This is a genomic window from Paraburkholderia sp. WS6, from assembly GCF_030464835.1.
GTDB lineage: Bacteria > Pseudomonadota > Gammaproteobacteria > Burkholderiales > Burkholderiaceae > Paraburkholderia > Paraburkholderia madseniana.
The window spans coordinates 1-57,671 of sequence record NZ_JALQCK010000044.1 but is presented as its reverse complement, the minus strand read 5'-3'; the positions used below and the strand labels follow the sequence as shown (position 1 = coordinate 57,671).

The following is a 57,671-nucleotide window of genomic DNA, read 5'->3' as shown; positions in this document are numbered from 1 at the left end:
TATGGCAAGACGTTGCCCCTCTGAATTTGCCGCCGGTTTTCATGACGCTGCCCCCTGCCAAAAACGCTACCCAAGATTCCTCCGACAGCCGCCTTGAACTGCTCAAGGCCTGGCTGAACGCCCACGCAGCGCGCTATGCGCTCGATCTCGACACGCTTCTCCCGGCTTCGTCCGACGCCAGTTTTCGCCGCTATTTCCGGCTTGCCGGTAAGGCGGCGGAAGGCGAAAGCGCCGGCACCCTGATCGCCGTCGATGCCCCGCCGCCCGAAAAGTGCCGCGAATTTGTGCAAATCGCACAATTGCTCGAGGCCGCCAACGTGCATGTGCCGCGTGTGCTGGAGGTCGATTTCGACGCCGGCTTCATGCTCGTCACCGATCTGGGCACCGATTCGTACCTCGGCGCGCTCACCGGGGCGCAAAGCGGCGATGACCCGCGTCGCGCCCGCACGTTGATGCGCGACGCGCTCGATGCGCTGATCCGCTGGCAGCTCACCTCGCGCGAAGGCGTGCTGCCGCCGTTCGACGAAGCTTTCCTGCGCCGCGAGATGGAGTTGCTGCCCGAGTGGTTCATTGGCCGCCATCTGGGCCGCGAGGTCGACGACAAGACCCGTACGCTGCTCGATCGCACCTTCGCCCTGCTGATCGCGAGCGCCCGGGCGCAACCGCAAGTGTTCATGTTGCGCGATTTCATGCCGCGCAATCTGATGGTCGCGGCCGAGCCCAACCCGGTGAATCCCGGCGTGCTGGACTTCCAGGACGCGGTGTACGGCCCGATCACTTACGACGTCGCCTCGTTGCTGCGCGATGCCTTCCTCGGCTGGGACGAAGAGTTCGAGCTGGATTGCTTCGTGTACTACTGGGAGCGCGCGAAAAAAGCCGGCCTGCCGGTCGATCCGGATTTCGGCGAGTTCTACCGCCAGCTCGAATGGATGGGCCTGCAACGGCACATCAAGGTGCTGGGGCTGTTCTGCCGGATCAACTACCGCGACAGCAAACCGCATTACATGAAGGATCTGCCGCGTTTCATCGGCTATGCCCGCAAGGTCGCGGAACGCTATGCGCCGCTGCGTCCGTTCGCGAAGCTGCTCGACGAGCTCGAAGGCCGCGCGAATGAAGTCGGCTACACGTTCTGACCGATGACGATGTCTCTGAAGAAAGCGATGATTTTCGCCGCCGGGCGCGGCGAGCGCATGCGTCCGTTGACCGACACGTGCCCGAAGCCTTTGCTCGTAGTGGGCGGCAAGCCGTTGATCGTGTGGCAGATCGAACGCCTCGCGCGCGCCGGTTTTCAAACCATTGTGATCAATCACGCGTGGCTCGGCGAGCAGATCGAGGCCGCGCTCGGCGACGGTTCGCGCTGGGGCGTGCAATTGCGCTATTCGGCCGAGCATGAAGCACTGGAAACGGCTGGCGGGATCGTGCAGGCGTTGCCGCTGCTCGAAGATGAGGGAGCTAGCGAAGTGTTCGTCGCGGTAAGCGGTGACGTGTACGCGGATTTCGATTACGCCGCGCTGAATGCTCGCGCTGAGACGCTGGCGGCGTTGCGCGAGCCCGGCATGCATCTGGTGATGGTGCCGAACCCGGCGTTTCATCCGAACGGCGACTTTGGTCTGGTCGACGGCGTGCTGTCGCTCGAGGCGCAACCGCGCTTCACGTTCGGCAATATCGGTCTGTACGACACGCGCATGTTTCGCGATCTGCCTCGCGGCACGCGGCGCGCGCTAACGCCTTACTATCGCGCGACGATTGCAAACGGTCTCGCGAGCGGCGAGTTGTATGAAGGCCTATGGGAAAACGTCGGTACGCCCGCGCAACTGCAGGATTTGGATCAGCGTGTGAGCGCGCGCTGAGTACAGCAGGGTGTTGCGCGGCACCGTGCGGTATCGTGCGATAGCGCGCCGCTAACGCCGCCGCAAAACTCACCGCCCGCCATCCCCCGCCCCGATCGTTTCAGCCGACTCCGGCGCCTCCGCAGCACGTTGCTGCTGCAACGCCCACATCTGCGCGAACAACCCGTTCGCATGCAGCAACTCGGCGTGCGTCCCACGCTCGACGATCCGTCCTTTGTCCATCACGATGATCTGCTGCGCGTGCACGACCGTCGAAAGCCGGTGGGCGATGATCAGCGTCGTGCGCTCGCGGGCGATCTGGTCGAGCTCGTGCTGGATCGCGCGCTCCGAACGCGAATCGAGCGCCGACGTCGCCTCGTCGAACAGCAGGATCGGCGGATTCTTGAGGATGGTCCGCGCAATCGCCACACGCTGCTTTTCTCCGCCGGACAACTTCAGGCCACGCTCGCCGACCGGCGTCTCGTACCCCTTCGGCAGCCCTTCGATGAAGTCGTGAATATGCGCCGCGCGCGCCGCCGCGATCACTTCCTCGCGCGTGGCCGACGGACGTCCGTAAGCGATGTTGTAGTAGATCGAATCGTTGAACAGCACCGTATCCTGCGGCACGATGCCGATCGAAGCACGCAGCGAATCCTGCGTGACATCGCGAATATCCTGACCGTCGATGGTGATCGCGCCGCCCGTCGCGCGGTCCAGATCGTAGAAGCGGAACATCAGCCGCGCGAGCGTCGATTTGCCCGAACCGCTATGGCCGACCACCGCCGTGGTACCGCCCGCCGGAATCGTGAAGCTGACGTCGTGCAGAATCTGCCGCGCCGGCTCATACGAGAAGTTCACATGCTCGAAGCGCACCTGCGCACCGCTCACCCGCAGCTCGGGTGCGTCAGGCACATCGGGCACTTCCTGGGCCGCGCCAAGCAGCGTGAACATGCGGTCCATGTCGGTCAGGCTTTGCTTCAGTTCCCGATACACGACGCCGAGAAAATTCAGCGGAATATAGAGCTGCAACATGAAGGTGTTGATCAGCACCAGATCGCCGAGTGTGAGGCGCCCGGCCATCACGCCCTGGGTTGCACGCCACAGAATGAACACGAGCCCCGTGCCGATGATCGCCTGCTGCCCGAAGTTCAGCGCCGACAAGGAGCGCTGCGATTTGATCGCTGCCGTGCGATAGCGTTTGAGGTTTTCGTCGTAACGGTGCGCTTCCCACTCTTCGTTGCCGAAGTACTTCACGGTCTCGTAGTTGAGCAGCGAATCGATCGCGCGCGAATTCGCCTTTGAATCGAGGTCGTTCATCGTGCGGCGAAAATGCGTACGCCACTCGGTGACTTTCACGGTGAACGTGATGTACACGGCGAGCGCAATGAACGTGACGATCGCGTAATACGCCTCGTATTTGACGACGAAAAAACCCAACACGAGGCCGACTTCGACCAGCGTCGGCAAGATGCTGTACAGCGAATACGAAATCAGTTGCGTGATGCCGCGTGTGCCGCGTTCGATATCGCGCGACATGCCGCCCGTCTGCCGATCGAGATGGAACCGCAAAGACAGGGCATGCAGGTGGCGGAACACTTTCAGCGCGAGTTGCCGCACCGCGCTTTCGGTCACCTTCGAAAACAGGATTTCGCGCAGTTCGGTGAAGAGCGAAGTGGACAACCTCACCACCGCATAGGCGACCACCAGCAAACCGACGCCGCCCAGCAGCACGATGGCCGGCGAATCGTGCGCGCGGCCGAGCGCGGTGAGATGCTGCACCGACGCGAGGCTGTCGACGATCCGTTTCATCACGATCGGCACGCCGAGATTGGCGACCTTCGCGCCGATCAGGCAGCTCAGCGCGAAGCCGACGCGCCATTTATAGGTGGCGAGGTAGGGCAGCAGCGACAGGATCGTTTGCCAGTCGTTGCGCGGCTGGGTCGAGATCGGGGAAGGTTCGGACGAAGGCGTACGGCGCATGGGATCGGCTGGGGAGAGTGTGGAAGCGACGGAGTTCGCAGCGGCGCGCCGACCGGCAGCGTGCCAACCTGGCATCCTGCTTTATGTCGCGCGACCCGGCTGGGCGCTTTCCCGTACAATTCCTGATCTTTCTATTGTCGCAGAAGCTGGCTGGCGCCGCTTTTCATCCCCATGACCGATCTCCTTCAACTTCCGCAAAAGCATTGCACGCTGCGCGTCGTACCGCAACCGTCGGACGCGAATGTCCACGGCGACGTGTTCGGTGGCTGGATCATGGCGCAAGTGGATATCGCCGGTTCGATTCCGGCAAGCCGCCGCGCCAACGGGCGGGTGGCGACCATCGCGGTCAATTCGTTTGTCTTCAAGCAGCCGGTGTTCGTCGGCGATCTGCTGAGCTTCTACGCGGATATCGTCAAGACGGGCACCACGTCGGTGACGGTGGCGGTCGAGGTTTACGCGCAGCGCATGAGCCTGACCGAGGACCTCGTGAAGGTCACCGAGGCGACCCTGACCTACGTCGCGACCGACAGCGACCGGCGCCCGCGCGCGTTGCCGGTGCTGGATTGAGCGGCAGATTTTGAACGAAAAACGAGGCGCCTGGGCGCCTCGTTTGGTTTCATACGTCGTACTTAGCCGGGATGTGCTTGCGAGGCTGCGTTTGCAAGAATCTCCCAGCGCAACCACGACCGGACCGGCAACCTCCATCCGGCCCGCAGCCGCTTACTGGCTCGCCGCCGCGGCGGCCGCCGCCTTCTTCTGCGCGTTCTGGAGATCCGTCGGATAGTTCGGATCGTTGCGCGCCGGGTTATACCCGTTGCTTTCCAGTTGCTTCAACTCGGCATTTTTCTTCGCCCGCGCCTGCTTGCGGGCAGCCTTACGTTGCGCCTTGGCGGCTGCCTTGGACGCGGCCGATGGCGTGGCGGCAGCGGCGGCAGTGGCTTCATCGCCCGCCGGAGCACTACCGGCGCTTTGCGCGAACGCCGGTGCAACCGAAGCCACACTCAGTACAACCGATGCGAACAGCACAGCCCATTTCTTTGCAGGTGAAGACGTCATTTTTCTCTCCAGTCGGATTGGCAGATATTCGACGGCGAAGCGCCCATGACCCAGGTGCGAGCAGCGAAAACCGGGCGCAACGCCACGTGAATCGATGCTTTGTGGTTCCCAGCGAAGTCAGAGATGGGAATCCCGAATATATACGACTGACCCTCGCGCGCAAACCGGTAATCCCCCGCGAGCGGCAGCCTGCGCACGCCAATCAATACGGAATCTCACCCGCCGCTACGCAAATAGACGTCGACCTGCGCTTCGATCCACTGCGCAAAATGCGCCTGCTTCGTGTTCAGGATTTCGCGTTGCTGCCACACCAGCCAGTACGGGTACCGGTACGGCACGCGGATATCGGTGATCTGCACCAGATCGCCGCGCGCCAACGCATGCGCGACCAGACTGCGCCGTTCGAGCGCGATGCCCTGCCCCAGCAAAACCGCGCCCAGCACGATGTTCGAATCGTTTGCAGACAGCACGACCGCCTCGGCGGCCGGCTCCGCCACCTGCGCCGCCTGGCACCAGTCGGCCCACGGCGTGTTGGGGCTGGAGATCAACGGACACGCGATCACGTCCTCGGCGGTAACGGGAAGGCGGCCGCCCGGCGCGAGCGTGAAGTGCGGCGCCGCGACTACTAGCACTTCGTCGTCGAACAGTTTCTGCTGCGCAACATCGGGCCAATGCCCTTGCCCCATGCGAATGCCGATGTCACTCACGCCCTGGCGCAAATCCTCGACCTGCAGACTCGTCAGCAGACGGATTCGATAGTACGGATGTGTCTCGCGGAAACTCGCGAGACGCGGCACGAGCCAATGCTGCGCAAACGACGGCACGGTCGCGATGACCAGCTCGCTTTCGTGTGGGCGCGCCTGCGCGCGGCGCGTCGCCCGCGTAATGTCGCGCAACGCCGACCGTATTTCTAGCGCGTAGAGCCGGCCTTCCTCGGTAGGCCGCAGGCCGCGCGCTTCGCGCATGAACAGCGCAACGCCCATCGAATCTTCCAGCACCTTGATCTGCTGGCTCACCGCGGAGTGCGTGACATGCAATTCGCGCGCGGCCTGGGTCACGCCGCCCAGGCGGGCGACGGCTTCGAAGCAGCGCAGAGCAGTGAGGGGCGGGATCGGCTTCATGTAAGAAATTCTGACGTAAACCGTCGATTAATGTCGCTTTTTTTGACTTGCCGAGCGCTTTAATCTATTGGTCTGATGCATCACAAGCACCGTCTGGCAAGCGAACAGCCGCCTCTTCGCCCGCTCAGGCCAACCATATAGATCTTCTAACGGAAATGAGATGAAACTGATCGGAATGCTGGATTCGCCCTACGTGCGCCGCGTCGCTATCTGCATGAAGTTGCTGAAGCTCGACTTCGAGCACCAGTCGATTTCCGTGTTCAGCACGTATGAGGCGTTCGCGAAGATCAACCCGGTTGTGAAAGCGCCCACACTGATCCTCGACAACGGCCAGAGCGTGATGGACTCGACGGTGATCCTGCAGTATCTCGCCACGCTCGCCGGGCCGGATCAACAGATCTTCCCGTCACAGCCGGAGCACTGCCTGCGCGCCGCGCGCCTGACGGGTCTGGCGCTCGCCGCTTGTGAAAAGACCGTGCAGATCGTCTACGAACGCAATCTGCGTCCGGCGGACAAACAGCATGAGCCGTGGGTCAATCGCGTGACCGAGCAATTGCTCGCCGCTTACCGCGAACTCGAAGAGGAACTCGCGTCGGCCCCGCTGCCGGTCGAACCGAACCATTTTGGCGCGGTGGACGTGACGGTGGCCGTCGCGTGGAATTTCACGCAAATGTACTTTTCGGAGATCGTCACCAAGGCGGCACATCCGCGCTTGCAGGCATTTTCCGAGGTAGCCGAACAACTACCGGTGTTCCTCGACACGCCTGCCGTCTGAGGCACGCGCGGCGGGGAGCGGAACGCCGAACTACACCGTCTCCGCCTCCCGCCCCACTCCCCCCTGAAACAATGCCGAAATCGCGTCTGTCGACAGCGGCTTCGCGAAGTAGAAGCCCTGCATCTCGTCGCACGCACGCTCCTTCAGAAAGTCGAGTTGTGCCGACGTCTCCACGCCTTCAGCGATCACCTGCAATTTCAGCGAATGCGCGAGCGCGATGATCGCGGAGGTGATCGTTTCATCGTCGCCGGACACGCCGATATCCGACACGAACGAGCGGTCGATCTTCAATCGGTCCACCGGGAAGCGCTTCAGATAACTGAGACTCGAATAGCCGGTGCCGAAGTCATCGATGGCAAGGCCAATGCCAAGCGCGTGCAGCTCGTTGAGCATCAACACCGCCTCCTCGGCATTGCGCATGATGGTGCTTTCGGTGAGTTCGAGTTCGAGGTACTGCGGTTCGAGCCCCGTCTCGGCGAGGACCTGCATGACGAGCTTCGCGATATCGCGCTGCTGAAAAACGCGCGCCGACAGATTCACCGACACCCGCGCCGGCGGCAGTCCTTCGTCCTGCCAGGCCTTGTTCTGGCGGCACGCCTCGCGCAAGACCCATTCCGACAGCGGCCCGATCAGCCCGCTCTCCTCGGCCACCGGAATGAACAGGGACGGCAGCACCAATCCGACTTCCGGATCACGCCAGCGCACCAGCGCCTCGGTGCCGACGATCTGCCCGCTCACGATATCCACCTGCGGCTGGTAGTGCAGCAGGAATTCGTTGTCGCGCAGAGCGCGGCGCAAACGCCGTTCGAGATTCATGCGCGCACCCGCGCTCGCATTCATCTCCGGCTGGTAGAACTGGAACGTATTGCGGCCCATGTCCTTCGCGCGATACATCGCGACGTCGGCCTTTTTCATCAGCGTTTCCGCGTCTTCGCCGTCCTGCGGAAAGAGGCTCGCGCCCATGCTGCAGCCGACATACAGCTCGGTGCCGTCGAGCCAGACCGGTTCGGAGATCGATGCGCGCACCCGCTCCATCCACGCAATCAGCGACTGCTCGTCGACGGTATCGGTCATCACGATCACGAACTCGTCGCCGCCATGCCGCGCGACCGTGTCGCTGGTTCGCGTACAACGGGCGAGCCGCTCGGCCACCACGCTCAGCAAGCGGTCGCCGACGCTATGGCCGAGGCTGTCGTTGACGTTCTTGAAGCCGTCCAGATCGATGAACACGACCGCGACGCCCTTGTGATGCCGCTGCGCCACGATCAACGCATGCTGCAGGCGATCGCGCAGCAAGTTGCGGTTCGGCAGCCGCGTGAGACTGTCGTAGTTGGCCTGATACTCGAGCTGTTCCTGATAGCGGATCAGATCCGTCACATCATTGATCACGCCGATGTGATGCGTGATCACGCCCTCCGCGTTCGGCACCGGTGCGATGAACAGTTGATTCCAGAACAGCGCGCCGTCCTTGCGATAGTTGCGCACCACGGCGCTTACCTCGCGGTTCGCGGCGAGCGCCTGGCGGATCAACGCGACGCCTTCCTGATCGCGATCGTCGCGCTGCAGCACGCGGCAATCGTGACCGATCACTTCGGCGGGATCGTAGCCGGTGATCCGCATGAACGCGGGGTTCACGTATTCGATCAGATTGCCCGCCGGCGACGGCGCGGTAATCAGAATCGCGTTGACGCTCGCGTCCAGCGCGCGGCTTTGCAGACGCAAAGCCAGATCGGCGCGCTTGCGCTCGGTGATGTCCGTGTACGAACCGAGCACGCCGATCACGCGCCCATCGCCGTCGGTGAACGGCAGCTTGCTCGTGACCGTGGTGCGATGCACGCCGTCGATCACCAGGTCGACCTCGAAATTCATTTTCGGCACGCCGGTGGTCACCACCTCCTTATCGTGCTCGTTCAGCAGGTCGGCAAAGGCGCGCCACGGCATGTCGCTGTCGCTCTTGCCCACCACCTGTTCAGGGTAAGAAAGCCCCGCATCGCGCGCGAACGCCATATTGCAGCCGAGATAACGCGACTCGTGATCCTTCCAGAAAATGCGCTGCGGGATGTTGTCCATCACCGTTTCGAGCATCTGGTTCGAACGCTGCGCTTCGGCTTCGGTGTTGATCTGTTCGGTGACGTCGTCGGCCAGCACGAAGAAGGCGGCGTGGCCCATGAAGTTGAGCGCGTGATACGAAATGTCGGCGCTGATCATCGAGCCGTCCTTGCGCCGGTGATGCCAGACACCCGCCATCGTGCGGCCGTGTTGCAGGACGTCGCTGCGCTGCAGATGCGATTCGAGGCGCGCGATTTCGGAATTCGGCCGGATCGCGCGAATCGTCATGCCGAGGAATTCGCTTTCCGAGTAACCGTATTGCTGAATCGCGGCCGCATTGACGGCGAGAAAGCGCAGCGTCTCGCGATCGAAAATGTACATCGGCACCGGATGATCGTCGAACAGACCGCGGAAGCGCTCGTCGTTGCGGCCGAGCGCACGCACGGTACGCAGTTTCTCGCGCGCGCTGCTTTCGCGGGCGCCGAACGTGAAGATCAGAAGCGCGCTGCCGGCCAGCATCGTCACGATCAGCAAAAACATGGCGCGCTGGGTTTCGTTCGCGGAACTCGCGAGCGACGCCTGCAGCGCCTCGTTCTCCTGTTTGCGCAACGCCGCCAGAGCGTCTTCCACACGGCCGAGACCCAGCCCGAGATGCGTATAGGTCGAGGCCGCCCATGCGCGCGACTCGTCCGGCGTGGCGCTGGCGCTCTTCAGGAGCGCATCGTCGATATCGTGTTGCAGCGCGCGGCTGTCCACGTTCAGCCTCACGAGCGTGTCGAGCATGGCCGGTTCGCCGGCGAGCTCGTTGCGCAACTCGCGCTCCAGCGCTGCCAGCGACGCCGCCATGGCGGCGGCCTCGTTGACCGGCGCGGCCTCGCCCGTTGCTTCGAAACGGCCGAGCGCGGCCAGCCCGCCGTCGAGCGCCGTATGATAAGCGTCGAGGTTCTGACGCACGCTCGTCGAACGCAGCATGCGCGCGTCGGTGTCGCGCTGGCCGCAAATCTGCGTATAGGCGACGAACGCGTTCGCGCCGACCGCCGCGGCAACGACCGCCAGATTGATCAGCAGCCGCTTCGATAAAAAAAGAGTCATGGGTTCCGAACGTCAATCGTTCTGAGGGCGGGAGCGCGGGGTCGCTTTCGGTGCGTCGGGTCGCACCGGGCCGAGTCTTTTTACGCGCCAACCCATGGATAACGGCAGGGTTCGGAACAGATTGAGGGGGCGAGGCGAAATATTTCGCGGATTTAGCTGGGGGCGTCTGGCTTGAGGCGCCAGGGCGGACGTCCCTAGGCGGTCTTTACTAGCCGGCGGTACGTGGCCGGCCGCACCTAGCCGGCCGCGCCTAGCCGGCCGCGCCAAATTCCTTCATAGCGGGGACGAAGTCGTGGTTGCTTTCCGGCTTGCGCGACAATTTGGCGAGTACGTAGCGCTCGAACGGCTCGAGTTCGGCCCACTGAGCGACACGCGGCGTGGGCAGGCCGGCCAGCCCCGCCTGATGCACTACGCCGTCCGGCACGGCATCCGTGCGGCGCCAGGCAGGCGCTTCCTCGGGCGTGAACCACTCCGGCTCGATATTCGCGTGCGTGCGCAGCATCTCGAAGAGTGCGTGGTCGAAATTCGGCTCGATTTCCGCGTCTTCTTCGACCGGAAATCGCGCCAGCAGCTTGCGGTCTTCGAGCGGCAGCATTTGCCACTGCTCAAGGGTGATGCGCAGCCCGAAGCGATCGAGATTGAAGCGCACCGACATCGGGATGTAGGTGAAATTCTCCGAGGACGCGACTTCGAAGTTGAAAAGAAGCGGTGCTTCGTTGAGTCCCATGACAGTATTCCCCTTTGGTGGCGGGCAACGCGCAAGCCCAGCTTGAGGTATTTTAGAACCTTATTCGCGCGATAGCGGCGTGGTCTGGCGCTGCTTCGCGCCGCCGGGCAAGGCTGCAAGCCGTAGAAACGCGCGCAGCATGAAAGGAGTGAAGTCGCTTGAACGAACTGGACACAGACGGACAGACGGGCGCCGTGGAGCGTCAGGTGCACCGGCATCGCGGCGCAGCGGTCGAAACCGTCACCGATCACGTCGGTCAGGAATGGCCCGTGGCGCTCGTCTTCAATGGCATCTCGCACGCGGTGATGATGTGCACGCCGCGCGATCTGGAAGCGTTCGCGGTTGGTTTTGCGATTTCGGAAGGGATCGTGGAGCGCGGCAGCGACATTCAGGACATCGAGGTCGAGCTGCATGACGATGACGAATTGCCGCACGCCGAAGTGCAATTGAAGGTGGTGCAGCAGGCTTTCGTCGCGCTGAAGGAAAAGCGCCGCGCGCTCGCCGGGCGCACCGGTTGCGGCGTATGCGGGATCGAAAGCATCGATCTGCTGGATCTGAAACCGGAACGCGTGCCGGACACCGGCTTTCTGCAACGGCTTGCGCCCGATGCGATCGCGCGTGCCGCGCGCGAGTTGCCGGAGCACCAGGCGCTGACGCGTCTGACCGGCGGCTTGCACGCCGCCGCATGGTGCGATGCGGCAGGCGCGATCCGCTACGCGTTCGAAGACGTCGGCCGTCACAACGCGCTCGACAAGCTGATCGGCCAACTGGTGCTCGACCGCGCGGATACCCGGGAAGGGTTTGTGTTTCTGTCGAGCCGCGCCAGCTACGAGCTGGTGCGCAAGGCGGCGCGTGTCGACGTGCCGATGGTCGCCACGATTTCGGCGCCCTCTTCTCTGGCGATTGCGATCGCCCGCAAAGCGGGCGTACGGCTTGTCAGCTTCTGCCGGGAAACCAGCTACGTCGACTACGACACCTTGCAGCCGACGCAACCTTGAGCGTCTGAAGCATCTTCAAGCGCCTGAAGCATTTTCAAATACCTCAGGCACCTGAACGCAACCGCTTTAGTCGAACTGCCGGAAATCCGGCTTGCGCTTCTCGAAGAACGCCTTGAACGCCTCGCGCGCTTCCGGCGCGATCAGCATCTTGGCGAAGTGCACCGCTTCCTCGCTCATCTGCGTTTGCAGTTCATGCTGGCTCGCGCGCTTCATCAGACTCTTCGTCACCCGCAGCGACGACGCCGGCAGCGCCGCCAGCTTCGCCGCTTGCGCGGCTGCAAACGCATCGACTTCAGCCGCGGGCAGCACGCGATTCACGAAACCCATACGGTGCGCCTCGGCAGCGTCGAACGCTTCGCCGAGCAGCAGCTTTTCCGCTGCGGCCTGATAGCCGGCCACGCGCTGCAACAGCAAACTCGACGCCGCTTCCGGACACAGCCCGAGTTGCGTGAACGGCAGCGAAAAGCTCGCCGTGTTTGCTGCGTAGACCAGATCGCAGTGCAGCAGGAGCGTTGTGCCGATGCCGACTGCCGGACCCGCCACCGAAGCCACCACCGGCTTTTCCGCCAAACTGATCGCACGCAGGAACTGGAATACCGGTGCGTCTTCGCCGCCTGGCGGCCTCTTCATGAAGTCGTCGAGATCGTTGCCGGCGCTGAAAATGCCGGCGCTCCCGCGAATCAGAATCGCCCGGATCGATGTGTCGCCCTGCGCTTCGACCAATGCGTCGGCCATCGTCTGATACATCGCGGCCGTGATCGCGTTTTTCCTGTCGGGCCGGTTGAAGGCAATCGTCAGTACGCCGTCGGCGCGCTCGACCAGAATATCCATTGTCATCTCCTCGTACTCCTGGTTGCTGCTGAATGGAAAAAACGGCTCGCAAGCCAGGTGGCCTGCGAACCGTTTCCGCGGTCCCTAGAGGATCACTGCTTGGGTCCCCGCGGTATTCGCTACGGGGACCACTGCGGGGACCATGGCAAACACGATTACAGACGTTCGATGATGCCCGCCGCGCCCATGCCGGTACCGACGCACATCGTCACCATGCCGTACTTGAAGTTGCGGCGGCGCAGGCCGTGCACAACCGTCGACGCACGAATCGCGCCGGTCGCACCCAGCGGGTGGCCGAGAGCGATCGCGCCGCCAAGCGGATTGATCTTCGACGGATCGAGACCGAGGTCCTGGATCACCGCCAGCGATTGCGCGGCGAACGCTTCGTTCAGCTCGATCCAGTCCATGTCCTCGATCTTCAGGCCGGCGGCCTTCAGTGCGGCCGGAATCGCTTCCTTCGGACCGATGCCCATGATTTCCGGCGGCACGCCGCGCACGGCGAAGCTGACGAAACGGGCGAGTGGCGTCAGGTTGAATTCCTTCAGCATCTTTTCCGATACGACGATCAACGCGCCCGCGCCGTCCGACGTCTGCGAGCTGTTACCCGCCGTCACCGAGCCCTTGTTCGCGAACACCGCGCGCAGTTTTGCCAGACCTTCCAGCGATGTTTCCGCACGCGGGCCTTCGTCGAGCGCGACTTCACGCGTCTTGATACGCACTTCGCCGGTGGCGAGATCGGGGAAACGCTCGGTGATCGTGTATGCGGCGATTTCGTCGTTGAACTCGCCGGCTTGCTGTGCGGCGATGGCGCGGCGGTGCGATTCGACCGAGAACGCGTCTTGCGCTTCGCGGCTGATCTTCCAGCGCTCGGCGACCTTCTCTGCCGTCAGGCCCATGCCGTAGGCGATGCCGATGTCTTCGTTACGATCGAAGATATGCGGCGACATCGACGGCTTGTTGCCCATCATCGGCACCATGCTCATCGATTCACAGCCGCCCGCGATCATCGCGTCCGATTCGCCGACGCGGATACGGTCAGCCGCCATAGCCAGCGCGGTGAGGCCCGAAGCGCAGAAGCGGTTCACCGTGACGCCACCCACCGTGTTCGGCAGGCCCGCCAGCAGTGCGCCCATGCGCGCGACGTTCAGGCCTTGTTCGGCCTCAGGAATCGCGCAGCCGATGATGGCGTCTTCGATCACCTTGGTGTCGAGGCCGGGCACTTGCGCCACGGCCGATTTGATCGCATGCACCAGCAGTTCGTCCGGGCGCGTGTTCTTGAACATCCCGCGCGGCGCCTTGCCGATCGGCGTGCGGCTCGCGGCGACGATGTATGCGTCTTGCAATTGCTTTGCCATTTGAAGCTCCTCTATCGTCGCTTAGTTGCGCACCGGCTTGCCGGTTTGCAGCATGCCCATGATCCGTTCCTGCGTCTTTTGCGTGCCGAGCAGATCGACGAACGCTTGACGCTCGAGTTTGAGCAGCCATTCCTCGTCAACGAGGCTGCCCGCTTCCACGTCACCACCACACACCGCTTCCGCGATGCGGCTGGCGATCAGGTAGTCGTGCTCGCTGATGAAACGGCCGTCACGCATGTTGACGAGCGATGCCTTGATAGTTGCGATCGCCGAGCGGCCGGCCACCGGCACCTGCGTGACACGCAGCGGCGGACGATAACCCGCAGCGGACAGCGCGCGCGCTTCCTTCTTCGCGATGTCGAGCAGTTCGAACACGTTGAAGACGATCGTGTCGGACGGCTTCAGGTAGCCCATGGCGCGGGCATCGAGTGCCGAGGCCGAGACCTTCGCCATTGCCGCGTTTTCGAACGACTTCTGCACGAACTTCAGCAGGTCGTTGGTCGCGCCGGCTGCGGTCGCGGCTTCCGCCGCGCGCAGTGCCGCTTCCTTCAGACCGCCGCCCGCCGGCACCAGACCCACGCCGACTTCCACCAGGCCGATATAGCTTTCGATGTGCGCAACACGCTTCGCGCTATGCAGCGCCAGCTCGCAGCCGCCACCGAGCGCGATGCCCGACACAGCCGAGATGACCGGCACGTTCGCGTACTTCACGCGCAGCATGCCTTGCTGGAATTTCTTCACAAACGGCTCGATGCCCTTCGCGCCGCCCATCATGAACGCGGGCATGGCTTCTTCGAGGTTCGCACCTGCAGAGAACGGGCCGCCCGGCGTGCCGAGTTTCAGCGACGTCGGCTGCCACACGACCAGACCCTTGTAGTCCTTCTCGGCCAGTTCGATGGCTTGCGTCAGACCGTCGATCACCGACGGTCCGATCGTGTTCATCTTGCTCTTGAACGACACGATCAGGACGTCGCTCTCGCCGGCACGGTCGTCGACCCAGGCGCGTACGGCGTCGGTTTCGAACAGCGTCTTGCCGTAGGTCTTCGGATCAGCCGACGTTTCGCCGACCAGCGGTGCGCGGAAAACCTGTTTGTCGTAGACCGACAGCGACGAACGCGGCACAAAAGTCTTCGAAGCCGGCGACCACGAACCTTCGTTCGTATGCACGCCGCCCTTTTCAGCAACCGGACCTTCCAGCACCCACGACGGCAGCGGCGCGTTCGACAACCCCTTGCCTGCCGCAATGTCTTCCTGCACCCATTCGGCGACCTGCTTCCAGCCGGCCGTCTGCCAGCCTTCGAACGGACCTTCGTTCCAGCCGAAGCCCCAGCGGATGGCCAGATCGACGTCACGCGCGTTGTCAGCGATCGATTCGAGATGCACGCCAATGTAGTGATACACGTCGCGGAAAATCGACCACAGGAATTGCGCTTGCGGATGCTCCGATTCGCGCAGAAGCTTCAGACGCTCTGCCGGCGGGCGCTTCAGAATGCGGCCCACCAGTTCGTCGGCTTTCGCGCCGCCGTCGACGTACGCACCCGTTTTCGGGTCGAGCACCTTGATGGCTTTGCCTTCCTTCTTGTAGAAGCCGCCGCCGGTCTTCTGACCGAGCGCGCCCTTCTTCACCAGTTCAGCCAGAACGGCCGGCGTTTCGTAGACCGGGAAGAACGGGTCGTCCTTCAACGTGTCCTGCATCGTCTTGATGACGTGCGCCATGGTGTCGAGACCGACCACGTCCGCCGTGCGGAACGTTGCCGATTTCGCGCGGCCCAGACGCGAGCCGGTCAGGTCGTCCACTTCGTCGAAACGCAGACCGAACTTTGCGGCTTCGGTAATCACGGCGAGGATCGAGAAAATACCGACGCGGTTGGCGATGAAGTTCGGCGTGTCTTTCGCGCGCACAACACCCTTGCCGACGACGCTCGTCAGGAACGATTCGAGTTGGTCGAGAATTTCCGGACGCGTCGTTGCGGTCGGGATCAGTTCGACCAGGTGCATGTAGCGCGGCGGATTGAAGAAGTGCACGCCGCAGAAACGCGCCTTCAGTTCATCCGAGAAACCGTTCGACAGTTCCGTGATCGACAGACCCGACGTATTGGTCGCGAAGATCGCATTCGGTGCGATATGCGGCGACACCTTCTTGTACAGGTCGTGCTTCCAGTCCATGCGTTCGGCGATCGCTTCGATCACGAGGTCGCACTCGGCGAGCTTCTCGATGTCGTCGTCGTAGTTCGCGGGCTGGATGTATTGCGCGTCGTCCTTCACGCCGAACGGCGCGGGCGACAGCTTCTTCAGATTCTCGATCGCCTTCAGGGCAATCGCGTTCTTCGGGCCTTCTTTGGCAGGCAGGTCGAACAGCAGCACGGGCACCTTGGCGTTGATCAGGTGCGCTGCGATCTGCGCGCCCATCACGCCGGCGCCGAGCACGGCTACCTTGCGAATGATCAGATTGCTCACGTCGTTCCTCCGGGGAGTTATGCGGTATCGCGAAGGTGTCTCTTATGTTTCGCGATGTGTGACTTGTGGCGGTGGAAGGCGCCACGCCTCTTGAAGGCGTGGCGCTTGCCGTGAAGTGTGTGCCTTAGAACAGCGACTCTTCGACGTCCATCATCGACTTCGAACCGGCGCGTGCCTGACGGATCGTCATGGCCGTTTCCGGCAGCAGCTTCGCGAAGTAGAAGCGTGCGGTCGCGAGCTTGGCCTTGTAGAACGGATCGCCCGATGCTTCGTTGTCCAGCGCGATACGTGCCATGCGCGCCCAGAAGTACGAGAACACCAGGTGGCCCACGGTACGCAGATACGGCACGGCGGCAGCGCCGACTTCGTCCGGGTTCTGCATGGCCTTCATGCCGATTTCCATCGTCAGCTTCTGCACCTTGTCACCGATGTCGGCGAGCGGGTTGATGAACTCCTGCATTTCCGGTTTCACGCCTTCGGCTTCGACGAAATCCGACACCAGCTTGCCGAACTTCTTCATCTTCGCGCCCATGTCGCCGAGGATCTTGCGGCCGAGCAGGTCGAGCGCCTGAATCGCGTTGGTGCCTTCGTAGATCATGTTGATACGCGCGTCGCGCACGTATTGCTCCATGCCCCACTCGGTGATGAAGCCGTGGCCGCCGTAGATCTGCATGGCGTGGTTGGTGCTCTCGAACGCGTTGTCCGAGAGGAATGCCTTCAGGATCGGCGTGAGCAGCGCGACCAGATCCGCCGCTTCTTTACGCACCGATTCGTCGGCGTGCGACAGTTCCTTGTCGATGTGCAGCGCGGACCAGTACGAGAACGCGCGCGCGCCTTCGGCGTAGGCCTTCTGCGTGAGCAGCATGCGGCGCACATCCGGATGCACGATGATTGGGTCAGCGGCTTTTTCCGGCGCCTTCGGGCCGGTCAGCGAGCGCATTTGCAGACGCTCTTTCGCGTACACCAGCGAGTTCTGATAGCCGATTTCGGTCAGGCCCAGGCTCTGCATGCCAACGCCCAGACGCGCGGCGTTCATCATCACGAACATCGCGTTCAAGCCTTTGTTCGGCTCACCGACCAGCCAGCCCTTCGCGTTGTCCAGATTGATCACCGCGGTCGCGTTGCCGTGAATGCCCATCTTGTGTTCGATGGAACCGCACTTCACGCCGTTGCGCTCGCCCGGCTCGCCCGCTTCGTTCGGCACGAACTTCGGCACGATGAAGAGCGAGATGCCCTTGGTGCCCTTCGGCGCATCCGGCAGACGCGCGAGCACCAGGTGAACGATGTTCTCCGCGAGATCGTGTTCGCCGCTGGAGATGAAAATCTTCGTGCCACTGATCGCGTACGAGCCGTCGCTGTTCGGTTCGGCCTTGGTGCGCAGGATGCCGAGGTCGGTGCCGCAGTGCGGCTCGGTCAGACACATCGTGCCGGTCCAGACGCCCGCAACCAGCTTCGGCAGATAACGTTGCTGCAGTTCCGGCGTGCCGTGCGCATGCAGACATTCGTACGCACCGTGCGACAGACCCGGGTACATCGTCCACGCCTGGTTCGCCGAATTCAGCATTTCATACAAAGCGTTGTTGACGAATGCGGGCAGCCCCTGGCCGCCGTAGTCCGGATCGCAGCCGAGCGCCGGCCAACCGGCTTCAACGTATTGCTTGTAGGCTTCCTTGAAGCCCTTCGGCGTGGTCACGACGCCGTCGCCGACGTACGTGCAGCCTTCCTGGTCGCCGCTGTGATTGAGCGGGAACAGCACTTCGGAGCAGAACTTGCCGGCCTCTTCGAGCACGGCGTTGATCGTGTCCGCGTCGAGATCCGCGTGCTTCGGCATCTGCTTGATCTCGGCTTCGACGTTAAGCAGCTCGTGCAACACGAATTGCATGTCGCGCAGCGGCGCGGCGTACTGTCCCATGACTCTCTCCCAAGTTTGACAAGGAGCGAGGCCGTTAGCTGAGTCCGTGGATCGGATCTTTCAGCGCCGCTGAATCTGCTTGAAGTTCGGCGGCTCTGCTAACGGCTTTCGCTCTGATACGAAACAATCAATTTTTCCAGCGCGGCCCACGTCAGACGCACTGCGTCCGGCAGATGCAGGAAGCGCGCGTCGTGATGCAGGCCGAGCGTGAAGCTGTACAGTTCGAACAGCATCAGCTGCGGATCGGTATCAGCGCGCAGATGCCCTTCTTCCATCGCCTGCGAAATTGCCCGCGTGAGCGCCGCACGCCAGATCGTTACACTCGACACCAGTTGTTCACGCACCGGGTTGTCCCCGCGGTCGTCGTACTCGACGGCGCCGCTGATGTAGATGCACCCCGTGGTGACTTCCTGAATGCGTTTCTCGATCCAGCGGGAAATCATCGCGCGCAAGCGCGGCAATCCACGAGGCTCACGCAAACTCGGGAAAAACACCTCGTCTTCGAAACGACGGTGGTATTCGCGCACGACTTCGACCTGCAAATCCTCGCGCGACCCGAAATGCGCGAACACGCCGCTTTTGCTCATCTGCATGCGCTCGGCCAGCAACCCAATCGTCAGACCTTCCAGTCCGTCGCGGCTTGCCAGATCAAGTGCTGCTTCGAGAATCGCGACTCGTGTTTGTTCGCCTTTTCGCATAGCTTTTTACCGTTCTAATGTGACCGAAAGAAAATCGAACGGCCGTACTATTATTGTGTGCGACCGTCCGCGAAACAAGGACTTTATTAGAAACCGGTTTCTAACCCGGCTTCAATTCTGCGGCATCCGTCAATCAGAGGAAGGAGATTTTTTAGAGGCGTTTGCCTTCTTTTTGTCCCTTTCATTGACGCTGCGCCCTTGCCGTTATGTGCGAGGTGTCGATGAGCTAGTCATAGCCACCCACCGTTAATAGCTTCATTACCGCCCGATAGGTCGTGTAGGCAAGCCAGTTGAGCAAGCGCTCGCCCGCCGGACGGGCATCATAGCGCGCCTCGTCGATCCGGCGCGATTCCCTGAACGCGGCGATGATCGCTTCGCGCAGCGCGCCGATCGACGGGTCGTTCACCAGCACCACGTTGGCTTCGTTGTTGAGCATCAGGCTCAATGCGTCGAGGTTCGACGAGCCGACCGTCCCCCAGTTCGAATCCACCACCGCGACCTTGCCGTGCAGCATGGTTTTCTCGTACTCGGCGATCTGCACGCCGGCTTTGAGCAGCGCACGATACAGGAACGGCACGGCGTAATCGAGCGCCTTGAACTCCTTGCGCCCGATGATGAGCTTCACGTCGACGCCGCGCCGCGCCGCGAACACCAGCGCGCGCCGCAGCTTGCGGCCCGGCATAAAGTACGGGTTGGCCAGCAAGACTTCGCTGCGGGCCTGGCCGATCGCGGTCAGATACGCCTTTTCGATGGCGCGGCGGTTGATCAGGTTGTCGCGCGCGACGAAGGCCACGCATGGCAGCCCGCCGGCCCAGAGCGCCTCGTTGCGATTGCGGCGCCGGCGGCGCAGCGTGCCGAGCGACGCCATGGTCTTCGGCCCGAGATCAGGCCCGAGCGAATCCAGGGGCCGATGCCCGAGATGGATCCGCCGCCATTGCACCTCGAACGCCTGGCGGATATCGGCGACCACCGGCCCCTGCAATTCCACCGTGAAATCCCAGCGCCGGTAAGGCAGCTTCTCGCCGTTGTTCTCGTAATCGTCGACGATGTTGATGCCGCCGCAGTAGCCGAACTGATCGTCCACCACCGCGATCTTGCGGTGCGTACGCGAGAAGCCGAAACGCCCGAACAGATGCGGGTTGTAGATGCGATGGTCGATGCCAGCGAGCGGCCATTCGTTGAACATCGGCAGGCGCTCGGTGCCGATGCCGTCGGTAATCACGCGCACCTTCACGCCGCGCGAGGCTGCGCGCAGCAAAGCCGCGCTGACGGCCCGGCCCGCGCTGTCGTCACAGAAAATATAGGTTTCGAGAACCACGTCGCTTTGCGCCGCGTCGATGCGCTCGATCAGCGTGGCGAAGTACTCTTCGCCGGAACGCAGCAGCTTGACCTCGTTGCCGCTGGTGAAGCGGTAGCGCTGCCAGTAGCGGCGGCCGAGCAGCGCTTGACGGAGTCGCGCGAAACGGCGCGCGCCGCCGACGCTCACCGGGCACGCTCCTCGGGCTGGCCATTCAGGCGCCCAGCGAGCCGTTTCGGCAATTGCAGGATCGCGTCGGCATTCGACGACGAAAAGCAGCGCGAGGCCGCCTCTTCATAGGGCAGCCACAGGAACGCGGTGTGCTCGCGCGGCGCGAGCGTCACTTCGAGCTGCTCGGGCACTTCCAGACTGAACCAGTGCTCGGTGTTGTGGATCACGCCCTCGGCATAGCGATGCCGGAACTGAGGGTAGATCTCATAGTCGATCGAGTACTGCCAGTCGAACAACGCACTGTGCGGCACGAGCGTACTGCCGATCACGATGCCGGTTTCCTCCGCCACTTCGCGCGTCGCCGTCTCGACGAAGGGTTCATCGAGCCGGTCTTTCGAGCCGGTCACCGATTGCCAGAAATCTGCGTGATCGGCACGCCGGATCAACAGCACGTCGAGCGCGGGCGTATGGATGACGACGAGTACGGATTGCGGGATCTTCGGCGGTTTCGGCATGGCGTAAAGACTGGGCGCAACGCTTGCGCGGTACATGTCGGCGAGTGGTCCAATAAGCGGTCGAGACCGGTTGCTGCGACTGTAACGCAAAAAACGAAAAAGGCGCATCACGCGCCTTTTTCGTTTCGCTTTTTCGTCACCTCACGCTGTCGTTTTCAGACAGCTCTAGTTTGATCCAGCTTAGACCTTCGGTTCCGGCTGACGCAGACGGATGTGCAACTCGCGCAACTGGCGCTCGTCCACTTCGCTCGGCGCCTGCGTGAGCAGACACTGCGCGCGTTGTGTCTTCGGGAACGCGATCACGTCGCGAATCGAATCGGCGCCGGCCATCATCGTGATGATGCGGTCCAGACCGAATGCGATACCGCCGTGCGGCGGCGCGCCGTATTGCAGCGCGTCGAGCAGGAAGCCGAACTTGGCTTGCGCTTCTTCCGCGCCAATCTTCAGCGCGCGGAACACCTGGCTCTGCACTTCTTCACGGTGGATACGCACCGAACCGCCGCCGATTTCCCAGCCGTTCAGCACCATGTCATAGGCCTTGGCGAGGCAGCGCGCCGGATCCGTTTCCAGATACTCGAGGTGCTCGTCCTTCGGGCTCGTGAACGGGTGATGCGCGGCGACGTAGCGGTTGTCTTCCTCGTCGTACTCGAACATCGGGAAGTCGATCACCCACAGCGGCTTCCAGCCGGATTCGACCAGGCCGTTGGCTTTGCCGAATTCCGAATGGCCGATCTTCAGACGCAGCGCGCCCAGGCTGTCGTTCACCACCTTCGCACGATCCGCCGCGAAGAAAATGATGTCGCCGTCTTGCGCGCCAGTGCGCTCGATAATCGCCTTGACCGCTTCGTCGTGCAGGTTCTTGACGATCGGGCTTTGCAGACCGTCACGGCCCTTCGCCACTTCGTTGACCTTGATCCAAGCCAGACCCTTCGCGCCGTAGATGCGCACGAATTCCGTGTAGCTGTCGATGTCGCCACGCGAGAGCTCGCCGCCCTTCGGCACGCGGATCGCCGCGACGCGACCGTCTTTCGTGTTGGCCGGCGTGCTGAACACCTTGAAGTCGACGTCTTTAACCGCGTCCGTCAGGTCGGTGAATTCGAGCTTCACGCGCAGATCCGGCTTGTCCGAACCGAAACGGCGCATCGCTTCCGAATACTCCATGACCGGGAATTTCTCGGCCAGTTCGACGCCGATCGTTTCCTTGAACACGTGACGGATCATCGCTTCGAACAGATCGCGGATTTCCTGTTCCGACAGGAACGAGGTTTCACAGTCGATCTGCGTGAATTCCGGCTGACGGTCAGCGCGCAGGTCCTCGTCGCGGAAGCACTTGACGATCTGGTAGTAGCGATCGAAGTTAGCGACCATCAGCAGTTGCTTGAACAACTGCGGCGATTGCGGCAATGCGAAGAACTGACCCGGGTTGGTACGCGACGGCACGAGGTAATCGCGCGCGCCTTCCGGCGTGCTCTTGGTGAGCATCGGCGTTTCGATGTCGATGAAGCCCAGCGAGTCCAGATACTTGCGCACTTCGATCGCGACGCGGTAACGCAGACGCAGGTTGTGCTGCATCTGCGGACGGCGCAGGTCGAGCACACGGTGCGTGAGGCGCGTGGTTTCCGACAGGTTGTCGTCGTCGAGCTGGAACGGCGGCGTGATCGACGGGTTCAGCACGATCAGCTCGTGGCACAGCACTTCGATCTTGCCGCTCTTCAGCGAGGCGTTCGTGGTGCCTTCCGGGCGGGCGCGAACCACGCCCTTGATCTGCAGGCAGAACTCGTTCCGGACGCCTTCGGCAGTCTTGAACATTTCCGCGCGATCCGGATCGCAGACGACCTGAACGAGGCCTTCGCGGTCACGCAGGTCGATGAAGATGACGCCGCCATGGTCACGGCGGCGGCTTACCCAACCGCACAGCGAGACGGGTTGGCCCAGCAGTTCTTCGGTCACCAGACCGCAGTATTCAGATCTCATCGACATGATGTTTGTCTTTCGTTTTGCATTGGTTGGACGGCGCGCGGCGATAAACGCTGCGCGCCGGCATTACAGCGGAGGCTCGACTGTCGTGCGGCGCACCGGCGCCGGCGGCGCGGACGGCGCCACGACGCCCATCGAGACGATGTACTTGAGCGCAGCGTCGACCGTCATGTCGAGTTCGATCACTTCGCTCTTGGGCACCATCAGGAAGAAGCCGGACGTTGGGTTCGGCGTAGTCGGCACATACACGCTGACGTAATCTTCTTTCAGGTGATTGACCACGTCGCCGCCCGGAATGCCGGTCAGAAACGCAATCGTATAGGAACCGCGGCGCGGGTACTCGATCAGGAGCGCCTTGCGAAACGCATTGCCGCTGCTCGACAACAAGGTGTCCGACACCTGTTTGACGCTGGTGTAGAGCGGGCCGACCACCGGAATGTGAGCGACCACGACTTCCCACCACTTCACGAGCTTCTGCCCGATGAAGTTTTGCGTCAACAGCCCGACAACAAAGATGAACGCCAGCGTCAGCACCGCGCCGAGGCCCGGCAAACGGAAGCCGAGCGCGCGCTCCGGCTGCCATGAGGTCGGCAGCAACAATAGCGTCTGGTCCATCGTGCCGATGATCAGGCCGAGCACCCACAGTGTGATAGCCAGAGGCACCAGCACCAGCAGGCCAGTCAGGAACACCGATTTGAGCGTCGTTTTTTTCGTCGTCATGTGTACCGCCAGAAAGCCGCGCGAGCCGATACCCGACGCGCGGCGTGTGCGCCGCCCATAAGGGCGGCCATGCTACTAGGCGCTGCCGGAACCGCTCGAACTGGCCGAAGCGGCGGGTGCGGCAGCAGGCGTGGCGGCTGCGGCAGGCGTTGCGGCGGCGGCCGTGCCGTTGGCCGGAGCCGTGTCGGAATTCGCCGCGCCGCCGTTCCCGGCTGCAGCGTTTTCGCCCGAATTCGCATTCGAGCCGCCGTTCGCGTCGGGCTTGGCCGGCGCGCTCGCGCCGCCGTTACCGCCGCGGAAATCGGTCACATACCAGCCGGAGCCCTTCAACTGGAAACCGGCTGCTGTCACCTGCTTGCGAAAGGTGTCTTTCCCGCACTCGGGACACTGCGTCAACTGGGGGTCGCTCATCTTCTGAAGCACGTCCTTCCCGAAGCCGCATGACTCGCAACGATAAGCGTAGATCGGCATGAACTTTTCCCTACTGAAATCTTGTAAACGCTTGCAAAGCCTTGAATTATAGCCGCATATGGCTAGTCACCCGCGATTTTCGGGGACAAACGCCAGGCGCAGCCGCCGTTCACGTAAATGGGGGCGGCCGCTATCGAATCAAGTGCGGCCCGAGCCGCCGTCAAACGCGGCGGCGACGCGCTCAGGCACGACGGCGCCAGCTCATCCAGCGCTCATGGCCAGCAAAGACGGGAATCGAGTCGTTCACGGCTTCATCTTCGATCAGATCGAAGTGCGGCATGAGCAACGCGTCGAGTTCAGCGCGCTCGATGCCGAACGGCGGCCCCTTCGGCGTCGCGCCGATGAAAAAGAAACCCGCCAGCAACGCACCAGCCGGCAACAACTCGGCCATCCGTTGCGCGTAGTCTGCACGGCGCTCCACCGGCAACGCACAAAAGAACGCGCGCTCGTAGATCCATGCCGGCGTGAACGGCGGTTCGTACTTGAAGAAGTCAGCCTGTTCGACCAGTTGCTCATGCTGCGCACCCAATTGCTTGTGCGCTGCCGCCACGGCAGCCGGCGAGAAATCGATCGCCCGGACTGGATTGCCTTGTTGCGCCAGCCAGAGCGCCTCGTAGGCACTGCCGCAGCCGGGAATCAGTACGGCGGCGCCGCTGTGCCGGCCAGCGAATGACTGGAACGCCGACGGCACGCCCGCCTGATCCCACGGCGTGAAATGGCGTTCGAAGCGCTCGTCCCAGAACTCGGGCGAGTTGGGATCGCGGGTCGCGAAGTCGGGTGCGGAAGGCGGGTTCGGGTCGCTCATGGGATGCCTCGTAGGAATCAGGTTCGGGATCACCCGCCGTAGGCGAACGCCAGAAACGCCCGTGCCAGCACCGCGCCGACACCCACCGCCACGCCGAATAGCAGCAAGCCTTGCAGCAGCCGGTTGGTACGCTTCTGCTCGAGCAGAATCTGGCGAATCATGTCGTCGTTCACGCCGCGCGTGTGGTCGTGACGCTGAGCCAGCACGTGATGAATCAGGCGCGGCAACTGCGGCAGTGTCTTGCTCCACTGCGGGGCTTCGATCTTCAGCCGCTCGTACCAGCCGCGTAGACCGATCTGCTCGTTCATCCAGCGTTCGAGATAGGGTTTGGCGGTCTTCCACAAGTCCAGCTCAGGATCGAGCGAACGGCCGAGCCCTTCCACGTTCAGCATGGTTTTTTGCAGCAGCACCAGTTGCGGCTGGATTTCCACGTTGAAGCGGCGCGAAGTCGAGAACAGGCGCATCAGCACCTGGCCGAGCGAAATATCCTTCAACGCGCGGTCGAAATAGGGCTCGCAAACTGCGCGGATCGCGCTTTCCAGTTCCTCGACCCGAGTCGTAGGCGGTACCCAGCCGGACTCCAGATGCAGCGTGGCGACACGGTGGTAGTCACGCTTGAAGAAAGCGAGGAAGTTCTGCGCGAGGTAGTTCTTATCGAAGTCCGACAGTGCGCCGATGATGCCGAAGTCGAGCGCGATATAGCGGCCGAAGTGCGCCGGATCGAGGCTCACCTGAATGTTGCCCGGGTGCATATCGGCGTGGAAAAAACCATCGCGGAACACCTGGGTGAAGAAAATCTCGACGCCTTCGCGCGCCAGTTTCGGAATATCGACGCCGGCCGCGCGCAGCGTCTCCACCTGGCTGATCGGCACGCCGACCATGCGCTCCATCACCAGCACGGTGGGCGTGCAGAACTCCCAGTACATTTCCGGCACCAGCAGCAGATCGAGCCCGGCGAAGTTGCGGCGCAGCTGGCTGCCGTTCGCCGCCTCCCGCATCAGATCGAGTTCGTCGTGCAGATACTTGTCGAATTCAGCGACCACCTCGCGCGGCTTCAGGCGCTTGCCGTCGGCCCATAAACGCTCGGCCCAGACGGCGATGTCGCGCAGCAAGGCCAGGTCGGAATCGATCACCGGCAACATGTTCGGCCGCAGCACCTTCACGGCGACCGACTTGCCCGCGTGCTGCCCTGCTTTCACCTTGGCAAAGTGAACCTGCGCGATCGACGCGCTCGCCACCGGCACCCGCTCGAAATCGTCGAACAGCACGTCGACCGGTGCGCCGAGCGACTTCTCGACCAGCCCGATCGCCACCGCCGAATCGAACGGCGGCACTTGATCCTGCAGCTTGGCCAGCTCATTGGCAATATCGACCGGCAGCAGATCGCGCCGCGTGGACAGCACCTGGCCGAACTTGACGAAGATCGGCCCGAGGCTTTCGAGCGCGAGCCGCAAACGCACACCCGGAGGTGCTTCGAACTTGCGGCCGATGGTAGTGATACGTAGCAGCAGACGCACACGCCGGTCGTTGACGCGGCTGAGCATCATCTCGTCGAGACCGAATCGAATGACCGTGAAGAAAATCTTGAGGAAACGCAGAAAACGCATAGTTGTGCCCGATGACTAGCGCGTGCCGCGCAACGTGGCGGCGCCGCCCGGCGCATCTGCGCCGCGGGCTTCGACCTTCTGTTCAAGACGCTCGATGCGCTTTTCCACGCGCGCCAAAGCATCGCGGGCGCGGGCCAGTTCGACGTTGAAGTCTTCCAACGCGGCGCGGCGCACCAGTTGCGGGTTTTCGTCGAGCAGATACTCAGCGGCAGTGTCGAGCAGATTGCGCCCGGTACGCCGCGCATGTTCGCCGACCGTGCGCACGACCGACGCGACCCGCCATGCCGGACCGTCGCCGATCAGCTTCGCCAGATCCTCTTCGGGCTCCCAGCGCAGATGCTCGGCGAGCTTGGCGATCACGGTCGCAAACTCGGCGTCGCCTTCGATCTTCACGTGCTTCATCACGGCGGCCTGGCCGCCTTGCATGAAGGCAGGCAGCGCATCGGACGGCACCGAGATGGTCACATCGAACTGTTGCGCATCGGTTTCGTCGACCGCGCCGAGGTAGCCGTCGGGTTGCACCAGCAGCATCAGCACGACTGGCGGACAGGACAGTCTGGCGGTCTTGCCCGCGTAAGGGGCGAGGCGCTCGCGAGCCCACGATTCGCGGGCGAGCAGATGATTGACAGCAGCAGCGAAGGGCTTGGCGGCGAGGGTCATTGAAAGTGGCAAGAAAAAACCCGCGCGGGCGAGGTGCCCGCGCGGGTTCCTATTGTAACGTCCGTTCGCTTCGCGGCTTGCTATGCCGAACGGCCAATGCTTTGTGCAAAATCAGGGCAAGCAGGGCTGTCCCGGCCCTGCCCCGCTGCTGGCTCAGTGCTGCGCCACCTGCTGAATGCCGGCCAGCAGCCAGCCTTCGCCAGGGCGGTTCGCCTTCGTCAGGTTCCAGACCTCGACGAACGGCTCTGCCGCAGCACCCGCCGATTCGCGGATCAAACCGGAGAAGCGCACGCTGGCGAAGTATTCGGTTGCACGTTCTTCAACGCCCAGCAGCTCCGCGTTCAGTTGCACCACGTCGGTCTGATTGGACTCGGCACCGCGCGAGTTCAGATCGACCTTCACTTCGGCGAACATTTCCGGCGTGGTGAATTCGCGGATGTCTTCCGTGTTGCCGACGTCCCACGCGGCTTGCAGGCGCACGAAGTACACCTTCGCGTTGCGCAGGAACGCTTCCGAATCGAAGCCGGCCGGCACGGCCGGGGCAGCGTTGATCGACGGCGTAGTCAGCGGGTTGCCTTGCGGTTCGAGGTACGAGCCGGTGGGCGGAGCGTTGTAACGCGGCTCCTGCGTATAGCCGGTGCCGCCCGCATTCAGCGACGGTGCGCCACCCGCGTACGACGGTTGCGACGTATCGCGCTTACGACCCATGAAGCGGCGGATCAGCCAGATGCCGATCATCGCGATGACCGCGATCACGATGATGTTGGCCATAGCGCCGGCGAACGCGCCGCCCAGACCGAAGTGCGACAGCAGCGCCGCGATACCAAGACCAGCCGCAAGACCGGCGATCGGCCCAAGCCAGCGCGAGCGATTAGGCGTTGCGGCGGGAGTCGGCGCGGGCGCCGGTGCCGGCTGCGCGCGCTGCTGCATGGCCTGATTGCTTTGGGAAGGTTGCGACGGGGTCGACTGTTGCTGAACCGTGTTCGACTGACGGCCAATGCTACGGCCGCCGCCCATGCGGCGGGCTTCCGCATCGAGCGAGGCGAGAGAGCCGGCCATGATTAGACCGACCATCGCGATCAGTCCGATTCTTCTCACCAATGACCTCGTAACCTTACGGGGAGATAACACACCTGAATCGGACATTTTCGTACTTTCCTTTAAAAATCGATGGGTTAGGAACCCTAGTATTTGGTCCCCACATGTAAAGCTACCACGCCAGCTGACAAATTGTAATATTTGACGCCGTCCAGGCCCGCTTGTTCCATCATTGTTTTTAAAGTTTCCTGATCCGGATGCATCCGGATCGATTCCGCGAGGTAGCGGTAGCTCTCGGCGTCTTTCGCAAAGCGGTCGCCGAGCCACGGCAACACTTTAAAAGAATAGACGTCGTAGACCTTTTTTAGCGGATCCCACACCTTCGAGAACTCCAGCACCAGCAGACGGCCTGCCGGCTTCAACACCCGCCGCATCTCGGCGAGCGCCACATCCTTGTGCGTCATGTTGCGCAAGCCGAATGCCACCGTCACTACGTCGAAGTAATTGTCCGGAAAGGGAATTTTCTCGGCATCGCACAGCAGCGCCGGCGTGATCACGCCCTTGTCCAGCAGGCGATCGCGGCCCACGCGCAGCATCGACTCGTTGATGTCGGTGTGCCAGACTTCCCCGGTTTCACCCGCCTGTTTGGCGAACGCCTTCGACAGATCGCCCGTGCCGCCCGCGATATCAAGCACCTTGAAGCCCGGCCGGACGTTGGCCTGGGCGATCGTGAACATCTTCCACGCCCGGTGCAACCCGCCCGACATCAGGTCGTTCATCAAGTCGTAGTTGGAGGCGACCGAGTGGAACACGCCCGCCACCTTCTGCGCTTTTTCCTGTTCGTCGACCGATTGAAAGCCGAAGTGGGTTTTGCTCATCGCGCTCGTCCTTTCGCGTATTCTGAAATGTTGCGCCGCATCAGCGCGGCGACCAGGGCGAATCGTATCAGTGACAGTGCCCGTGCGCAGCACCGGCTGGCGCCATCGGGGCATCGCGGTCGACGCCGGCCGCTGCCAGTTTGGCGAGATAGTCGCGCCAGAGTTCATCCTGACGGACGGCCATGTCGTACAGCAGGTCCCAGGAATAGATGCCGGTGGCGTGTCCGTCGGAGAAAGTCGGCTGCACCGCATAGTTGCCGACGCCTTCGATCATGGTGATCGTGACGTCGCGTTTACCGGTTTGCAAAGTTTCCTGGCCGGGCCCGTGGCCCATCACTTCTGCCGACGGCGAATACACGCGCAGCAGTTCGAACGGCAGGCGATACGTTTCGCCGTTTGCGTACTGCAATTCGAGCACGCGCGATTTGGAATGCACGACCACGCCGGTCGGCACCGGGGTATCGGGAGTCAATCCACTCATGATGACCTCATAACAAAAAGCAGAGCAGCCCCAAGCTTTCCGCTCCGCAGGAGGTCCCTTGGGGGATTGGCCCGTCGGGGCACTAGCGCGAAGCGGCTGGTTCGGCGGCGCTCAGCCAAACGCCTGTTCGATTTCTTGCCGCACAGCTTCGCGCAGCAGGGTAGCTTGCGCACGGCGCGACGACAGCATGGCTTCGGACACCGTGCGTTGGCGCGGCGCCCAGATCGGCAGCGGGAAATGAGCGTCGTTCGAAAAACGCGGTATCACATGCCAATGCACGTGCGGCACCTGGTTGCCGAGGCTCGCCAGGTTGACCTTCACCGGCTGGAGAATGCGCCGGATCGCACGCTCGACCGCATACACGGCCCGCATCACGCGATCGCGGTCGGTCTCGGCGAGATCGGAAAACTCAGCGATATGCTTGTTCCAGATCACCCGGCAAAAGCCCGGGTAGTCGTGTTCGTCGGCGAGGACGACACGCAGGGTGTCGTCCTGCCACAGCACATCGCCGCCATCTTCACGGCAAAAAACGCAGTCCATCGTCGTCCTCAGGCAAAAATCGTCAGTCGTGCCATTAAACCAGCACGCGCTCGATACCGCCATTGTTCGCCCGCTGGACGTAATCCGCCATCCAGTCTTCGCCCAGCACGTGACGTGCCATTTCGACGACGATGTAGTCCGCCTCGGTGCCCGCATCTTCGTTGTAGCGCGACAGGCCTTGCAGGCAGGATGGGCAGCTCGTCAGGATCTTCACCTCCGTGGCGCCGTTGGGTTGCGGCCCGTCGCCCGCCTTGAGCACGGAACCGTCCGGCGCACCCGCCGCGCCGGCCGACGCATTGGCCGCGTTGATCCCATTCGCACCCGCCTCAGCCACCAAAGGAATGCCACGGAGCTTCGCGGCGCCCTTGCGCATTTCCTCTTCCTTGCGGAAACGGACCTGCGTCGAAATATCCGGGCGCGTCACCGCGAGTGTGCCGGATTCGCCACAGCAGCGATCGTTCTTCTCGATCTTGTAGCCGTCGTTCTCCGACCCCATCAGTTGATTGACGAGCTTGACCGGGTCCATCGTCTTGATCGGGGAGTGGCACGGGTCGTGGTACATGTAACGCACGCCGTTCACGCCTTCGAGCTTGATCCCCTTCTCGAGCAGGAACTCGTGGATGTCGATGATCCGGCAGCCCGGGAAGATCTTCTCGAATTCGTAGCCGGCGAGCTGGTCGTAACACGTACCGCACGACACCACCACCGTCTTGATGTCGAGATAGTTCAGCGTATTCGCGACGCGGTGGAACAGCACACGGTTATCCGTGACGATCTGCTCGGCCTTGTCGAACTGGCCTGAGCCGCGCTGCGGGTAGCCGCAGCACAGGTAGCCCGGCGGCAGTACCGTTTGTACGCCCGCTTCCCACAGCATGGCTTGCGTGGCCAGACCGACTTGCGAGAACAGCCGCTCTGAGCCGCAGCCCGGGAAGTAGAACACCGCTTCCGTATCGGCCGTGGTCGTCTTCGGATTGCGGATGATCGGGACGATCTTGTTGTCCTCGATATCGAGCAACGCACGCGCGGTTTTCTTCGGCAGGTTGCCCGGCATCTTCTTGTTCATGAAGTGGATCACCTGCTGCGTGACCTTCGGCTTGCCGACGGTTGCCGGCGGGTGCGCCGTCTGCTTCTTCGCGAACTTCTTCAGCACGTCGTTGCCGAGGCGCTGCGCCTTGTAGCCGATGCCCATCATCGCGGTGCGCGCGAGGTTGATGGTCTGCGGGTTGGTGGCGTTCAGGAAGAACATGCCGGCCGCGTTGCCCGGATTGAACTTCTTCTTGCCCATCTTGCGCAGCAGGTTGCGCATGTTCATCGTCACATCGCCGAAGTCGATCTTCACCGGGCACGGCGTCACGCATTTGTGACAGACGGTGCAGTGATCGGCGACGTCGTTGAACTCGTCCCAGTGCTTGATCGACACGCCGCGGCGGGTCTGCTCTTCGTACAGGAACGCCTCGACCAGCAAGGAGGTCGCGAGAATCTTGTTGCGCGGGCTGTACAGCAGGTTCGCGCGCGGCACGTGAGTCGCGCACACCGGCTTGCACTTGCCGCAACGCAGGCAGTCTTTGATCGACTCGGAAATCGCGCCGATGTCGGACTGCTGCATGATCAGCGATTCGTAGCCCATCAGGCCGAAGCTCGGCGTGTAGGCGTTGCGCAGGTCGGCGCCTTCGAGCAGCTTGCCCGCGTTGAAGCGGCCATGCGGATCAACGCGCTGCTTGTACGCGCGGAATTCGCCGATCTCTTCCTCGGTCAGGAATTCGAGCTTCGTAATGCCGATGCCATGCTCGCCGGAAATCACGCCATCGAGCGAACGCGCCAGCTTCATGATGCGCGCAACCGCCGTGTGGGCGTCCTGCAGCATCTCGTAGTTGTCGGAGTTGACCGGCAGGTTCGTGTGGACGTTGCCGTCGCCCGCATGCATGTGCAGCGCGACGAACACGCGGCCACGCAGGACCTGCTTGTGAATCGCCTGGGCTTCTTCGAGGATCGGCTTGAACTCGCCGCCGTTGAAGATCTGACGCAACTCAGCCCGGATCTCCGCCTTCCACGACACGCGCACCGTACGGTCTTGCGTGATATGGAACACGGTCGCATCCGGCTGCGCGTCGGCGCGATCGGCGAACTTCTCCGCCAGCCCTTCGTAACCGAGGCCGACCAGATAGTGCTGCGCCTCACGCAAGGACAAATCAAGCTTGTCGCGTAGGAATTCCCAGCGCGTGCGCACCTTCTTCAGCATATCGAGCGCCTGCTGCACGCGATCTTCGAGCAACTCCGCGCTCGGGATTTCGTTGGCGTCGTCGCTCTTGCCGAGCGGCAGCTTGCCGCCTTTGAAGAACGCTTCGAGCGCGTCGACCAGTTGCAGCTTGTTCTTGATCGACAGCTCGATATTGATGCGTTCGATGCCGTCGGTGTACTCGCCCATCCGGTTGAGCGGGATCACCACGTCTTCGTTGATCTTGAACGCGTTGGTGTGCTTGGCAATCGCGGCGGTACGGCTGCGGTCGAGCCAGAAACGCTTGCGCGCTTCAGCGTTGACGGCGACGAAACCTTCGCCGCTCTTGCCGTTGGCCATGCGCACGACTTCCGAGGTCGCTTGCGCCACCGCGTCCGCATCGTCGCCGACGATGTCGCCGATCAGCACCATCTTCGGAAACGCGTTGCGCTTGCTCTTGGTCGCGTAGCCGACCGCGCGCAGATAGCGTTCGTCCAGATGCTCGAGGCCGGCGAGAATCGCGCCGCCCTGCTTCGACGTTTCGAACAGATAGTCTTTGATCTCGACGATGCTCGGAATCGCTTCACGGGCCTGACCGAAGAATTCGAGGCAGACCGTGCGCGTATGCGCCGGCATCTTGTGCAGCACCCAGCGCGCCGACGTGATCAGGCCGTCGCAGCCTTCCTTCTGCACGCCCGGCAGACCGGCGAGGAATTTGTCCGTCACGTCCTTGCCGAGACCTTCCTTACGGAATACGCGGCCCTTGATGTCGAGCGCTTCCGTGCGCAGCAGTTTTTCGCCCGGCGCGTGGTTGCCGTCGAACCACTTCAGCTCGAAACGCGCGACTTCGATGTCGTGAATCTTGCCGAGGTTGTGGTCCAGACGCGTGACTTCGAGCCAGTTCCCTTCCGGGTCGACCATGCGCCACCAGGCGAGGTTGTCGAGTGCCGTGCCCCACAACACCGCTTTCTTGCCGCCCGCGTTCATCGCGACGTTGCCGCCGACGCAGGATGCATCCAGCGAAGTCGGATCGACGGCGAACACGAAGCCGGCCTGCTCGGCCGCTTCGGTCACGCGGCGGGTGACCACGCCCGCACCAGAGAAAATCGTCGCCACCTTGCGCTCGACGCCCGGCAGTTCGGTCATCTCGACCGCACCCAGCTGCTCGAGCTTTTCCGTGTTGATGACGGCCGAAAACGGCGTGAGCGGCACCGCGCCGCCTGTGTAACCCGTGCCGCCTCCGCGCGGAATCACGGTCAGACCGAGTTCGAAACACGCCTTGATCATGCCGGCGATCTCGGCCTCTGTATCCGGCGTCAGCACGACGAACGGGTACTCGACGCGCCAGTCAGTCGCGTCGGTCACGTGCGAGACGCGGGACAAGCCGTCGAACTTGATGTTGTCCTTTTCCGTGACGCGGCCCAACACCTTGGTCGCGCGACGGCGCAGATCGAAGGTCTTCTGGAATTCGCTCTCGAAATCGTCGACAGCGCGGCGTGCAGCGGCCACCAGTGTTTCAACGCGGGCGGCCCGATCGATGCCCGCTTCATCGCCGTGCTGGACCAGATCGGCGCGACGGCGCTTTTCGATCTCGCTCAGACGATGATGCAGCGCCTCGATCAGCAGCGCGCGGCGCTTCGGATTGTCGAGCAGGTCGTCTTGCAGGTAAGGATTGCGGCGTACGACCCAGATGTCGCCGAGCACTTCGTACAGCATCCGTGCCGAGCGGCCGGTGCGGCGTTCCGCGCGCAGTTCGGCCAAGGCCGCCCAGGCTTCGTCGCCGAGCAGACGGATGACGATTTCGCGGTCGGAAAACGACGTGTAGTTATAGGGAATTTCGCGCAGACGCGCTTCGGGATCGGCGGCCACCGCAGTGGCGGCCCCGTGCGGATCGAAAACTTGAGGTGCGTTCATGTTCGGACGACTCGGTGGGTCAACCGGGCGCGCTCATCTCTGTGAGGCGTCGGCGGACAGTGCGCGTGGGGCGCAATGCTGGAAATCTTCTAGGGGAGCGAAGCGCAACCGACGGCCTACCCACATCAGTCGCTTCACGGCGCTCAGAGACAGCTACACGATCGCGCGTGGCGGACGTGACGCTCCGCCGCGGGGCAAGACTCACGCGGGACGGGCATCAAGTGGGCGATCCGAGGCTGCCAGTGCATCTTCCGATCCTTATTCCAAAATGGAATTCTACCCCATGATCCCGCCACGCGTTGACGCCTGAAATCAGGGTTGTGGCAGGACTTTTGGCGTTTTTGTGCTGAACGGCGCTCGTCAACGCATACGAACGATTCTCCGACCGGACGGTCGGGTTGGACTTTGCCGCCGGCGCGCCGGGATACGCCGAAGGTTCACTGAGGGCCAGCGTGCACACCGTTGGCGCTATCATTGACCCTTTCCCGTCTCGCAAAGCGCACCGCGCCCCCCGCATGGCTTCCCACGACTACCTGAAGAAAACCCTGACCGCGCGCGTCTACGACGTGGCCCGCGAGACCGAACTCGAACGCGCGCCGAATCTGTCGGCACGGCTGCGTAATCCGGTTTATCTGAAGCGTGAGGACAACCAGCCGGTGTTCTCATTCAAGGTGCGCGGCGCGTACAACAAGATGGCGCATATTCCGGCGGATGCGCTGGAACGGGGTGTCATTACCGCGTCGGCGGGCAATCATGCGCAGGGCGTCGCGTTGTCGGCGGCCCGCATGGGGGTGAAGGCGATCATCGTGGTGCCCGTGACGACCCCGCAGGTGAAGGTCGATGCGGTACGCGCACATGGCGGGGCGACAGTCGAAGTCGTGCAGTTCGGCGAGTCCTATAGCGATGCGTACGGTCACGCGGTGAAGCTGCAGGAAGAACGCGGCCTGACGTTTGTCCACCCGTTCGACGATCCGTACGTGATCGCCGGCCAGGGCACGGTCGCAATGGAGATTCTCAGCCAGCATCAGGGCCCGATCCACGCGATCTTCGTGCCGATCGGCGGCGGTGGACTCGCGGCAGGTGTGGCTGCGTACGTGAAATCGGTGCGCCCAGAGATCAAGGTGATCGGCGTACAGACCGACGACTCGTGTGCGATGGCGGCTTCCTTAAAAGCAGGCGAACGGGTGACGTTGAATGAAGTGGGCCTATTCTCGGATGGCACGGCCGTGAAGCTCGTGGGTGAAGAAACCTTCCGCCTGTGCCGCGAATATCTCGACGACGTGCTGCTCGTGAACACCGATGCACTGTGCGCCGCGATCAAGGACGTGTTCCAGGACACCCGCAGCGTGCTGGAGCCGGCCGGCGCACTGGCCGTGGCGGGTGCCAAACAGTATGCCGAGCGCGAAGGCATCGAGGACCAGACGCTGATTGCGATCACGTCCGGCGCGAACATGAACTTCGACCGCATGCGTTTCGTGGCGGAGCGCGCCGAAGTCGGCGAAGCGCGTGAAGCGGTGTTCGCCGTGACGATTCCGGAAGAGCGCGGCAGTTTCCGCCGCTTCTGCGAACTGGTGGGGACGCGCAGCGTCACCGAGTTCAACTACCGCATTGCGGACGCGAATTCAGCCCATATCTTCGTCGGTGTGCAGATCCGCAATCGCAGCGAATCCGCGCAGATCGCGGGCGCATTTGAAGCGCATGGTTTTGCCACCGTCGATCTGACTTTCGATGAACTGTCAAAGCAGCACATCCGTTATATGGTCGGCGGCCGTTCGCCGCTGGCCCACGACGAACGCCTGTTCCGCTTCGAGTTTCCGGAGCGTCCGGGCGCGCTGATGAAGTTCTTGTCGTCGATGGCGCCGAACTGGAATATCAGCCTGTTCCACTATCGCAACCAGGGCGCGGACTACAGTTCGATTCTGGTCGGCATCCAGGTGCCGGTAAGCGAGAACAGCGAGTTCGACCGCTTTATCACGACGCTTGGTTACCCGTGCTGGGAAGAGACGCAGAATCCCGTGTACCGATTGTTTCTCGCTTGATCTTATTGGACTAAAACGCGCAGATGGCTCTTTCGCTTGTCGACAAACTGGTGGTGGCAATCTCGTCGCGCGCGCTGTTCGACTTCGAGGAAGAGAACTGCGTGTACGAGAAGGGCAACCTGCAAGCGTATGAAGCATTGCAGCGTGAGCGGCTAGCTGTGCCCGCCAAACCGGGTGTCGCGTTCCCGCTGATCCGCAAGCTGCTGGCCTTGAATGCCGGTGGCCATCGGGTCGAAGTGGTGATCCTGTCGCGCAGCGATCCGATCAGTGGATTGCGCGCATTTCATTCGTGCAGGGAGTATGGGCTGGCGATCGAGCGTGGCGTGTTCACACGTGGGCGCGCGCCATTTGGTTATCTGAAACCGTTGAACGCCTCGCTGTTTTTGTCTGCGAATCAGGACGACGTGCGCGATGCATTGGCTGCCGGATTTCCGGCCGCGCGCGTCTTGCCCGAATCGGCGAAAATGGCGAGCAAGTACCCGGACGAGATCCGGATTGCCTTCGACGGCGACGCCGTGCTGTTTTCCGACGAAGCCGAGCGTATCTTTCAGAAAGATGGCTTGCGGGCATTCGTCGGCCATGAGATTCACAACAAGGATTTGCCGCTTGCGGATGGGCCTTTGAAGCCGTTGCTCGAAGCGCTGCACCGCCTGCAGAAACTCGCGGACGAAGCCGCACCGATGCATATTCGTACGGCATTGGTGACGGCACGCTCGGCCCCCGCGCATGAGCGCGCGATTCGCACATTGATGGCGTGGAACATCGAAATCGACGAAGCGATGTTCCTCGGCGGCCTCGACAAGAGCGCGTTTTTGCGCGAGTTCGAGCCGGACTTTTTCTTCGACGACCAAATTGGCCACTGCGAATCGGCCCGCGTCGTGACGGCGACGGGGCACGTGCTGAGTGGCATCGTGAACGCATCATGACACCCGAACAATCACCGCTGGGTAAGGCATCCACTTACACCGAACAATATGACGCTTCGCTGCTCTTCCCGATTGCCCGAAAGAATGCGCGCGAGGCGATTGGGATTGGCGCGCAGTTGCCGTTTTTCGGCACGGACATCTGGAACGCTTACGAGCTTTCCTGGCTGAACGCGCGCGGCAAGCCGCAGATTGCGGTGGCGACTTTCTTTGTGCCGGCTGATTCGCCGAACATTGTCGAGTCGAAGTCGTTCAAGCTTTATCTGGGGTCATTTGCGCAGACGGCTTTCGAGTCGATGGAAGTTGTGCGCGACACGATCAAACGGGATGTTTCCGCTTCATGCGGCGCGACGGTGTCTGTTCATCTGGCGGCGCCCTATGAGTTCGGCAAATTGCAGATGGAAGAGTTTGACGGGTTGTCGCTGGACCGGCTCGATCTCGATACCGATGTTTATCATCCTGATGCTTCGTTGCTGAAGGCTGCGTTTGACGAGTCGCCTGTTGAGGAGACGTTGGTTTCCAACCTGCTTAAGTCGAATTGTCCCGTGACGGGGCAGCCTGATTGGGGCAGTGTGCAGATTCATTATGTTGGGCCGCAGATCGATCATGCGGGCTTGCTGAGGTACATCATTTCCTATCGGAATCACACTGGGTTTCATGAGCAGTGCGTCGAGAGGATTTTTATCGATGTGCTTAAGGCCTGCCGGCCGGTGAAGCTTGCTGTTTATGCGCGGTATACCCGCCGCGGCGGGCTGGATATTAATCCGTTCCGGACGAATTTTAATTTGCCTATGCCGGATAATTTGCGGTTAGCGCGGCAATAAGGGGGCGTGGTTTTTTTGCCTGCGCGGCGCTTGTTGTCAGTGTTCTTAGGGCGTTGGCCTTTCCTTGAAATGTTAGTGGTCTATTAACAATTCAAGGAAAGGCCAAAGCCCCAGGCACACAGACAAACAAGCGCCGAGCAGGCAACCAAACCCCAAATCAGCGCCTGCGGCAAACAAAAAAGACCATCAAGCCGAAGGCTTCTTATACGCCACGCAATCAACCTCAACCCGACAATCAATCACCATCGAAGAAACCACACACGCCCGCGCCGGCGGATTCTCCCCAAAGTACTCCCGAAACACCTTATTGAACGAAGCAAAGTCACGCGGATCATCAAGCCACACACCACAGCGGACAACATGCTCCGCCCCATACCCAGCTTCCTTCAGAATACCGAAAACATTCTGAATCGCCTTGTGCGATTGCTCAACAATGCCACCATTGATCACCTCACCATTTTCCATCGGCGTCTGCCCGGAAACGAACAACCAGCCATCCGCTTCGACCGCCCGAGCAAAGGGCATATGTTGACCACCCGTACCCTTGCCACCTTCAACACCATATCGCTTCATCATCCAACTCCTTAAAAAGTCAGGCACGCGGCGCGAGCAACGCCACAACCGCTTGTCACATCAATCAGAAAACAAAAAAATCAAAACGCGCCGTGCGCATCACCCTTCGACGCCGCACCACGCGCCACAAAATGCCCTGCCCGTTCGCCGGTCACCGCGCCATCGCGATACGCCAACACGCCGTTCACCCACACAGCATCAATTCCATCGGCCGCCTGTTGCGGCTTCTCGAACGTCGCCGCGTCGCGCACTTTGACCGGATCAAACAACACCAGATCCGCGTGATAACCGATGTGCACCTCGCCGCGCTGCGCCAAACCAAACCGGCGCGCCGACAAGCTGGTCATCTTGCGCACCGCCTCTTCAAGCGGCAGCAAACCGGCGTCACGTACGTAGTGCCCAAGCACGCGCGGAAACGCGCCCCACAACCGCGGATGCGGTAACGGATCGTTCGGCAATCCATCCGAGCCAACCATCGTCGCGGGATGCGAAAGAATGCGCCGCACGTCGTCCTCGGACATGTTGTGATACACCGCGCCCGCCGGCTGCAACCGCTTGCCGGCCTCCTGCTGCGTGACGCCCCACTCGGCGGCAATCTCCCTGATCAGCTTGCCCGCCATCTCGGGATGCGGCTCCGACCACGTAATCGTGATGTCGATGTCGCCCGTCACCTGCTTCACGTCGAGCGTCGACGAACTGCGGTTGTACGGATAGCAATCGCAACCGATCGGCTGCAAACGACGTGCGCCCTCCAGCGACTTCAGCACCTCTTCGCTGCGCCCCCAGTTCGACGGCCCAGCGCACTTCAGATGCGAAATCACCACCGGCACATGCGCGTGACGGCCCACCCGATACGCTTCGTCCATCGCATCGAGAATCGCGTCGAACTCCGTGCGCATGTGCGTCGTGTAAAGCGCGCCTGCGGCGGCGAGCGGCTCGGCCAGCGCCATCACTTCTTCGGTCGGCGCGGAGAAGGCGGAGCCGTAGGCAAGCCCGGAGCTCAGACCCAATGCGCCGTTCGACAACGCCTCTTCGAGTTGCGCGCGCATGCCGTCGATTTCCGCTGCGGTCGCCGCGCGATCGAGCCGGTCCATCTGATTGCTGCGCAACGCCGTGTGCCCAATCAGCGCGCCGACATTCACCGCCGGACGCGCGGCGTTCACCGCTTCGACGTACGCAGCGAAAGTCGGGTACTGGAACGCATCGCGCTCGCCAAGCAGATTCATCGGATCAGGCGGATCGCCCTTCAGCGACACCGGCGACGCACTGATCCCGCAATTGCCGACGATCACCGTCGTCACGCCCTGCGTGATCTTCGGCAGCATTTGCGGCGACCGGATCACGTGCGTGTCGTCATGCGTATGAACGTCGATGAAGCCGGGCGCCAGCGCGCGGCCGTTCGCCTCGATCACCTCTTCGGCGAGCCAGTTCGACAGATTGCCGATCGCGGCGATGCGGCCGTCGCGGATCGCGACGTCGCGTTCGACCGGTGGCGCGCCCGTGCCGTCGTACAGTTGTGCGCCGACGATCAGCGTGTCGGCGGCTTCGGGATGCGAATGCATGGATCAGTCTCCTAACGGTTGTCGATCGCCGCCGCCACGGTGCGCGTCGAGCGCGTGCTTCATGCGGCGCAGCAATTCGCGGCTCTCGTCACCCTGACTCACGGCAAGTTCAGTGACGAGCACATCGAGCGCCATCATCATCGCGTAACGCGACGACGACGGTTTGTAAATGAAATCGGTTTCGAAGGCGACGATCGGGATCACCCAATCGGCCAGTTTGGCCAACGGCGAAGCCGGCGCGGTCAGAGCGATCACGGTCGCCCCGTAGCTACGTGCGATCTTGCAGTTCTCGACCATCTCGGGCACGCGCCCGGTGATGGACAACGCGATCACCACGCACTCGCGCGACACGGTGCTCGCCACCATGCGCTGCAGCAAGCCGTCCTGATAGGTCGCAACCGGCCGGCCGAGGCGCACGAGTCTGAAGCACATCTCGTCGGCAAGCGCGGTCGAGCCACCGCCCATGCCGAACACGTAGATCATCCGCGCGGCGCGCAGCGTGGCTGCGGCTTCGGCTAAAGGCGCCTGCCGCAGCAATTGATGGTTATGGGCAAGCGCGGTCTGCAATTCGTCGAACACGCGGGTGGCGATCGGCTCGGGTGCGTCGGTGGGTCCGCCCGCCTGCAGGAAGCGCTGACCGACAGCGGCCGCCTGCGCGAGCCGCAGCTTCAACTCCCGCACGTCGCGGCACCCGACCGCTTTGGCAAAGCGCGTCACGGTCGCGACACTCACCTCCGCCTGCTGGGCGAGCGCGCCGATGCTGGCGCGCGATGCGCCGGTCAGGTCGTCGAGAATCAGCGCGGCAACCTTCCGTTCGGCCGAACGCAGTTCCGGCGCGCATTCGGCGATGCGCGCGACGATATCGAAGGCCAGTGGTTCGGCGGTCAGGTTCATTGCAGGCTGTGGGGTGTCTCGCGAACGCTTACAAAGCGCTTCCGGAAAACCGTGGTACTAAATAACATTCCTTCAACCATCGTACTTTCGGTAACATGGTAAAGTCAACTTTGATTCGATTTAACCGGACGATGGAGCAGGGAGACATGAAAGTTACAAACTATCAGGGCGCAACGATTGATCCTTATAGCAAGGGCTTGGGCATGGTTCCGGGCACCAGCATCCAACTCATGGATGCCGCGCGCCTCGAGTGGAACCTGCTGAACGAAGATGTGAGCCTGCCCGCCGCGGTGCTGTATGCGGATCGTGTGGAACACAACCTGAAGTGGATGCAGGCGTTCGTCGCGGAATACGGCGTCAAGCTCGCGCCGCACGGCAAAACCACCATGGCGCCGCAACTGTTTCGCCGTCAGCTCGAAACCGGCGCATGGGGCATCACCCTCGCCACCGCGCATCAGGTGCGCGCGGCGTATCACGGCGGTGTTTCGCGGATCCTGATGGCCAACCAACTGGTTGGCCGTCGCAACATGATGATGATCGCCGAGTTGCTGAGCGACCCTGATTTCGAGTTCTTCTGCCTCGTCGATTCGGTCGAAGGCGTCGAGCAACTGGGTCAGTTTTTCACGTCGGTACGCAAGCCGCTGCAAGTATTGCTAGAACTCGGCGTGCCGGGCGGCCGCACCGGCGTGCGCGACGAAGCGCAGCGCAACGCGGTACTCGAGGCGATCGCGCGCTATCCGGATGTGTTGAAGCTGGCAGGCGTCGAGTTGTATGAAGGTGTGCTGAAAGAAGAGCACGAAGTGCGCGAGTTCCTGCAGAGCGCCGTCGCTGTGACGCGCGCGCTTGTCGAGGAAGGACGTTTTGCCCGCACGCCGGCTGTTCTGTCAGGCGCCGGCTCGGCCTGGTACGACGTGGTCGCGGAAGAATTCGTGAAGGCCTCGGAGACCGGCAAGGTCGAAGTCGTGCTGCGGCCCGGCTGCTATCTGACGCATGACGTCGGCGTCTACCGCAAGGCGCAGACGGACATCTTCGCGCGCAATCCGGTCGCGAAGAAAATGGGCGAAGGCTTGCTGCCGGCGCTGCAACTGTGGGCGTATGTGCAGTCGATTCCGGAACCGGATCGCGCGATCATCGGCCTCGGCAAGCGCGATTCCGCTTTCGATGCAGGCATGCCGGAACCGTCGCGCCACTATCGTCCGGGCACCGAAGCGCCGCGCGATATCGCGGCGAGCGAAGGCTGGGAGATTTTCGGCTTGATGGATCAGCACGCGTATCTGCGGATTCCCGCAGGCGCCGATCTGAAGGTAGGCGACATGATCGCGTTCGACATCTCGCATCCGTGCCTGACGTTCGACAAGTGGCGTCAGGTGCTGGTGGTCGATCCGTCGTATCGCGTCACGGAAGTGATCGAAACGTTCTTCTGATCGTGATAGAACCGGCGCGTTTCACCGCGAGGTGGCGCGCCGTTTGTTGCGGCCTTCCCACTCCATCGGCACGTTCGATCCTCGCTGGATTTCGGCCGGCGGGCGCGTCTCCCGAGAGCCGCAGTTTGGATGGCATCCGCGCCAGGTACTCCGGCAGTCGCCGCGGCTTTGAGTCGAGCTTAAGCTTAGCGAGCCGGGTCGGCCTCCGCCGTGTCGGACACCTGGGAAACAGACGCGGCTGCAGCGCCAGTCGTAGCCGCCACTTCGCCGATCCGCACTTCCAGCATCTTCAAGGCCCCCGACAACGCGCTCAGCGCTTCGTCCGGCAACGCCGCCATCGTGTCGTGCAAAAAAGCATTGCGGCGCGGCAGGCTGGCTTCGGTCGCCGACCGTCCCGCTTCGGTCAAACGCACATTGGTCACGCGGTTGTCGCGCGTATCCATGCTGCGAGCAATCCAGCCTAAACCCTCCAGCGTTTTCAGCTGCCGAGTCAGCGCGCCCGGATCGACGCGCAAGCGCTCGACCAGCCGCTTCTGCGACGATTCGCCGGCCTGCTCGTGCAGCGCGAGCAGAATGCGCCAGCGCGGCAATGGATGGCCCACGTGGGCTTCGAACGCCGACATGAACGCCCGATAAGTGCGGCCGAATTGTTGCATGACGGCGACGCGGTCCTGTTCTTCCATGATCTGTCAGTAAAACGGTAAGGCTAAAAAATCAATCCGCGTGAATCACCGGCTCGAGCTTGCGCTGGAGCTTGACCGGCGGCACACGGCGGCTTTGCCACACGGACACCACGGCGATGATCGCCGCGAGCGCGAGACCCAGATGAATTGCTGAAACGAGCGCCTCGCGTGCACTCTCGAGCAGCATCGCGCCGTTGTGACCCGCATGCGTCAACTCGCCGAGTAAGGTGGTTTGCGCATCGCGATTGATGAGGATTTGCGGGTCGCCGAGATCGGCAAACCACTGCGACGCGTGATCGTTTTCCAGCGCGCTGCGCACGCCGCTCGCGTACATATGGCTGATCAGCGTGCCGGTCAGCGCCGTGCCGATCATCCCGCCGATCATCCGCAGCGACTGCAGCAGCGCGGTAGCGATACCGAGGTGTTCGCGGCCCGCAGTCTGCTGCGCGAAGATCGTCAGATTCGGCATCACGAAACCGAGGCCGAGGCCGCCGAGCACCATGAACGACATCAGCAGCCATTGCGGCATGGCACGCGTCGCGACGACCACGCCGAGACACGACAGCGCCACCAGCGCAAAGCCGACGTACAGCATCAGATTCGGATTGCGTACACGCGAGACGATACGTCCGTTGGCGATACTGCCAATCGTGATGAATACGACGAGCGGCGTAATGACGAGCCCCGCCTCTTTCGGTGACATCCCGAAGCCACCTTGAAATAGCAACGGTGCGTAGAACAGCAACGAGAACATCGTGAAACCGCCCAGCACGGCGAGCGTGAAGAGCGCGGCCAGACTGCGATTACGAAACATATCCACCGGCAGAATCGCCGTCGGGCAGCGCTTTTCCCACTGCCACAAGCCGTATGCCGAGGCGACGCTCAGGGCAAGCAGCGCGAAGGCGCCCAAGGTGGCGCCGTGCTTCGGCAACAACTCGACGAACAATTGCAGCGAGCCGAGCGCCACCGCGATCAACAACGCACCCGGCCAATCGAGCCGCATCTTGCCTTCGTGCTCGATGTGCCGCAGATGCGGCAGGAAGCGCCAGACGAAAAATAGCGACAGCAAGCCGACCGGCAGATTCACATAGAACACTGAGCGCCAGCCGTAGTACTGCGTGAGAAAACCGCCGAGAGACGGCCCCACCGCGTTCGCAATCCCGAACGCCGAACTCATCAGCACCTGCCAGCGCAGTCGCACGACCGAGTCGGGAAATAGATCAGGAATGCACGCGAAGGCTGTGCCGACCAGCATGCCGCCGCCGATGCCCTGCAAGCCGCGCGCGAGCACGAGGAACAGCATGTTGTTGGCAGCGCCGCAGAGCACCGAAGCAGCAGTGAATACGACGATCGATGCGATCACAAATGGCTTGCGCCCGTAGTAATCGCCGAGGCGGCCGAAGATCGGCACGGTGATCACCGATGTCAGCAAATACAACGTGCCGACCCACGCGTAGAGCTCGAAACCCTTCAGCTCCGCGACGATCGTGGGCAACGCGGTGCCGACCACGGTCTGGTCTAGTGCGACCAGCATCGAAACGAAGGAAACGCCGAGCATCGCCAGCAGCGACTCACGGAACGGTAAAACTTGCCCACTCGAGTGGTGGGCCGCGGTATGGACAGCCATTTTTGATGGGGCAACAGTTGACTCGTCAAACGATTGGGAATCATACCATGAGGTGATGCTCTAAGCTGGAACGCGCCGGTGCGGCTCATCGCATCGGCAATCGACTGAAGAATGGACAATACATGACGCCAGGGAGGCACATGGAGCCGAGTTCGCTCGCAGCACAATCCTTATCGGACGACGACCTGAGCGCGCTGCGACGCGCGAAACACGAACTGGAGAGCCCCGCGCTGGCGATGAAACTGGCGAGCATCGTCGGCTCGCCGCTCGAGAAGCTGCTCGCGCGCATGCCGGCTTTTGCCAACGAAAAGGTCACGGATGCGACGGAACTGGCATTGCGCAAGTGCCTCTCGATCGCGCTGCGCACGCTGGGGCGGCAGGCTGGCGCCTCGCCCCTCGTGGTGCCCGACAAGCCGAGCAACCTGCTGCACAAGTTCGCCGTGGCGACCACCGGCGCGGCCGGCGGCGCATTCGGTCTGTTCGCGCTGCCAGTGGAGTTGCCGGTCACGACCACGCTGATGTTTCGCTCGATCTGCGACATCGCGCGCAGCGAGGGCGAGGATCTGTCGTCGATCGACACGCAACTGCAATGCCTGACGGTGCTCGGCATGGGCGGCACCTCGAAAGCCGACGACGACGCCGACTTCGGCTACTTCATCATGCGCGGTGCGCTGGCACAGGCGGTATCGAAGGCTTCATCCGAAATCGCGACGAAAGGCTTCACCGCGCATGGCTCGGCGGCCTTGTTACGCTTACTCAACACGATTGCCGCGCGCTTTTCGGTGCAGGTGAGCGAGCAGATCGCCGCCAAGTCGATTCCGGCGATCGGGGCGGTGCTTGGCGCGATGGTCAATACGGTATTCATCGACCACTTCCAGCAGGTCGCGCACGGCCACTTCACCGTGCGGCGGCTGGAGCGGCAATACGGCCAGGAAACGGTCGAAGCCGCCTATCAGGCGATCGACGTCACCCTGGCTGGCTGAGCGGCCGTGTCACGCCCGCTCGTTGCACTCGTCACGCGCCGCACGAAGGCCGCGGCGCGGTCGAGCGCGCGGCCGCCCTCCGGGATGAACGGCGTGAACAAGGGCCAGACGTGCGGCATCTTCTTCCACACCTCAAGTTCGCAATCGACGCCCGCCGCGCGCGCCTTGTCGGCAACGCGTTGCGAGTCGTCTAGCAATACCTCGGTGCTGCCCGCCATGATGAAGAGCGGCGGCAAGCCGTTCAGGTCGGCATAGACCGGCGAAGCGTAGGGATGCGTGGCGGACGTGTCGCCGAGATAAACCTGCGCGGCCCGCGCGATCGCGGGACCGCTGAACATCGGATCGAGACCGTCGTTGGTGCGAATGGTGGCGCCGGCAGCGGCCAGATCGGTCCACGGCGAGAACAGCAGGCAGCCTGCCGGTAGCGGATCGCCGGCGTCGCGCAAGGCGACTACGGTAGCGAGTGCAAGGCCGCCGCCCGCTGAATCCCCCGCGATCACAATCGACTCAGGCGGCGTGCCGTCCGCGACCAACTGACGGTAGGCCGCGGTTGCATCGTCGAGCGCGGCCGGGAAGCGATGCTCGGGCGCGAGACGGTAGTCGAGGGAAAAGATCGGTGCGTTCGCACGCGTGGCGAGGTCGAATACGAGCGAGCGATGCGTACGCGGCGAACAGAAATAGTAGCCACCACCGTGGCAATACAGCACGATCGGGCCGCTCCCGGAAGTGGACACGCCGTCAGCCGGCTCGATCCACTCACCCTGCAGTGGCCAATTGTCCGGCCCGTACGATTCGCGCAGACGCCAACCGCCCGGCACACGCGGCGACCAGGCGCGCTTGGCCGTCAGCGCACGCGCCTTCTCGACATTGATACTCGGCTTGAGGGTTTGCGGTCGAAACTGCTTACGCAGATACCAGCACGCGAGTGCACTTTGCCAGCTCATCAGGACACGCTCCTTCGATAGTGTCCCACATGGTACGTGCAGTCGCCGCCGCGCCGGTGGACGGCGGCTTCTAATCCCGAAAAGGCGCCCGCGCCACCGGGCAAGGTCTTCCTCGTTTTCCTCTGGCCTAGTTCGCCGGCAAAACCTGTCCGCGAATCTCGCCCGTCGGATTCTGCTCAGTATGGACGTTGAAGTACCACTGTCCCGCCATCAGGTCCGTCACCTGCTGTTCGGTGAGCGCCGCCGATCCTTTGATCGGGCTCGCGAGCGCGTCCTTCCCGATCGGCACCTGGACCTTGGCGTTCTGCCCGACCGGCGCAGGACCGTGGAAGTGCGCGGCGGTTGCCGGACCACTCAGCCCTTCATAGGTGATCGTCCATTGCAGGGACTTGGTCGACGTATCGAACGTGGCGTTCAACATGCCGTGCCCGTGACTCACGCGCGGCGGCACTTCGCTCGACGGCTCGAGATCGGCCTTCAACGCCACCGTATCCGCAAAGGCGACGCCCGACGCCAATGCCCACACCACCACAGCAAGATTCAGTTTTCGAAGCGCAATCATGGTCTTCTCCGGACTTTGATGCACCGCCGCACCGACATTTCGGTCACGCGCAGAGCCACCACATACTAGTGCAAATCCGTTGTAGCTGTTTGCGTCGGGGTCAAATGACATCGCGGCGATCTGCTCGACGCCTTCTTCGATATTTACAAACAGTTAATTGCGCAATTTGTACTGAATCTTTTGCGTCATCCCGACTATGCTTCCGGTTGCGAGAAGTGACTCCTTCATCGAGGGATGTCTCCAAATCTTTAACGCGGCTTCGGCCGCGTTTTTTTTCGTCCTCTCGATTCGACGCGTGGATTTACTCACGAGCGCGCGCCAATGCGATCGCCCAAGCGAGGCGCTACAGCCTCGCTTCCGCGCGGTGCGGTGCGGTGCGAAGCAGCGTCACGCAAGTAATGCAGCCTGCTCCTCGATTCCATCGAGCATCGCATTGCACTTGCGCGCCAATGCCAGCCCGTCGCTGCGCAAGCGTTCCGGCGTCTTGACGGTGATATCCCGGCGGTAGTCTTCCAACGCGTTGAGCAGCGGCGGGTATTGCAACACGCTCGCCGCGCCTGCCACGCGATGATGCCACTCGCGCAGACGCTCGACCTCGATGCGTTCGAGTAGCGGCGACAATGCCTGCACGTCTTCGCGCACCGATGAAACGAATGAATCGAGCAACGCCTTAACGGTCGATTCGCTCCCCCACAACTGCGTCATGTGACTCAGGTCGACCGGGACAAATGGCTCTGCGCCGCCATGCGCATCCGGCCCGGAAACCGGCGGTGCGTTGACCGCTTCAGCAGGAGCAGCTTGCCATGCGCTGTCAGTGCCGAACCAACGGCTCAGGTACTCGCGTAGCGTAGCAAGTCGCGTCGGCTTGACGAGGCAGTCGTCCATGCCGGCGTCACGACATAGCTTCAGGTCCTCCGGCGCGGTGTTCGCGGCGGATCGATTGGCCACGCACGAACATTCTTATAACTTCTGCCTTTCTGGGGGACAATCGCGATACAGGCGGCAACTCGCTCGCGTCGTCTCGAGGCTGGGCAAGCGCTTCGATGATGGAGCGGCCGACGTACACCTCACCCCTCCTGCTCGCCTCTATCGCTTGCTTCCGGCATCGTCAGGTCGGTGACGAGCACATCGCATGGCGTGCTCTCCAACAGCGTGATCAATGAAGTGGGCGTAGCCGCTTCGCCGACAATGGCGACACCGGCGCGCATTTCCAGCGCGGCCCGAACGCCAAGCAGAACGAAAGGATGATCGTCCGCAAGAATGACTCGAACGTTCGTCATGATTTGTCTCCGTTGTTGTAGGCATACTCAGCAAACGTATAGGGAAATACCGCTCGCTTCACGTGTGCTCTAATGGCCCAGTGGCGTTGGATGCCACACTAGGGCGGCCATGAAACCACTGCTACAAACCGGAGAAAATCGGAGCGCTCTGAAACCCGCCAACAATTTGATAGTCCATTGCGAAACTATCAAAGCAGGAATGCGCAATTATGCAAATCGAATATGCGAGAATTTTTCCGTCGCTGTTTGTTTGCTTCTGAAAAGCACTGCAGCGACGAGAGCGCGCGCCGCCGCTCTCGTCGCGTGAAAAATAACGAATTTGACCAGCAGCATGACGCCACCGGCCACCATTACTTCATCATGTGGCATCACAAGCGCGTGCCGCCGTCAGCTTGCTAACGCGAGCAGTGCGCGGAAATACCGGTAACGCGATCAAGGCGCATGCACTGGCTACCGCCCACACCATCGGCCACGAACCCACCGACAACAGCAGCGGAATCGCGAGCGGCGTCAGGAACAACGTGAGAAAGACGCAGGTATTGCCGATCGCGAGTGCGGTGCCTGCACGGCTCGTCCCCGCGAGTGTCGCGAGTTCCGTGAAGGCAACGCCGTGCCATGCGGATGCGCTTATGCCGCCCAGCACGATCATCAGCGCGACCACCGCTGTCATCGCCGTATGGTGCATCCCGGCCAGACCCGTCACCAGCGCGAGCGAGGCGAACAGCACCGCGGTCAGCACGCTGCAGGCGCGCATGTAAGCACGTCGATTGCCGCGCCGGTCGGTCCACGCACCGCTCCAGACCCGCGCAATCGCAGCGCCCGTTTGCACGGCCGCCATCGTCAAACTGATCGCCAGCACACCGGCGCGGCCGAAGTCGTGCAGGAAGACGGTCCCGAATGTCACGATGGCAATCTGCGGCACACACAACGCGCCGGCGCCGAGCGCCACGCGCCAGATGCCGATGTCGCGTAACGGCGAAACCTTCACCGGCACCGCACCTGCACCTGCTCCGGCAACCGCAGCGTTGCGAGCCGGACCCACACCGTTCCCTTCGACGTGCGAAGGCTCGTGCAACCACCACCATGCGAACACCGCAGTAATCGCGCACGCAAGGCCCAGCACGGTGTACGCGCTGGCAAAGCCGAATCGCGAGGCAAGCGCCGGCAAGATCAGCGCGCCCAGGCCTCCACCGGCCGGCACCGCAGTCTGCCGAATGCTCATCGCGAGGCCGCGCTCACCTTCGCGAAACCAGGCCATCACCGCACGGCCACTCGAACCGTTGACGCTGCCGCCGAGTAGGCCGACCAGCAACAAGCCGAGCGCGAGCGTCGCCACGCCCGGCACATGCGAGCCGGACGGCACCACGAACAACGCCAGCCCGGCTAGCGCCGCGGCAGTCGAAAGAAGCCCCAGCAACAGCACGCGGCGATCACCCCAACGATCGGTCAGGAGTCCCCATGGCAACTCGCTGACCGCGATGCCCAAACCGAGCATGCCGAGCACCAGCCCCAGCCCGTTGTTGCCGAGGTGATAGCCCGAACGCAAAAACACGGCCGTGGTCGGAATCCCTGAGAAAGCGGCCGAAAAGCTCGCGTTCGCCGCAAAGCCGACTCCCAGCACTTTCCACCGATGGCTCGCCGTACGCTCACCCGGCACCCGCACGGCGGCAATCGAATCGTTTCCCATGACAGCCTCTGCAATGAATGAATTGGAGGTATCCTACGGCTGGGCAATCCATCGGAAAAGCCGGAAAATCAGATGATTTCCATCGGATACACCGAATCATGAGCCAGCGCGGATTTGACCTGACGCAGTTGCGCACCTTCGTCGCCGTCGCCGAATCGGGCAGCGTTTCGGCGGGCGCGGAGCGCGTGTTCCTGTCGCAGTCGTCGGTGAGCGAGCAACTGAAGAAACTCGAGGAACGCGCTGGCCAGCCACTCTTCGTGCGCAGCAAGCAGGGTGTGACCGCCACGCCGGCCGGTAGCCGCCTGCTCGATCACGCGCGCCGCATCATCGCCATGAGCGAGGCGGCGTTCGAGGACCTGCAAGGCCGCTCGCTCGACGGCGAACTGCGCATCGCCATCACGGACTACTACCGTCCGCTCGACATCGCGCGCATTCTCAAGACATTCTCGGAACAGCATCCGCGCCTGAAACTGCACGTCACCGTGCAGCCGAGCGCGGTGATCGATAGCAGCGCCGGCGACGATGCGTCGTACGACATCGGCCTTTCGTTGCGGCTCGTCACCGGGAACGCACGCTCCGCCAACCGGCGCGGCGGCGCGCAAAGCACCGTGGTGCGCCGCGAGAAACTGCTATGGGTCTGCGCGGCCGATGCCAGTCCGCGGCCGGCCACGCCTTATTCATTGGTATTGCTACCGTCGAGTTGTCAGTTGCAGCGCTTCGTCGTGAAGCTCCTCGATGAGCACAAGGTGCCGTATCTGGTGTCGCATTCGGCCTCAGGGGTGGCTGGGTTGCAACTGGCGCTGAAGGCCGGGCTGGGCATTTCCTGCCTGAACGAATCGTCGATCGGCGGGGGCCTGGTGGCCTGTCCACCGAGCGTCGGGTTGCCCGCGCTGCCCGCTGTCGAGTTTCATCTGTTGCCGGGGCGAATCGGCGAAAGCGAACGCGTCAGTAACGCACGCACGGCCTTGATGCATCTCTTCAGTTGACGCGCTCCGCGTCGATGCACGCGCTGCAACTCAAGGAACACGACAGAAACGCAGTGCATCAATCGCATTCAGCGATGCAGTTCGCACTCGAAGCAGACACAGAACAAATATTGAAGGCGCTCTAATCGACGCCTATGCTGATCAAATACATCACCGATTGGTCTCGCAAATTTCATTGACGCATCGGATAAATTCCTGCAACCTGCTACACGTCTGCGAGACGCATCAAGCGTTATTACCGCAGCCCGAAAGCCGTCACCCATTGGCGCACTCAGGCAGATCATTGCTTCATAAAGAAGTTGCATTGCCGCATCGCTTCAATACTGTGCCTCCTTAATAAGTCCGTTTCGATTTGCTGTTCATGCAGTCGTGATGAAAAAGAATTGGCAGGCTTGTCATGCATCGTTCATCGAATCCGATGAGTGAATTCACGAGCGAATGCATGAGAAATAAATAGCGAAAATAACCGTTCCCTCGGCGAGGCCTCGCGTGCATCGTAGATCTATCGGATTTTCGATTCTGGTGGTGCTTTACGTCATGTGGCGTGGCGCGGCGTTCGCAGCCACCGACGCGTCAGCCGCGATGCCCTCTGCCATGGACGAGCGCGTGCGTGCCTGCACCTCGTGTCATGGCGTGCAAGGCCAAGGTCTGAACAATGATTACTTCCCGCGCATCGCCGGCAAACCGGCCGACTATCTGTTCAATCAGTTGAGTGCGTTTCGTGACGGCGGCCGTACTTATCCGCCAATGGGCTATCTGCTCGCCTTCCTGCCCGACGACTATCTGCGCAAGATCAGCCAGTACTTCGCGGACCTGCAACCGCCCTACCCCAATTCCGATCACACCGACGTCGCACCGGCAGTGCTCGCAGCCGGACAACGGCTCGTCACCCAAGGCGACCCGGCACGCAAGATCCCGGCGTGCATCGCGTGTCATGGAGCGCGCATGACGGGTACGCAACCTGGCATTCCGGGACTGCTCGGCCTGCATGCGAGCTACATCGCCGGGCAGATGGGTACGTGGCGCTCGGGCACACGTCACGCGCTTGCGCCGGACTGCATGCATTCGATCGCCGTCAAGCTGACCGACAAGGACATCACCGCGGTATCGAGCTGGCTCGCGCGCCAGCCGCGCCCTGCCGATCCGCGGCCCTCGCCGGCGTCCGCTGAGCGGCTGCCGCTTGCATGCGGGAGCCAACCGCAATGAAGCCGACCTTCCGCTCGAGCCGCCCTGTTGCGTATGCCATGACGAAGCGCCGTCGCACCGCTGTTTCGCTCGTCTCCTGCTTGCTGGTTGCCGGCTTGATCGTCGGTGGCGGCGCCGCGCTTTTCAGCGCACCGCGTGCGTTGTTGATCGCTGAGGCGAGCGCGGCTGAAGCCGTGCCTGTCGCCACGACCGCCACGACCGCAATGGCCACTGCCGACAAAACCGACACCCGTCCCGACATCGTCAAACGCGGCGAGTATCTGGCGCGCGCCGGCGACTGCGTCGCCTGCCATACCGCGCCGCGTGGCAAGCTGTTCGCCGGCGGCCTCGCCATGGATACGCCGTTCGGCACGCTGTATTCGCCGAACATCACGCCGGACGCGCAGTACGGCATTGGCACATGGAGCGAGGACGCGTTCTTCAAGATGATGCGCACCGGCCGCACGCCGGACGGCACTCTGCTCTACCCTGCGATGCCGATCGCTCAGTACACCAAGGTCACACGTGAAGACTCGAACGCAATCTTCGCGTACCTGAAGTCTGTGGCACCGGTACGCGAGCCGAACCACAAGCACACGCTGCGCTTCCCGTTCAATCAGCGCAAGCTGCTGTACGGCTGGCGCACGTTGTATTTCCGTGAAGGCGAGTTCCAGCCGGACCCGACCAAATCGGTCGAATGGAATCGCGGCGCGTATCTCGTCGACGGGCTCGGCCACTGCACGATGTGCCACACCAAGATCAACATGCTCGGCGGCTCGTCGCAAAGCGAACAGTTCGCGGGCGGTCTGATTCCGGTGCAGAACTGGTACGCGCCCTCACTCACATCCGATAAAGACGGCGGTCTCGGCGACTGGAGCATCAAGGACATCGTCGATCTGCTGCAAGCTGGCATTTCCGATCGCGGCGCTGTGTACGGGCCGATGGCCGAAGTCACCTATCACAGCCTTCAGTACATGACGGAAGATGACGTCAAGGCGATGGCCGTCTATCTCAAGACGTTACCGGACAACCGCGGCCGCAAATCGGGCCCGTCCGCACCGACCAATACCAACGTGTTCGCACTCGGCGAAAAGATCTACGCCGACAAATGCGCACTATGCCACGGCGCGAGCGGCGAGGGCCAGTTGCAGCACTACCCGCCGCTCGCACGCAACCAGTCGATCGAAATGGACTCCGCGGTCAACCCGATCCGTATCGTGCTCAATGGCGGTTTCCCACCCGGCACCGCGCGCAATCCCGAGCCGTACGGCATGCCTCCGTTCGGTCAGGAGTTGAACGACACCGATGCCGCCGCCGTCGTCACGTATATCCGCACTGCGTGGGGCAACCACGGCCAGCCGGTGACGTCCCGCGAGGTCAACGAATTGCGCAAAGCGCCGCTGCACTGAACCTGAACCGCTGCACCGGAGAATCTCCAGATGGAAGCGAACGATACCCGCAGCGCGGCCCCACCTACGGATGAAGAAGTGGAACGCGTCGTCGCGGCCGGCCCGCACGGTGCGATCGCCGTGGCCGGTGTCGCCACGCTGATCGTCATAGCGATCTGGTTCGGCTTCTACTTTCTTGTCTTTCTGCCGCGCGGCGTCATCCACTGACTATGTCGACTGATTCCAATCACCAACCGGGCAGCGGCCACGAAGTCGCCTTACGCGCCGAGCGCCGCTGGGCGATTTTCGCCACGGCGCTGATCGTGCTGATGCTCGTCGTCATCGTGTTCTCGGGGCTCCATTGGGCGATGATGCCGCCGTCGCGGGTCGAGACGATCGATCCTTCGCGCCTGCAACTGTCGGGCGAGTTCGTCGAAGACAACCTCGGCAGCGCCGTCGAGCCGGACGGTTCGGTCGTTGTGCGTTTCGTCGCGCAGCAGTATTCGTTTACGCCGCAATGTCTGCTGGTGCCCGCCGACACGCCGATCACGATCCGCACCACCAGCGCCGACGTCGTGCACGGGTTGCTCGTGACCGACACCAACATCAACACGATGGTCGTGCCCGGCTATGTCGCTACGCTGAATACCCGCTTCGACCAACCCGCCGATCACACCATGCCGTGTCACGAGTTCTGCGGCTTCGGCCACCAGACCATGTGGGCGCACGTCAAGGTCGTCGACAAAGCCACGTTCTTCGAGCAAGCCCGACAATCACGGAGGCTCAGCTGTGTTTCACGCTAAGCGACTCGTTCTCGCGCATTTCTGGCTGGCCTTCATCGCGTTTCTGGTCGCGCTGCTGCTCGGCGCGTGGCAGATGCTGGTACGCAGCCCGCTGGTGCCGTGGGTCGGCGACCCCGAACTCTACTATCGATCGGTGACCGCGCATGGCTCGGTGATGGCTTACGTGCTGCCCACCCTGGTTTCAATGGGCTTTGGCTACGCGATCGTCGAACTCGCGCTGGCACAACGGCTCGTCGGTCTGAAATGGGCGTGGGCCGCGTTCATCATGCTGGCAGTTGGCGCGGTGATGGCGATGGTGCCGGTCGCGCTCGGCAAAGCTTCGGTGCTCTACACCTTCTATCCGCCGATGATCGGCAGTCCGTTCTATTACCTTGGCGTGGTGCTGGTGGTGGTCGGCTCGTGGATCTGGGTCGCGCTGATGCACGTGAATCTGCGCATCTGGAAGCGTGCGAATCCTGGCAAGCCCATACCGCTCGCGATGTTCGCCAACGTCGCAGGCGCGTATCTGTGGGCATGGACCGCGATCGGTGCGGCGCTCGAAATCCTGTTCCAGATCTTGCCCGTCGCCTTCGGTCTCACCAACACGATCGATGCCGGCCTCTCGCGCATCCTGTTCTCGTGGACGCTGCATGCGATCGTCTACTTTTGGCTGATCCCGGCTTACATCGCGTACTACACGCTGGTGCCGCGTGCGATCGGCGGACGGCTCTATAGCGATTCGATGGCGCGCGTGTCGTTCATTCTGTTCCTCGTATTCGCGATGCCGATCGGCATTCACCACCTGTTCGCCGATCCGCAGGTCGGCTCGGGCTTCAAATTCCTGCATGCGGTGTTCACCGGCATGGTGTCCGTGCCGACGTTGCTGACGGTGTTCACCATCTGCGCTTCTGTGGAAATCGCCGGACGGTTGCGTGGTGGCAAAGGCGCGTTCGGCTGGTTGACCACGTTGCCGTGGCAGAACCCAATGATGCTGGTGATCGCATTTTCGTTCGTGATGCTGGGTCTTGGCGGTGCGGGTGGCCTGATCAACATGAGCTATCAGTTGAACTCGTCTGTGCACAACACGCAGTGGGTGACCGGACACTTCCATCTGATTTTCGGCGGGGCGATCGTCATCATGTACTTCGCGATCGCGTACGAACTGTGGCCGCAACTGACCGGCCGCGCGATTGCATCGGTGAAACTGGTGCGTACGCAACTGTGGCTGTGGTTCATCGGCATGATGGTGGTGACGCTGCCGTGGCATTACGTCGGTCTGCTCGGTGCGCCGCGCCGCATGGCCTACTACGACTACAACATGCCGGGGATGGAATCGCAGGCGTTCTGGGTGGGGATGTCGGCGGTGGGCGGAATGATCCTGGTGGTGTCGGGCATGCTGTTCATCTACATCCTCGCGAAGTCGCAATTCGGGCCGGAGGTACAGCAACAGAGTTTCCGTTTCGCGAGCGCGGTGCAGCCAGTGGAGCACGTGCCTGCCGCGCTCAATAGTTTCGGCTTGTGGGTGGCGTTGATGATCGGGCTGACGGTTGTCAACTACAGTGTGCCGATCGTTCAGTTGCTCAGATTGCCGCAGACGTCCGTGCCGGCAGTTGTCGTTGGAGCGCAGCGATGAGTCAGGAACGCGTCTTCAGCTTGCGCAACCCGTGGTTCACGGCGAGCCTGGGCGGCACGATTGCGATTGCCGTGGTGGCGATACTGATCGGCTTCATCTGGTTGCCATCGGCGAACAGCGGATTCAGCGAGCGCGGCTTATGGGCGACGATTTGCAGCGCGGCAGGCGCGCCGTCGAGTTGGTACGGCGGCGCCAATATTGCCGGTCCGGCGCCGAGCGAGGTGGTGGTCTTGCCGCCTTTGCGGCGGGCGCGCGCTGACACGAATTCGATTGGCCGCGGCGCGACGATCGCGACGCAGAATTGCTCGATGTGTCATGGCGTGCTAGGCACGGTGCAGGTGACGGCGCCCGCGTTGGCCGGGCAGTATGCCGACGTGGTCTATAAAGAGTTGCGCGACTATCAGAACGGTGTGCGGCAGAACGCGGTGATGCAGCCGATTATTGCGGCTCGCAGCGATCAGGATCTGCATGATTTAGCGGCTTATTATGCTTCGCTGTCTCGCGCGCCGGCGGCCGAGGTTTTGCCTGTAGGCGTTGGACCGGATGCGAATGTTGTGAAGCTTGCGATGCAGGGTGATCCGCAGCGGAATATTGCACCTTGTGCGGCCTGTCATGGACAGTCGGATCGTAAAGGGGCTGCGCCCTGGCTTGGGGGACAGTCGTCCATTTATCTCGCTGCGCAGATGCGGGCGTTTGCTTCCGGTGCCCGGCATAACGATATCAATGAGCAGATGCGGAATGTGGCTCGGCAGATGACCTCGGCGGAGATCGATAGCGTGGCTAAGTATTACGCGGCGCAGCAGTGACCGTTTGAGCCTGGTTTAGCCTTTGCGGCGCTTAACCGCGAATAGCATGTCAGAAGGCCCGCACTCAGCGGGCCATTTTTTGCCCAATGTCTTACGCGCGGCTCGCGCCTTTTTCATTGCTTCTGCGTGGTGGCCTCTAGTGCCGGTTAATGTGCAACGGCGGCGGCCTGTGCACCCGCTTCTGCTCGCGACGCGACCTTTGTGCGCACCGGTTTGGGTCGCGTGGTATCTGCGGGTTTCGCGTTCAGCTTTTCATCTGATTTCTTCCGCACTGCCTCAGACAGAAGGCTCGCGGCACGTTTGGCCGTGATGCGGCTATGAGGCACGTCCTTCGCATCAAGCGCGATCACCTGGTACAGTTCGCGGTCGCATTCAATCTCGCGCTCGTATCCTTCGCCAGTTTCGACAAGCAGTTCCAGCAACGCTTGTTGGCTTTGCCGTTCTTCCCTTGTCATGCAGGGAGTCCTACGTATTGAGGCCGGAAGCGTAACCAGTCGCTTAAGTTGATCCAACTGCCGGTTGCACAAATCGAAAGCTGAGAGCGCGAGTTTCTCGTACTGGAGCGCATCAACGGGCGCGCGTGAGGTTGCTTGAGGGTTCTTGGTAGATTTGCTCATGGTGCGATTTCCGGTTCGTTCCTGAATCGCCCGACACTCGCTGAAAGATGAATTAGTAAGGACTTCCCCGGTCTGCGGATCGTCACCGTCTGGTGCGATC

Annotated in this window: 50 protein-coding genes and 1 pseudogene; 17 read left to right on the top strand and 34 right to left on the bottom strand. The window is 62.3% G+C overall.

All coding sequences use genetic code 11. The features are described 5' to 3' along the window. The first annotated feature begins 41 nt into the window (after positions 1–41). A complete protein-coding gene (locus M0D64_RS36145) occupies positions 42–1,133 on the top strand; it encodes an aminoglycoside phosphotransferase family protein (RefSeq protein WP_266261259.1) in 1,092 nt (363 codons plus the stop codon). A 3-nt stretch (positions 1,134–1,136) separates the two neighbouring features. Beyond that, positions 1,137–1,850 carry an N-acetylmuramate alpha-1-phosphate uridylyltransferase MurU gene (gene murU / locus M0D64_RS36140; RefSeq protein ID WP_266261258.1) on the top strand — a complete coding sequence of 238 codons (714 nt, stop codon included), beginning with the start codon at positions 1,137–1,139 and terminating at the stop codon, positions 1,848–1,850. A 69-nt stretch (positions 1,851–1,919) separates the two neighbouring features. Here murU and M0D64_RS36135 read toward each other — a convergent pair whose 3' ends face one another. Next, positions 1,920–3,809 carry an ABC transporter ATP-binding protein/permease gene (locus M0D64_RS36135; RefSeq protein WP_266261257.1) on the bottom strand — a complete coding sequence of 630 codons (1,890 nt, stop codon included), beginning with the start codon at positions 3,807–3,809 and terminating at the stop codon, positions 1,920–1,922. Positions 3,810–3,980: 171 nt separating this feature from the next. Between M0D64_RS36135 and M0D64_RS36130 the strand changes: the two genes are divergently transcribed. Next, entirely contained in the window at positions 3,981–4,376 is a 396-nt protein-coding gene (locus M0D64_RS36130) for an acyl-CoA thioesterase (protein ID WP_266261256.1), read from the top strand. A 153-nt stretch (positions 4,377–4,529) separates the two neighbouring features. Here the strand turns inward: M0D64_RS36130 and M0D64_RS36125 are convergent, their stop codons facing one another. Beyond that, positions 4,530–4,865, bottom strand: a complete 336-nt coding sequence (locus tag M0D64_RS36125) for a DUF4148 domain-containing protein (RefSeq protein ID WP_266261255.1) — start codon at positions 4,863–4,865, stop codon at positions 4,530–4,532. Positions 4,866–5,080: 215 nt separating this feature from the next. Beyond that, positions 5,081–5,986, bottom strand: coding sequence for a LysR substrate-binding domain-containing protein (locus M0D64_RS36120; protein ID WP_266261254.1), 906 nt, complete (start codon positions 5,984–5,986; stop codon positions 5,081–5,083). Between the two features lie 160 nt (positions 5,987–6,146). Here M0D64_RS36120 and M0D64_RS36115 point away from each other — a divergent pair, with 160 nt between their 5' ends. After that, positions 6,147–6,761 carry a glutathione S-transferase gene (locus tag M0D64_RS36115; RefSeq protein ID WP_266261253.1) on the top strand — a complete coding sequence of 205 codons (615 nt, stop codon included), beginning with the start codon at positions 6,147–6,149 and terminating at the stop codon, positions 6,759–6,761. 30 nt (positions 6,762–6,791) lie between these two features. On the opposite strand, the gene M0D64_RS36110 is transcribed toward M0D64_RS36115, so the two are convergent. After that, positions 6,792–9,902 carry an EAL domain-containing protein gene (locus M0D64_RS36110; protein WP_266261252.1) on the bottom strand — a complete coding sequence of 1,037 codons (3,111 nt, stop codon included), beginning with the start codon at positions 9,900–9,902 and terminating at the stop codon, positions 6,792–6,794. Between the two features lie 250 nt (positions 9,903–10,152). Further along, positions 10,153–10,629: a nitrate reductase associated protein gene (locus M0D64_RS36105; RefSeq protein WP_154560527.1), complete on the bottom strand. Its 477-nt coding sequence runs from the start codon at positions 10,627–10,629 to the stop codon at positions 10,153–10,155. Between the two features lie 158 nt (positions 10,630–10,787). On the opposite strand from M0D64_RS36105, the gene fdhD reads away from it, so the two are divergent. Next, positions 10,788–11,627 (top strand): formate dehydrogenase accessory sulfurtransferase FdhD, encoded by an 840-nt coding sequence (gene fdhD / locus M0D64_RS36100; protein WP_097391291.1) that lies wholly within the window; start codon positions 10,788–10,790, stop codon positions 11,625–11,627. 66 nt (positions 11,628–11,693) lie between these two features. Here the strand turns inward: fdhD and M0D64_RS36095 are convergent, their stop codons facing one another. From M0D64_RS36095 to M0D64_RS36010, 18 genes are all read right to left on the bottom strand, one after another. Next, positions 11,694–12,464, bottom strand: a complete 771-nt coding sequence (locus M0D64_RS36095; protein WP_266261251.1) for an enoyl-CoA hydratase — start codon at positions 12,462–12,464, stop codon at positions 11,694–11,696. Positions 12,465–12,613: 149 nt separating this feature from the next. Then, on the bottom strand, positions 12,614–13,813 hold the full coding sequence (locus M0D64_RS36090) for an acetyl-CoA C-acyltransferase (RefSeq protein WP_171926274.1): 1,200 nt from the start codon (positions 13,811–13,813) through the stop codon (positions 12,614–12,616). 21 nt (positions 13,814–13,834) lie between these two features. Next, positions 13,835–16,270 (bottom strand): 3-hydroxyacyl-CoA dehydrogenase/enoyl-CoA hydratase family protein, encoded by a 2,436-nt coding sequence (locus M0D64_RS36085; RefSeq protein WP_266261250.1) that lies wholly within the window; start codon positions 16,268–16,270, stop codon positions 13,835–13,837. 124 nt (positions 16,271–16,394) lie between these two features. Beyond that, positions 16,395–18,182, bottom strand: a complete 1,788-nt coding sequence (locus M0D64_RS36080) for an acyl-CoA dehydrogenase C-terminal domain-containing protein (protein ID WP_154560524.1) — start codon at positions 18,180–18,182, stop codon at positions 16,395–16,397. Between the two features lie 98 nt (positions 18,183–18,280). Next, positions 18,281–18,880: a TetR/AcrR family transcriptional regulator gene (locus M0D64_RS36075; protein ID WP_046566835.1), complete on the bottom strand. Its 600-nt coding sequence runs from the start codon at positions 18,878–18,880 to the stop codon at positions 18,281–18,283. 226 nt (positions 18,881–19,106) lie between these two features. Beyond that, positions 19,107–20,366, bottom strand: coding sequence for a cardiolipin synthase ClsB (clsB, locus tag M0D64_RS36070; RefSeq protein ID WP_266261249.1), 1,260 nt, complete (start codon positions 20,364–20,366; stop codon positions 19,107–19,109). Next, complete coding sequence (nudB, locus tag M0D64_RS36065; protein ID WP_266261268.1) at positions 20,363–20,863, bottom strand: dihydroneopterin triphosphate diphosphatase; 501 nt, start codon at positions 20,861–20,863, stop codon at positions 20,363–20,365. The genes clsB and nudB overlap by 4 nt, the downstream gene beginning before the upstream one ends. Positions 20,864–21,043: 180 nt before the next feature. Then, on the bottom strand, positions 21,044–22,843 hold the full coding sequence (gene aspS / locus M0D64_RS36060) for an aspartate--tRNA ligase (protein ID WP_154560523.1): 1,800 nt from the start codon (positions 22,841–22,843) through the stop codon (positions 21,044–21,046). A gap of 63 nt (positions 22,844–22,906) precedes the next feature. Then, a complete protein-coding gene (locus tag M0D64_RS36055; protein WP_093646478.1) occupies positions 22,907–23,560 on the bottom strand; it encodes a DUF502 domain-containing protein in 654 nt (217 codons plus the stop codon). Positions 23,561–23,635: 75 nt separating this feature from the next. Beyond that, positions 23,636–24,031, bottom strand: coding sequence for an FmdB family zinc ribbon protein (locus M0D64_RS36050; protein WP_266238492.1), 396 nt, complete (start codon positions 24,029–24,031; stop codon positions 23,636–23,638). Between the two features lie 181 nt (positions 24,032–24,212). Beyond that, a complete protein-coding gene (locus M0D64_RS36045) occupies positions 24,213–24,836 on the bottom strand; it encodes a methyltransferase domain-containing protein (RefSeq protein ID WP_171926268.1) in 624 nt (207 codons plus the stop codon). A 29-nt stretch (positions 24,837–24,865) separates the two neighbouring features. After that, positions 24,866–26,443, bottom strand: coding sequence for a ubiquinone biosynthesis regulatory protein kinase UbiB (gene ubiB, locus M0D64_RS36040; RefSeq protein ID WP_171926267.1), 1,578 nt, complete (start codon positions 26,441–26,443; stop codon positions 24,866–24,868). A gap of 15 nt (positions 26,444–26,458) precedes the next feature. Then, positions 26,459–27,103: an SCP2 domain-containing protein gene (locus M0D64_RS36035; RefSeq protein WP_171926266.1), complete on the bottom strand. Its 645-nt coding sequence runs from the start codon at positions 27,101–27,103 to the stop codon at positions 26,459–26,461. Between the two features lie 153 nt (positions 27,104–27,256). Continuing rightward, on the bottom strand, positions 27,257–28,249 hold the full coding sequence (locus M0D64_RS36030) for a Tim44 domain-containing protein (RefSeq protein WP_171926265.1): 993 nt from the start codon (positions 28,247–28,249) through the stop codon (positions 27,257–27,259). A 38-nt stretch (positions 28,250–28,287) separates the two neighbouring features. Further along, positions 28,288–29,019, bottom strand: a complete 732-nt coding sequence (gene ubiE, locus M0D64_RS36025) for a bifunctional demethylmenaquinone methyltransferase/2-methoxy-6-polyprenyl-1,4-benzoquinol methylase UbiE (protein ID WP_153137354.1) — start codon at positions 29,017–29,019, stop codon at positions 28,288–28,290. 67 nt (positions 29,020–29,086) lie between these two features. Continuing rightward, positions 29,087–29,500, bottom strand: coding sequence for a gamma-butyrobetaine hydroxylase-like domain-containing protein (locus M0D64_RS36020; RefSeq protein ID WP_171926264.1), 414 nt, complete (start codon positions 29,498–29,500; stop codon positions 29,087–29,089). Positions 29,501–29,611: 111 nt separating this feature from the next. Continuing rightward, on the bottom strand, positions 29,612–30,040 hold the full coding sequence (locus M0D64_RS36015; RefSeq protein ID WP_171926263.1) for an HIT family protein: 429 nt from the start codon (positions 30,038–30,040) through the stop codon (positions 29,612–29,614). A gap of 34 nt (positions 30,041–30,074) precedes the next feature. After that, positions 30,075–34,169 (bottom strand): DUF3683 domain-containing protein, encoded by a 4,095-nt coding sequence (locus M0D64_RS36010; RefSeq protein WP_266261248.1) that lies wholly within the window; start codon positions 34,167–34,169, stop codon positions 30,075–30,077. A 515-nt stretch (positions 34,170–34,684) separates the two neighbouring features. Here M0D64_RS36010 and ilvA point away from each other — a divergent pair. Genes ilvA through queF form a run of 3 tightly spaced genes read left to right on the top strand, consistent with a single transcriptional unit; the run spans position 34,685 to position 37,955 of the window. Beyond that, on the top strand, positions 34,685–36,208 hold the full coding sequence (gene ilvA, locus M0D64_RS36005; RefSeq protein WP_266238505.1) for a threonine ammonia-lyase, biosynthetic: 1,524 nt from the start codon (positions 34,685–34,687) through the stop codon (positions 36,206–36,208). Positions 36,209–36,231: 23 nt separating this feature from the next. Beyond that, the gene (locus tag M0D64_RS36000; protein ID WP_154565585.1) at positions 36,232–37,134 is read left to right on the top strand and encodes a 5'-nucleotidase; all 903 of its coding nucleotides are present in this window, start codon (positions 36,232–36,234) and stop codon (positions 37,132–37,134) included. Then, positions 37,131–37,955, top strand: a complete 825-nt coding sequence (gene queF, locus M0D64_RS35995; RefSeq protein ID WP_054037665.1) for an NADPH-dependent 7-cyano-7-deazaguanine reductase QueF — start codon at positions 37,131–37,133, stop codon at positions 37,953–37,955. Before M0D64_RS36000 ends, queF begins: the two co-directional genes overlap by 4 nt. Positions 37,956–38,141: 186 nt before the next feature. Here the strand turns inward: queF and M0D64_RS35990 are convergent, their stop codons facing one another. The 3 genes from M0D64_RS35990 to M0D64_RS35980 all read right to left on the bottom strand — a co-directional run bounded on the left by M0D64_RS35990 (position 38,142) and on the right by M0D64_RS35980 (position 40,984). Further along, positions 38,142–38,528 (bottom strand): RidA family protein, encoded by a 387-nt coding sequence (locus M0D64_RS35990; RefSeq protein ID WP_154565592.1) that lies wholly within the window; start codon positions 38,526–38,528, stop codon positions 38,142–38,144. Between the two features lie 80 nt (positions 38,529–38,608). Continuing rightward, the gene (locus tag M0D64_RS35985) at positions 38,609–40,090 is read right to left on the bottom strand and encodes an amidohydrolase family protein (protein WP_266261247.1); all 1,482 of its coding nucleotides are present in this window, start codon (positions 40,088–40,090) and stop codon (positions 38,609–38,611) included. A gap of 3 nt (positions 40,091–40,093) precedes the next feature. Continuing rightward, positions 40,094–40,984, bottom strand: coding sequence for a MurR/RpiR family transcriptional regulator (locus M0D64_RS35980; RefSeq protein ID WP_266261246.1), 891 nt, complete (start codon positions 40,982–40,984; stop codon positions 40,094–40,096). A gap of 146 nt (positions 40,985–41,130) precedes the next feature. Here M0D64_RS35980 and M0D64_RS35975 point away from each other — a divergent pair, with 146 nt between their 5' ends. Continuing rightward, on the top strand, positions 41,131–42,408 hold the full coding sequence (locus M0D64_RS35975; RefSeq protein ID WP_154565582.1) for an amino acid deaminase: 1,278 nt from the start codon (positions 41,131–41,133) through the stop codon (positions 42,406–42,408). A gap of 185 nt (positions 42,409–42,593) precedes the next feature. Here M0D64_RS35975 and M0D64_RS35970 read toward each other — a convergent pair whose 3' ends face one another. Both M0D64_RS35970 and M0D64_RS35965 read right to left on the bottom strand, forming a co-directional pair. Then, a complete protein-coding gene (locus tag M0D64_RS35970; protein ID WP_266261245.1) occupies positions 42,594–43,091 on the bottom strand; it encodes a MarR family winged helix-turn-helix transcriptional regulator in 498 nt (165 codons plus the stop codon). 31 nt (positions 43,092–43,122) lie between these two features. Beyond that, entirely contained in the window at positions 43,123–44,718 is a 1,596-nt protein-coding gene (locus M0D64_RS35965; protein WP_266261244.1) for an MDR family MFS transporter, read from the bottom strand. Between the two features lie 140 nt (positions 44,719–44,858). On the opposite strand from M0D64_RS35965, the gene M0D64_RS35960 reads away from it, so the two are divergent. Then, positions 44,859–45,701: an EcsC family protein gene (locus M0D64_RS35960; protein WP_154565590.1), complete on the top strand. Its 843-nt coding sequence runs from the start codon at positions 44,859–44,861 to the stop codon at positions 45,699–45,701. Here M0D64_RS35960 and M0D64_RS35955 read toward each other — a convergent pair. From M0D64_RS35955 to M0D64_RS35935, 5 genes and pseudogenes are all read right to left on the bottom strand, one after another. Beyond that, the gene (locus tag M0D64_RS35955) at positions 45,671–46,645 is read right to left on the bottom strand and encodes an alpha/beta hydrolase (protein ID WP_266261243.1); all 975 of its coding nucleotides are present in this window, start codon (positions 46,643–46,645) and stop codon (positions 45,671–45,673) included. The genes M0D64_RS35960 and M0D64_RS35955 overlap by 31 nt on opposite strands. A 127-nt stretch (positions 46,646–46,772) precedes the next feature. Next, complete coding sequence (locus tag M0D64_RS35950) at positions 46,773–47,207, bottom strand: CHRD domain-containing protein (protein ID WP_097391266.1); 435 nt, start codon at positions 47,205–47,207, stop codon at positions 46,773–46,775. Positions 47,208–47,594: 387 nt separating this feature from the next. Next, positions 47,595–48,137, bottom strand: a pseudogene (locus tag M0D64_RS35945) (histidine kinase); the annotation flags it as partial. A 137-nt stretch (positions 48,138–48,274) separates the two neighbouring features. Continuing rightward, positions 48,275–48,487, bottom strand: coding sequence for a response regulator (locus M0D64_RS35940; protein WP_233465045.1), 213 nt, complete (start codon positions 48,485–48,487; stop codon positions 48,275–48,277). A gap of 358 nt (positions 48,488–48,845) precedes the next feature. Further along, on the bottom strand, positions 48,846–50,174 hold the full coding sequence (locus M0D64_RS35935; protein ID WP_266261242.1) for an MFS transporter: 1,329 nt from the start codon (positions 50,172–50,174) through the stop codon (positions 48,846–48,848). Between the two features lie 98 nt (positions 50,175–50,272). On the opposite strand from M0D64_RS35935, the gene M0D64_RS35930 reads away from it, so the two are divergent. From M0D64_RS35930 to M0D64_RS35900, 7 genes are all read left to right on the top strand, one after another. Further along, entirely contained in the window at positions 50,273–51,160 is an 888-nt protein-coding gene (locus M0D64_RS35930) for a LysR family transcriptional regulator (RefSeq protein WP_266261241.1), read from the top strand. Positions 51,161–51,649: 489 nt separating this feature from the next. After that, complete coding sequence (locus M0D64_RS35925) at positions 51,650–52,366, top strand: c-type cytochrome (RefSeq protein ID WP_168435920.1); 717 nt, start codon at positions 51,650–51,652, stop codon at positions 52,364–52,366. Continuing rightward, complete coding sequence (locus M0D64_RS35920) at positions 52,363–53,754, top strand: cytochrome c (protein ID WP_154565577.1); 1,392 nt, start codon at positions 52,363–52,365, stop codon at positions 53,752–53,754. Before M0D64_RS35925 ends, M0D64_RS35920 begins: the two co-directional genes overlap by 4 nt. Positions 53,755–53,784: 30 nt before the next feature. Beyond that, the gene (locus tag M0D64_RS35915) at positions 53,785–53,961 is read left to right on the top strand and encodes a hypothetical protein (protein ID WP_166618295.1); all 177 of its coding nucleotides are present in this window, start codon (positions 53,785–53,787) and stop codon (positions 53,959–53,961) included. Positions 53,962–53,963: 2 nt separating this feature from the next. Continuing rightward, entirely contained in the window at positions 53,964–54,536 is a 573-nt protein-coding gene (locus tag M0D64_RS35910; protein ID WP_154565576.1) for a cytochrome C oxidase subunit II, read from the top strand. Continuing rightward, a complete protein-coding gene (locus M0D64_RS35905) occupies positions 54,523–56,148 on the top strand; it encodes a b(o/a)3-type cytochrome-c oxidase subunit 1 (RefSeq protein WP_266261240.1) in 1,626 nt (541 codons plus the stop codon). The genes M0D64_RS35910 and M0D64_RS35905 overlap by 14 nt, the downstream gene beginning before the upstream one ends. Continuing rightward, the gene (locus M0D64_RS35900) at positions 56,145–56,954 is read left to right on the top strand and encodes a c-type cytochrome (RefSeq protein WP_266261239.1); all 810 of its coding nucleotides are present in this window, start codon (positions 56,145–56,147) and stop codon (positions 56,952–56,954) included. The genes M0D64_RS35905 and M0D64_RS35900 overlap by 4 nt, the downstream gene beginning before the upstream one ends. Before the next feature lie 146 nt (positions 56,955–57,100). Here M0D64_RS35900 and M0D64_RS35895 read toward each other — a convergent pair. Next, positions 57,101–57,671, bottom strand: a 571-nt coding sequence (locus tag M0D64_RS35895; protein WP_308102538.1) for a hypothetical protein, incomplete at its 5' end; no start/stop codon positions are given.

Excerpts from the sequence above, each read along its gene's own strand:
- M0D64_RS36145 (WP_266261259.1), top strand. The coding sequence starts at position 42 with ATGACGCTGCCCCCTGCCAAAAACGCTACCCAAGATTCCTCCGACAGC.
- murU (WP_266261258.1), top strand. The coding sequence starts at position 1,137 with ATGACGATGTCTCTGAAGAAAGCGATGATTTTCGCCGCCGGGCGCGGC.
- M0D64_RS36135 (WP_266261257.1), bottom strand. The coding sequence starts at position 3,809 with ATGCGCCGTACGCCTTCGTCCGAACCTTCCCCGATCTCGACCCAGCCG.
- M0D64_RS36130 (WP_266261256.1), top strand. The coding sequence starts at position 3,981 with ATGACCGATCTCCTTCAACTTCCGCAAAAGCATTGCACGCTGCGCGTC.
- M0D64_RS36125 (WP_266261255.1), bottom strand. The coding sequence starts at position 4,865 with ATGACGTCTTCACCTGCAAAGAAATGGGCTGTGCTGTTCGCATCGGTT.
- M0D64_RS36120 (WP_266261254.1), bottom strand. The coding sequence starts at position 5,986 with ATGAAGCCGATCCCGCCCCTCACTGCTCTGCGCTGCTTCGAAGCCGTC.
- M0D64_RS36115 (WP_266261253.1), top strand. The coding sequence starts at position 6,147 with ATGAAACTGATCGGAATGCTGGATTCGCCCTACGTGCGCCGCGTCGCT.
- M0D64_RS36110 (WP_266261252.1), bottom strand. The coding sequence starts at position 9,902 with ATGACTCTTTTTTTATCGAAGCGGCTGCTGATCAATCTGGCGGTCGTT.
- M0D64_RS36105 (WP_154560527.1), bottom strand. The coding sequence starts at position 10,629 with ATGGGACTCAACGAAGCACCGCTTCTTTTCAACTTCGAAGTCGCGTCC.
- M0D64_RS36095 (WP_266261251.1), bottom strand. The coding sequence starts at position 12,464 with ATGACAATGGATATTCTGGTCGAGCGCGCCGACGGCGTACTGACGATT.
- M0D64_RS36090 (WP_171926274.1), bottom strand. The coding sequence starts at position 13,813 with ATGGCAAAGCAATTGCAAGACGCATACATCGTCGCCGCGAGCCGCACG.
- M0D64_RS36080 (WP_154560524.1), bottom strand. The coding sequence starts at position 18,182 with ATGGGACAGTACGCCGCGCCGCTGCGCGACATGCAATTCGTGTTGCAC.
- M0D64_RS36075 (WP_046566835.1), bottom strand. The coding sequence starts at position 18,880 with ATGCGAAAAGGCGAACAAACACGAGTCGCGATTCTCGAAGCAGCACTT.
- nudB (WP_266261268.1), bottom strand. The coding sequence starts at position 20,863 with ATGCCGAAACCGCCGAAGATCCCGCAATCCGTACTCGTCGTCATCCAT.
- aspS (WP_154560523.1), bottom strand. The coding sequence starts at position 22,843 with ATGTCGATGAGATCTGAATACTGCGGTCTGGTGACCGAAGAACTGCTG.
- M0D64_RS36055 (WP_093646478.1), bottom strand. The coding sequence starts at position 23,560 with ATGACGACGAAAAAAACGACGCTCAAATCGGTGTTCCTGACTGGCCTG.
- M0D64_RS36050 (WP_266238492.1), bottom strand. The coding sequence starts at position 24,031 with ATGCCGATCTACGCTTATCGTTGCGAGTCATGCGGCTTCGGGAAGGAC.
- M0D64_RS36045 (WP_171926268.1), bottom strand. The coding sequence starts at position 24,836 with ATGAGCGACCCGAACCCGCCTTCCGCACCCGACTTCGCGACCCGCGAT.
- ubiB (WP_171926267.1), bottom strand. The coding sequence starts at position 26,443 with ATGCGTTTTCTGCGTTTCCTCAAGATTTTCTTCACGGTCATTCGATTC.
- M0D64_RS36035 (WP_171926266.1), bottom strand. The coding sequence starts at position 27,103 with ATGACCCTCGCCGCCAAGCCCTTCGCTGCTGCTGTCAATCATCTGCTC.
- M0D64_RS36030 (WP_171926265.1), bottom strand. The coding sequence starts at position 28,249 with ATGTCCGATTCAGGTGTGTTATCTCCCCGTAAGGTTACGAGGTCATTG.
- ubiE (WP_153137354.1), bottom strand. The coding sequence starts at position 29,019 with ATGAGCAAAACCCACTTCGGCTTTCAATCGGTCGACGAACAGGAAAAA.
- M0D64_RS36020 (WP_171926264.1), bottom strand. The coding sequence starts at position 29,500 with ATGAGTGGATTGACTCCCGATACCCCGGTGCCGACCGGCGTGGTCGTG.
- M0D64_RS36015 (WP_171926263.1), bottom strand. The coding sequence starts at position 30,040 with ATGGACTGCGTTTTTTGCCGTGAAGATGGCGGCGATGTGCTGTGGCAG.
- M0D64_RS36010 (WP_266261248.1), bottom strand. The coding sequence starts at position 34,169 with ATGAACGCACCTCAAGTTTTCGATCCGCACGGGGCCGCCACTGCGGTG.
- ilvA (WP_266238505.1), top strand. The coding sequence starts at position 34,685 with ATGGCTTCCCACGACTACCTGAAGAAAACCCTGACCGCGCGCGTCTAC.
- M0D64_RS36000 (WP_154565585.1), top strand. The coding sequence starts at position 36,232 with ATGGCTCTTTCGCTTGTCGACAAACTGGTGGTGGCAATCTCGTCGCGC.
- queF (WP_054037665.1), top strand. The coding sequence starts at position 37,131 with ATGACACCCGAACAATCACCGCTGGGTAAGGCATCCACTTACACCGAA.
- M0D64_RS35990 (WP_154565592.1), bottom strand. The coding sequence starts at position 38,528 with ATGAAGCGATATGGTGTTGAAGGTGGCAAGGGTACGGGTGGTCAACAT.
- M0D64_RS35985 (WP_266261247.1), bottom strand. The coding sequence starts at position 40,090 with ATGCATTCGCATCCCGAAGCCGCCGACACGCTGATCGTCGGCGCACAA.
- M0D64_RS35980 (WP_266261246.1), bottom strand. The coding sequence starts at position 40,984 with ATGAACCTGACCGCCGAACCACTGGCCTTCGATATCGTCGCGCGCATC.
- M0D64_RS35975 (WP_154565582.1), top strand. The coding sequence starts at position 41,131 with ATGAAAGTTACAAACTATCAGGGCGCAACGATTGATCCTTATAGCAAG.
- M0D64_RS35970 (WP_266261245.1), bottom strand. The coding sequence starts at position 43,091 with ATGGAAGAACAGGACCGCGTCGCCGTCATGCAACAATTCGGCCGCACT.
- M0D64_RS35965 (WP_266261244.1), bottom strand. The coding sequence starts at position 44,718 with ATGGCTGTCCATACCGCGGCCCACCACTCGAGTGGGCAAGTTTTACCG.
- M0D64_RS35960 (WP_154565590.1), top strand. The coding sequence starts at position 44,859 with ATGGAGCCGAGTTCGCTCGCAGCACAATCCTTATCGGACGACGACCTG.
- M0D64_RS35955 (WP_266261243.1), bottom strand. The coding sequence starts at position 46,645 with ATGAGCTGGCAAAGTGCACTCGCGTGCTGGTATCTGCGTAAGCAGTTT.
- M0D64_RS35950 (WP_097391266.1), bottom strand. The coding sequence starts at position 47,207 with ATGATTGCGCTTCGAAAACTGAATCTTGCTGTGGTGGTGTGGGCATTG.
- M0D64_RS35940 (WP_233465045.1), bottom strand. The coding sequence starts at position 48,487 with ATGACGAACGTTCGAGTCATTCTTGCGGACGATCATCCTTTCGTTCTG.
- M0D64_RS35935 (WP_266261242.1), bottom strand. The coding sequence starts at position 50,174 with ATGGGAAACGATTCGATTGCCGCCGTGCGGGTGCCGGGTGAGCGTACG.
- M0D64_RS35930 (WP_266261241.1), top strand. The coding sequence starts at position 50,273 with ATGAGCCAGCGCGGATTTGACCTGACGCAGTTGCGCACCTTCGTCGCC.
- M0D64_RS35920 (WP_154565577.1), top strand. The coding sequence starts at position 52,363 with ATGAAGCCGACCTTCCGCTCGAGCCGCCCTGTTGCGTATGCCATGACG.
- M0D64_RS35915 (WP_166618295.1), top strand. The coding sequence starts at position 53,785 with ATGGAAGCGAACGATACCCGCAGCGCGGCCCCACCTACGGATGAAGAA.
- M0D64_RS35910 (WP_154565576.1), top strand. The coding sequence starts at position 53,964 with ATGTCGACTGATTCCAATCACCAACCGGGCAGCGGCCACGAAGTCGCC.
- M0D64_RS35900 (WP_266261239.1), top strand. The coding sequence starts at position 56,145 with ATGAGTCAGGAACGCGTCTTCAGCTTGCGCAACCCGTGGTTCACGGCG.